Annotated in this window: 47 protein-coding genes (1 of these 47 running past the window's edge); 27 read left to right on the top strand and 20 right to left on the bottom strand. The window is 61.5% G+C overall.

Translation table 11 applies throughout. From position 1 onward, the window contains the following. Window positions 1–535 carry the 3' portion of a D-alanyl-D-alanine endopeptidase gene (gene pbpG / locus AC07RO_RS25845; RefSeq protein ID WP_495087456.1) on the top strand. It extends 422 nt beyond the left edge of the window, so the window shows 535 of its 957 coding nt (coding positions 423–957); its start codon lies beyond the left edge, outside the window; it ends in the stop codon at window positions 533–535. Between the two features lie 44 nt (window positions 536–579). Here pbpG and AC07RO_RS25840 read toward each other — a convergent pair whose 3' ends face one another. Then, the gene (locus AC07RO_RS25840; protein ID WP_495087455.1) at window positions 580–1512 is read right to left on the bottom strand and encodes a magnesium transporter CorA family protein; all 933 of its coding nucleotides are present in this window, start codon (window positions 1510–1512) and stop codon (window positions 580–582) included. A gap of 4 nt (window positions 1513–1516) precedes the next feature. After that, on the bottom strand, window positions 1517–3100 hold the full coding sequence (locus tag AC07RO_RS25835) for a RimK family ATP-grasp domain-containing protein (RefSeq protein WP_423572478.1): 1584 nt from the start codon (window positions 3098–3100) through the stop codon (window positions 1517–1519). An 89-nt stretch (window positions 3101–3189) separates the two neighbouring features. Between AC07RO_RS25835 and AC07RO_RS25830 the strand changes: the two genes are divergently transcribed. Then, window positions 3190–4320, top strand: coding sequence for a peptidase C39 family protein (locus AC07RO_RS25830; RefSeq protein ID WP_495087454.1), 1131 nt, complete (start codon window positions 3190–3192; stop codon window positions 4318–4320). A 353-nt stretch (window positions 4321–4673) separates the two neighbouring features. Next, entirely contained in the window at window positions 4674–5132 is a 459-nt protein-coding gene (locus tag AC07RO_RS25825) for a DUF2214 family protein (protein ID WP_282373354.1), read from the top strand. A 30-nt stretch (window positions 5133–5162) separates the two neighbouring features. Here the strand turns inward: AC07RO_RS25825 and AC07RO_RS25820 are convergent, their stop codons facing one another. Beyond that, on the bottom strand, window positions 5163–6482 hold the full coding sequence (locus tag AC07RO_RS25820) for an Nramp family divalent metal transporter (RefSeq protein WP_423572475.1): 1320 nt from the start codon (window positions 6480–6482) through the stop codon (window positions 5163–5165). A 114-nt stretch (window positions 6483–6596) separates the two neighbouring features. Between AC07RO_RS25820 and AC07RO_RS25815 the strand changes: the two genes are divergently transcribed. After that, window positions 6597–8033, top strand: a complete 1437-nt coding sequence (locus tag AC07RO_RS25815) for an MFS transporter (RefSeq protein WP_346627753.1) — start codon at window positions 6597–6599, stop codon at window positions 8031–8033. A gap of 868 nt (window positions 8034–8901) precedes the next feature. On the opposite strand, the gene norR is transcribed toward AC07RO_RS25815, so the two are convergent. Then, window positions 8902–10458, bottom strand: coding sequence for a nitric oxide reductase transcriptional regulator NorR (gene norR / locus AC07RO_RS25810; protein ID WP_495087453.1), 1557 nt, complete (start codon window positions 10456–10458; stop codon window positions 8902–8904). 377 nt (window positions 10459–10835) lie between these two features. On the opposite strand from norR, the gene AC07RO_RS25805 reads away from it, so the two are divergent. The 8 genes from AC07RO_RS25805 (at window position 10836) to AC07RO_RS25770 (ending at window position 18387) form a co-directional block, all read left to right on the top strand. Beyond that, complete coding sequence (locus AC07RO_RS25805; protein WP_495087452.1) at window positions 10836–12287, top strand: UbiA family prenyltransferase; 1452 nt, start codon at window positions 10836–10838, stop codon at window positions 12285–12287. Beyond that, window positions 12284–13600, top strand: a complete 1317-nt coding sequence (locus AC07RO_RS25800; protein ID WP_495087451.1) for an FAD-binding oxidoreductase — start codon at window positions 12284–12286, stop codon at window positions 13598–13600. Before AC07RO_RS25805 ends, AC07RO_RS25800 begins: the two co-directional genes overlap by 4 nt. Before the next feature lie 8 nt (window positions 13601–13608). Beyond that, window positions 13609–14349, top strand: a complete 741-nt coding sequence (locus AC07RO_RS25795; protein WP_282371849.1) for an SDR family oxidoreductase — start codon at window positions 13609–13611, stop codon at window positions 14347–14349. An 8-nt stretch (window positions 14350–14357) separates the two neighbouring features. Then, window positions 14358–15332, top strand: a complete 975-nt coding sequence (locus AC07RO_RS25790; protein WP_442969475.1) for a lysylphosphatidylglycerol synthase transmembrane domain-containing protein — start codon at window positions 14358–14360, stop codon at window positions 15330–15332. Between the two features lie 37 nt (window positions 15333–15369). After that, window positions 15370–16800: a DUF2723 domain-containing protein gene (locus tag AC07RO_RS25785; RefSeq protein ID WP_282371842.1), complete on the top strand. Its 1431-nt coding sequence runs from the start codon at window positions 15370–15372 to the stop codon at window positions 16798–16800. A gap of 102 nt (window positions 16801–16902) precedes the next feature. Beyond that, a complete protein-coding gene (locus AC07RO_RS25780) occupies window positions 16903–17217 on the top strand; it encodes a hypothetical protein (protein ID WP_495087450.1) in 315 nt (104 codons plus the stop codon). Window positions 17218–17421: 204 nt separating this feature from the next. Beyond that, window positions 17422–17844, top strand: a complete 423-nt coding sequence (locus AC07RO_RS25775) for a cupin domain-containing protein (RefSeq protein WP_346628932.1) — start codon at window positions 17422–17424, stop codon at window positions 17842–17844. Between the two features lie 276 nt (window positions 17845–18120). After that, the gene (locus tag AC07RO_RS25770; protein WP_192172450.1) at window positions 18121–18387 is read left to right on the top strand and encodes a hypothetical protein; all 267 of its coding nucleotides are present in this window, start codon (window positions 18121–18123) and stop codon (window positions 18385–18387) included. Between the two features lie 98 nt (window positions 18388–18485). Here AC07RO_RS25770 and AC07RO_RS25765 read toward each other — a convergent pair whose 3' ends face one another. Further along, window positions 18486–20030, bottom strand: coding sequence for an EAL domain-containing protein (locus tag AC07RO_RS25765; RefSeq protein WP_495087449.1), 1545 nt, complete (start codon window positions 20028–20030; stop codon window positions 18486–18488). Window positions 20031–20313: 283 nt separating this feature from the next. On the opposite strand from AC07RO_RS25765, the gene AC07RO_RS25760 reads away from it, so the two are divergent. After that, a complete protein-coding gene (locus AC07RO_RS25760) occupies window positions 20314–20706 on the top strand; it encodes a RidA family protein (protein WP_192172448.1) in 393 nt (130 codons plus the stop codon). A gap of 103 nt (window positions 20707–20809) precedes the next feature. Here the strand turns inward: AC07RO_RS25760 and rlmKL are convergent, their stop codons facing one another. After that, window positions 20810–23080 carry a bifunctional 23S rRNA (guanine(2069)-N(7))-methyltransferase RlmK/23S rRNA (guanine(2445)-N(2))-methyltransferase RlmL gene (gene rlmKL, locus AC07RO_RS25755; protein ID WP_192172447.1) on the bottom strand — a complete coding sequence of 757 codons (2271 nt, stop codon included), beginning with the start codon at window positions 23078–23080 and terminating at the stop codon, window positions 20810–20812. 570 nt (window positions 23081–23650) lie between these two features. Between rlmKL and rmf the strand changes: the two genes are divergently transcribed. Further along, window positions 23651–23866: a ribosome modulation factor gene (rmf, locus tag AC07RO_RS25750; protein ID WP_074887169.1), complete on the top strand. Its 216-nt coding sequence runs from the start codon at window positions 23651–23653 to the stop codon at window positions 23864–23866. Between the two features lie 147 nt (window positions 23867–24013). Here rmf and AC07RO_RS25745 read toward each other — a convergent pair whose 3' ends face one another. Further along, window positions 24014–25045, bottom strand: a complete 1032-nt coding sequence (locus tag AC07RO_RS25745) for a quinone-dependent dihydroorotate dehydrogenase (protein ID WP_495087448.1) — start codon at window positions 25043–25045, stop codon at window positions 24014–24016. 273 nt (window positions 25046–25318) lie between these two features. Between AC07RO_RS25745 and AC07RO_RS25740 the strand changes: the two genes are divergently transcribed. From AC07RO_RS25740 to AC07RO_RS25725, 4 genes are all read left to right on the top strand, one after another. After that, window positions 25319–26527 carry a CmpA/NrtA family ABC transporter substrate-binding protein gene (locus tag AC07RO_RS25740; RefSeq protein WP_495087447.1) on the top strand — a complete coding sequence of 403 codons (1209 nt, stop codon included), beginning with the start codon at window positions 25319–25321 and terminating at the stop codon, window positions 26525–26527. A gap of 12 nt (window positions 26528–26539) precedes the next feature. Beyond that, a complete protein-coding gene (locus AC07RO_RS25735) occupies window positions 26540–27115 on the top strand; it encodes an ANTAR domain-containing response regulator (protein WP_495087446.1) in 576 nt (191 codons plus the stop codon). A 322-nt stretch (window positions 27116–27437) separates the two neighbouring features. Then, window positions 27438–28649 (top strand): nitrate/nitrite transporter, encoded by a 1212-nt coding sequence (locus tag AC07RO_RS25730; protein WP_172612634.1) that lies wholly within the window; start codon window positions 27438–27440, stop codon window positions 28647–28649. Window positions 28650–28700: 51 nt separating this feature from the next. Further along, window positions 28701–30353: a bifunctional protein-serine/threonine kinase/phosphatase gene (locus AC07RO_RS25725; protein ID WP_495087467.1), complete on the top strand. Its 1653-nt coding sequence runs from the start codon at window positions 28701–28703 to the stop codon at window positions 30351–30353. 162 nt (window positions 30354–30515) lie between these two features. Here the strand turns inward: AC07RO_RS25725 and AC07RO_RS25720 are convergent, their stop codons facing one another. The 8 genes from AC07RO_RS25720 to ppsA all read right to left on the bottom strand — a co-directional run bounded on the left by AC07RO_RS25720 (window position 30516) and on the right by ppsA (window position 38818). After that, window positions 30516–31550, bottom strand: coding sequence for an OmpA family protein (locus tag AC07RO_RS25720; RefSeq protein WP_037011036.1), 1035 nt, complete (start codon window positions 31548–31550; stop codon window positions 30516–30518). Window positions 31551–31657: 107 nt separating this feature from the next. Next, the gene (gene sigX, locus AC07RO_RS25715) at window positions 31658–32248 is read right to left on the bottom strand and encodes an RNA polymerase sigma factor SigX (protein ID WP_065988497.1); all 591 of its coding nucleotides are present in this window, start codon (window positions 32246–32248) and stop codon (window positions 31658–31660) included. Window positions 32249–32337: 89 nt separating this feature from the next. After that, complete coding sequence (locus AC07RO_RS25710; RefSeq protein ID WP_495087445.1) at window positions 32338–33162, bottom strand: mechanosensitive ion channel family protein; 825 nt, start codon at window positions 33160–33162, stop codon at window positions 32338–32340. A 2-nt stretch (window positions 33163–33164) separates the two neighbouring features. Continuing rightward, window positions 33165–33434 (bottom strand): CrfX protein, encoded by a 270-nt coding sequence (locus AC07RO_RS25705; RefSeq protein ID WP_192172442.1) that lies wholly within the window; start codon window positions 33432–33434, stop codon window positions 33165–33167. Between the two features lie 86 nt (window positions 33435–33520). Continuing rightward, window positions 33521–34516 carry a zinc transporter ZntB gene (locus AC07RO_RS25700; RefSeq protein ID WP_423572454.1) on the bottom strand — a complete coding sequence of 332 codons (996 nt, stop codon included), beginning with the start codon at window positions 34514–34516 and terminating at the stop codon, window positions 33521–33523. 51 nt (window positions 34517–34567) lie between these two features. Then, window positions 34568–35056, bottom strand: coding sequence for a ribonuclease E activity regulator RraA (gene rraA / locus AC07RO_RS25695; protein ID WP_346627763.1), 489 nt, complete (start codon window positions 35054–35056; stop codon window positions 34568–34570). Window positions 35057–35278: 222 nt separating this feature from the next. Further along, window positions 35279–36271: an alpha/beta fold hydrolase gene (locus AC07RO_RS25690; RefSeq protein ID WP_495087444.1), complete on the bottom strand. Its 993-nt coding sequence runs from the start codon at window positions 36269–36271 to the stop codon at window positions 35279–35281. Window positions 36272–36442: 171 nt separating this feature from the next. Beyond that, window positions 36443–38818: a phosphoenolpyruvate synthase gene (ppsA, locus tag AC07RO_RS25685; protein ID WP_495087443.1), complete on the bottom strand. Its 2376-nt coding sequence runs from the start codon at window positions 38816–38818 to the stop codon at window positions 36443–36445. Between the two features lie 149 nt (window positions 38819–38967). Between ppsA and ppsR the strand changes: the two genes are divergently transcribed. Continuing rightward, a complete protein-coding gene (gene ppsR, locus AC07RO_RS25680) occupies window positions 38968–39786 on the top strand; it encodes a posphoenolpyruvate synthetase regulatory kinase/phosphorylase PpsR (RefSeq protein ID WP_074887131.1) in 819 nt (272 codons plus the stop codon). Between the two features lie 63 nt (window positions 39787–39849). Here the strand turns inward: ppsR and prpF are convergent, their stop codons facing one another. From prpF to AC07RO_RS25655, 5 genes are all read right to left on the bottom strand, one after another. After that, window positions 39850–41040 carry a 2-methylaconitate cis-trans isomerase PrpF gene (gene prpF, locus AC07RO_RS25675; protein WP_495087442.1) on the bottom strand — a complete coding sequence of 397 codons (1191 nt, stop codon included), beginning with the start codon at window positions 41038–41040 and terminating at the stop codon, window positions 39850–39852. A gap of 51 nt (window positions 41041–41091) precedes the next feature. Then, complete coding sequence (acnD, locus tag AC07RO_RS25670; RefSeq protein ID WP_495087441.1) at window positions 41092–43686, bottom strand: Fe/S-dependent 2-methylisocitrate dehydratase AcnD; 2595 nt, start codon at window positions 43684–43686, stop codon at window positions 41092–41094. 222 nt (window positions 43687–43908) lie between these two features. Further along, window positions 43909–45036 carry a bifunctional 2-methylcitrate synthase/citrate synthase gene (gene prpC / locus AC07RO_RS25665; protein WP_495087440.1) on the bottom strand — a complete coding sequence of 376 codons (1128 nt, stop codon included), beginning with the start codon at window positions 45034–45036 and terminating at the stop codon, window positions 43909–43911. A gap of 54 nt (window positions 45037–45090) precedes the next feature. Beyond that, the gene (prpB, locus tag AC07RO_RS25660) at window positions 45091–45981 is read right to left on the bottom strand and encodes a methylisocitrate lyase (protein WP_495087439.1); all 891 of its coding nucleotides are present in this window, start codon (window positions 45979–45981) and stop codon (window positions 45091–45093) included. Continuing rightward, window positions 45978–46685, bottom strand: coding sequence for a GntR family transcriptional regulator (locus AC07RO_RS25655; protein WP_192172626.1), 708 nt, complete (start codon window positions 46683–46685; stop codon window positions 45978–45980). Before AC07RO_RS25655 ends, prpB begins: the two co-directional genes overlap by 4 nt. Window positions 46686–46981: 296 nt before the next feature. Here AC07RO_RS25655 and rloA point away from each other — a divergent pair, with 296 nt between their 5' ends. From rloA to pabB, 8 genes are all read left to right on the top strand, one after another. Further along, window positions 46982–47542, top strand: coding sequence for a retropepsin-like aspartic peptidase RloA (gene rloA, locus AC07RO_RS25650; protein WP_346628922.1), 561 nt, complete (start codon window positions 46982–46984; stop codon window positions 47540–47542). A 4-nt stretch (window positions 47543–47546) separates the two neighbouring features. Continuing rightward, window positions 47547–49097: an osmotic stress tolerance membrane protein RloB gene (rloB, locus tag AC07RO_RS25645; protein WP_192172433.1), complete on the top strand. Its 1551-nt coding sequence runs from the start codon at window positions 47547–47549 to the stop codon at window positions 49095–49097. Then, window positions 49097–50065 (top strand): alpha-L-glutamate ligase-like protein, encoded by a 969-nt coding sequence (locus tag AC07RO_RS25640; protein WP_495087466.1) that lies wholly within the window; start codon window positions 49097–49099, stop codon window positions 50063–50065. Before rloB ends, AC07RO_RS25640 begins: the two co-directional genes overlap by 1 nt. A 441-nt stretch (window positions 50066–50506) precedes the next feature. Next, window positions 50507–51526, top strand: a complete 1020-nt coding sequence (locus AC07RO_RS25635; RefSeq protein ID WP_495087438.1) for a FecCD family ABC transporter permease — start codon at window positions 50507–50509, stop codon at window positions 51524–51526. Next, window positions 51523–52287, top strand: a complete 765-nt coding sequence (locus AC07RO_RS25630; protein ID WP_495087437.1) for an ABC transporter ATP-binding protein — start codon at window positions 51523–51525, stop codon at window positions 52285–52287. Before AC07RO_RS25635 ends, AC07RO_RS25630 begins: the two co-directional genes overlap by 4 nt. A gap of 8 nt (window positions 52288–52295) precedes the next feature. Continuing rightward, window positions 52296–54407, top strand: coding sequence for a TonB-dependent receptor (locus AC07RO_RS25625; protein ID WP_495087436.1), 2112 nt, complete (start codon window positions 52296–52298; stop codon window positions 54405–54407). Then, window positions 54404–55492 (top strand): ABC transporter substrate-binding protein, encoded by a 1089-nt coding sequence (locus AC07RO_RS25620; RefSeq protein ID WP_495087435.1) that lies wholly within the window; start codon window positions 54404–54406, stop codon window positions 55490–55492. The genes AC07RO_RS25625 and AC07RO_RS25620 overlap by 4 nt, the downstream gene beginning before the upstream one ends. Before the next feature lie 61 nt (window positions 55493–55553). Then, a complete protein-coding gene (gene pabB, locus AC07RO_RS25615) occupies window positions 55554–56897 on the top strand; it encodes an aminodeoxychorismate synthase component I (RefSeq protein ID WP_495087434.1) in 1344 nt (447 codons plus the stop codon). The last annotated feature ends 774 nt before the right edge of the window (window positions 56898–57671 follow it).

The following is a 57671-nucleotide window of genomic DNA, read 5'->3' as shown; positions in this document are numbered from 1 at the left end:
GGCTCACAGCTATCCGGGCGGCTATCCGGCGTTTATCCGGGCGATGAACGCCAAGGCCAAGTCACTGGGCATGAACCACACCGTGTACATGGAGCCCACCGGCCTGTCGGTGTACAACGTATCCACCGCGCGGGACCTGACCAAGCTGGCCCTGGCCGCACGCAACTACCCGATGCTGCGCGAGCTGAGCACCACGCCGGAGAAAACCGTGACCTTTCGCAAGCCGAATTACATCCTCGGCTTCAGCAACACCGACCATCTGGTGCGTAAATCCAACTGGGACATCAAGCTGACCAAGACCGGCTTCACCAACCAGGCGGGTCACTGTCTGGTGCTGTTGACCAGCATGGCCAATCGTCCGGTGTCCGTGGTCATTCTCGACGCCTTCGGCAAATACACCCACTTCGCCGATGCCAGCCGCATGCGCTTGTGGATGGAAACCGGCAAGAGCGGCCCGGCGCCGGAAGTTGCACTGCAGTACAAAAAAGAAAAGAACCAGGTGATGAGGCAGAAGGGTTTGCAGGCGTCGGAATAAGACGTCGCGCCCCTGTCAGTGGGAACCCGTCGGGCGCCCACTGATCACTGACTCGCCCGCGCCATGCGCTTGAGTATCACCACCATCCCCACGCCCAGCCCGGCCATGCCGACCAGCAACGCCGGGTAGCTGATCCACCACGCAATGGGCGTGGTCATCATGCTGTATTCCGACATCCCGCCAATCCCCGCCACCAGATTCAATGGCAAGAACACCACGTTGATCAACGTCAGCTTGCGCAGCAGGTTATTGGTGTTGTTGTTGACCAGATTGCCCCGCGCATCCATCAAACTCGCGAACACCGTGGAGTAGATGTTCGCCTGTTTGTGGCACTGCTCGTTCTCGATAATCATGTCTTCGATCAGGGCCAGGCTGTCGCCGGAAAACTGATGCTTGTGGGCGTGATTGCGCAAGCGCGTCAGCACCGAACCGTTGCTGTCGATGGCGTTGATGTAATAGACCAGGCTTTCGCTGAGGTTGAACATCTGCACCAGATGGCGGCTGTCCATCGACGCATTGAACTGCTGCTGCAATTCCCGGGCGATCATCTTTATTACCTTGAGGTGACCCAGATAATGATGGATGTTATGGAACAGCACCTCCAGCAACACGTCCAGCAGCGTGTGCATCGGCCGGTGCTGTCCGAGGTCGCTGATCTGCTTGCTGTCGGCACAGATCAGCACCATGTGATGGGGGCTGAGCAGCACCCCGAACGACGACACGTCGAAGGAAAACGTGTCCTTGCCCGAGTAGTTTTCCGGGCGCTTCCAGATCATGAACAGCGCGTCCGGATGAAACTCGATGCGCGACACCTCGTCGGGGTCGAGCGCCGAGGCCAGAGCGTGGTCGTCGAGGTTGAAGCGCTCCAGCAGCAGCGTCTTTTCGGCGGCGTCCGGGTCGCTGAACCAGAGCACGCTGGCATCCGCTTCGGCGCATTCCCGTAACCTGCCCGCCTCCAGGCGGTGGCCCTTGATCACCGGCCTAACCCGCCAGACCGCGACGTTTGATGTCGAGGCGGCGAATGAACTCTTCCAGCACCAGCGCGTACAGATCGTCCTGCAGCCAGGCGTCTTCGATGCCGGCGTCGAGGTTGGGGTTGTCGTTGACTTCGATGACCACCACGCGATCGCCGGACTGCTTCAAGTCGACGCCATACAGCCCGTCGCCGATCAGGTTGGCAGTCTTCACCGCCAGATCCACCACGGCCTTTGGCGCGTCGTGAACCGCGAGCGTGCGGCACTCGCCGTTGATTTCCGCATCGATGGCCTTGTGGTTGTAAATCTGCCAATGCCCCTTGGACATAAAGTACTGGCAGGCGAACACCGGTTTGCGATTGAGCACGCCGATGCGCCAGTCGTATTCGGTGTAGAGGTATTCCTGGGCCAGCAACAGCACCGAATGCTCAAACAGTTCCCGCGCCGCTTCCTGCAATTGCTGCGCGTCCTGGACTTTGATCACGCCCTTGGAAAAACAGCCGTCGGGGATTTTCAGCACCAGCGGAAAGCCAAGCCGTGCCGCCACGTACTCCAAATCATCCGGTCGCTCCTTGTAGAGGATTTCCGTGGTCGGCATGCCCAGTTTGTGGCTCTTGAGCAGGTCGGTCAGGTAGACCTTGTTGGTGCAGCGCAGGATCGACGCCGGGTCATCCATCACCACCAGCCCTTCGCTCTCGGCCTTCTTGGCGAAGCGGTAGGTGTGATTGTCGACGCTGGTGGTTTCGCGGATCAGCAGCGCGTCGTATTCGGCCAGCCGCGAGTAATCCTTCTTCTCGATCAGCTCGACGTCCACGCCCAGTTGCTGGCCGACGCGGATGAAATTATCCAGCGCCTTGGGGTTGGACGGCGGCAAGGCTTCCTGCGGGTCGTGCAGGATCGCCAGGTCGTAGCGATAGGTGCGGGGGGAACGGGGCTGGCGCCAGATCTTGCGGCTGAAACTGTCGAGAGACTGGGCGAACTGGTCCTGCTGGTGATCACGCAGGCGGGTCAAGGCGCCGGTCTTGATGCCGACGATGTGCCAGTTGTCGCGCTTGCGAAACTCCACCAGCAGGATCGGCGCCGGAAACGCCTCGAACAGTTGACGGGCAAGGTCCTGCAACGGAGCGAGATCGGTCTGACCGAAATACAGGCTCAGGGTGAAGCCTTCGGTTTCGTCATACGGATGGTCACGCAGTGCGTGTTCGAGGCGCTTGTCGAGGTCATCCAGGGCCAGGCCGTAAAGGGATTTCCGGGTCAGTTCGCTGATGGTTTTGACCGACGGAATCACGTGGTGACCCCGGGCTTCGGCCAACAGCGAGCAGTAATAACCGTGGCCCAGGTAGCGGTAACTGCGGCACAGGTTGATCACTTGCACCCGCTGACCGGCAGTGTTCTGGGGCGGGTTTTCCAGGTAGTCCTGGGCGCTGATCAGGTGTTCGCTGGGCAAGTAAGACGACCAGTCTTCGAGCCGCTCCACAACAATCAACAGTTGGCTTCGGGTTGAAACAGGTTTCAGCGGATTGACATTAAAAGTTGCCGAACGCTGAGGTTGTGCTGATACTTCGTCGGTCTTCACCGGCACCGCATTCATGAGTTGATCCTTCGGGAAACAGTCCTTTCTATAAAACATGGCTTTGTAGAAATGTCCCGTTTCGTTACTCACTCTTTACGGTGTCGGACATGAACTTTATATATCGCCTCGCCCAGCCTGCCGATGTGGATGAACTGTTGGTGCTGGAAAACCAGTGCTTCGAATCCGATCGCCTGAATGCGCGCAGCTTTCACTGGATGGTCACGCGGGCCAATGCGCGATTGATCGTCGCGCTGCGCGATCAGGCCGATCAACGCCTGGCCGGTTACGCGCTGGTGCTGTTCCATCGCGGCACGTCCCTGGGCCGGCTTTACTCCCTGGCGATCAGCGACGATGCCCGGGGCCAGGGCCTCGGACAGCAACTGCTGGCCCAGGCCGAACAGCATGCCCTTGAGCGTGAGTGTGCCTATCTGCGGCTCGAAGTCCGCCCGGATAACGCCCCGGCGATTCGCTTGTACGAGCGCAACGGCTATCGCCTGTTCGACCGCATCGACGATTACTACGAAGACCACGCCCCGGCGCTGCGCTACGAAAAACGCATCCGCGAACACGCCACCGGCGTTGCCCGTCACGTGCCCTACTACCCGCAAACCCTGGACTTCAGCTGCGGCCCGGCGTGCCTGCTGATGGCGATGAAAGCCCTGCAACCGCCACGCGCCATGCAACGTCACGAGGAGCTGCAGATCTGGCGCGAAGCGACCACGGTGTTCATGACTTCAGGCCACGGCGGTTGCAGCCCGCAAGGTTTGGCGCTTGCCGCATTGCGCCGGGGCTTCGAGGTCGGCCTGCAGGTGTCGGTGCGCGGGCCGTTGTTTCTGGCTGGAGTGCGCAGCGAAGAAAAGCGCGAAGTCATGCGCCTGGTGCATGAGGAATTCAGCCGCGAGCTGGCTGAAAGCACGGTCCGTCAACTGGGCAGTGCGCCGCTTAATCTCTGGCAACTGCAAAAGGACAACAGCCTGGCGCTGGTGCTGATCAGCAGCTACCGGTTGACCCGTTCCAAGGCACCGCACTGGGTGCTGGTCACCGGTTGCGATGATGACTTCGTGTATTTGCACGACCCCGATATCGATCACAGCCAACAGCGTCAGGCCATGGACTGCCAATACATGCCGGTCAGCCACAAAGAGTTAGCCGGCATGAGTTGCTTTGGCGCCGACAAACTTCGCGCGGCGGTGGTTCTTTATCCGCAAGAAGATCCGCAGGCACAGGCGCTTATATAAATGGCGTCAGGTGAAGCACTGTTCGCGTAAAGATCCCGTCGTATTGATTGCAGTTGCACCGGCAAAAGGAATGAATAGTCGCTCGGCCTTTGGGCGACTTACTGGATGAGCGTGATGGATAACTCGGTAATCGGTTTGATAATTCTTTCGGTGATAGCGCTGTTTGGCGTGTCGGCGTTCTACTTTGATTTTGTTCATCCGCACCGCGAGGGCAAGCACCCGCAGAAATGATGAGCGACGCCCCGACGGATTATTTTTCCTTCCCCACTTCATCGATCAAGGCGTAACGCCAACGACCCGCTAAGCTTGAACCGTTGACGCTTGCTTTGCACATCGCTCGGGGGAGTTGAAACATGCTCATCAAATGGGTACTGGCTGCGTTGCACCTGCTGGCGTTCGGTTTTGCCATAGCGGCGGTGCTGGCGAGGGGACGGGCGTTGCGGCGGTTGCGCACGGATGATCCGCGATCGTTCAGGGATGTCTTCGTGGTCGACAATATCTGGGGCGTTTCAGCAGGGGTTCTGCTGATTACCGGGGCGTTTCGGGCGTTCGGCGGGCTTGAAAAAGGCTCGTACTACTACCTGCATCAGCCACTGTTTCACCTGAAAATGGCGGCGTTCGTGGCCATGCTGGCGCTGGAAGTGGTGCCGATGTTCGCGCTGATAAAATGGCGCATCGCGTTCAAGAAGAACCAGCCCATTGATACGTCCCTGTCCCGGCGGTTCGCGCGGATCAGCCACATGGAGGCGCTGCTGATGGTCATCATCGTCATCGCCGCCACGGGCATGGCGCGGGGGATCTTGTTGAGCTGAGGCCTGAGCCGATGCCCAGACCTCCAGCGGTCAGGTCACCCAGAAAAACATCAGGGTCAGGTTCGCGCCCGAAATCAGTCCGAACAGCCCCCAGGCCAGGGTTTTGGTCAGGCGGCTGTTGGCGAACGGGCCCATCAATTGCGGGTCGCTGGTGAAGCGGATCAGCGGCCACAGGGCGAACGGCAACTGCAGGCTGAGGACGACCTGGCTCAGCACCAGCATCTTGCCCACCGCACCATCGCCAAACCAGATCACCCCGACGAACGCCGGAATCAGCGCCAGCCCGCGCGTCGCCAGGCGGCGTTGCCAGCACGGTATCTTCGCTTTCAGAAACCCTTCCAGCACCACTTGCCCGGCGATGGTCCCGGTGAACGTCGAGCTCTGCCCCGCCGCCAGCAGCGCGACACCGAACAGCACGCTGGCCACGGCGCCGCCCACCAGCGGATCGAGCAGGTGGTAGGCGTCCTGAATTTCCACGATGTCGGTGTGGCCGGTGCCGTGGAACGCGGCGGCAGCCAGAATCAGAATGGCCGCGTTGATCACCAGCGCCAGGCTCAGGGAGGCAATGGTGTCGACCCGGGCGTAACGAATGGCGCTGGCCTTGCTTTCGAGCGAGGTGCCGTTGACCCGGGTCTGCACCACCGATGAATGCAAGTACAGGTTATGGGGCATGACCGTCGCTCCGAGAATCCCGATGGCGATGTACAGCGGCTCTTGATTGCTCAGCATCTCCCACGACGGCTTGAGCCCCGCCACGACGTCCGGCCAGAACGGTTTGATCAGCACCAGCTCGATGAAAAAGCACGTCGCGATGGTCGCGATCAGCCCCAGCACAATGGCTTCCAGACGGCGGAAATTGGCGCCCTGCAAAGCCAGCACGATGACCGTGTCGAATGCCGTCAGCGCCACCCCCGTGGTAATCGACACCCCCAGCAGCAAGTGAAACGCCAGCGCGGCACCCAGCACTTCCGCCAGATCGGTCGCCAGGATCGACAGTTCGGCGAGAACCCACTGGCCCATGCCCACCCGGCGGCTGTAGTGCTCGGAGGACAGCTGCGCCAGATCGCGGCCGGTGGCGATGCCCAGGCGTGAACACAGATTTTGCAGCACCATGCCCGACAAACTCGCCAGCACCACCACAAACAGCAGCGAATAACCGAAACGCGAACCGGCTTCAATGGCGGTGGCCCAGTTGCCGGGGTCCATGTAGCCGATGGAGATCAACAGGCCGGGGCCGACGAACAGCATCAGCTTGCGCAGGAAAGACGCATTGGCGGGAATGGCGACGCTGTCGGTGGTTGCCGACGGGCAAAATGGCGCGGTGGCAGTAGTCGGGAGTTTGTACTTCACGGGAATCCGAAACGTGGTGGCGGTCAGCCCCGGAGCTTAAACGCGCAGAAATGTTTTGTCTTGAATCTCTGGGGCACTAACATGCTGCGTCTCACCGATCCGGAAAAAACAATAATGCATGCCGCTTCTGACAGCCCCGATAACGCCCGCCCGACCCAGGACGGACTCGACCCGATACGCGCGGCGCGGATTTCCGCCCGCATCGACCGCCTGCCCGCCGTCGCCACGATCTGGAAACTGGTGGCGCTGCTGTCCATTGGCGGCTTCTTCGAACTTTACGATCTGTTCCAGACCGCCTACATCAGCCCCGGCCTGATCCGCGACGGACTGTTCGCCACCGGGGCGCAGGGCGTGTTCGGCTTTTCCGATCAAGCAGCGTTCGCGTCGGCGACCTTTCTGGGGCTGTTCCTCGGTGCCAGCCTGCTGAGCCCGATCGCCGACCGCTACGGCCGCCGCGCGATCTTCACCTTCGCGTTGATCTGGTACACCGTCGCCACGGTGCTGATGGGCATACAGACCTCCGCACTGGGCATCATCTGCATGCGCTTTCTGGTGGGCATCGGCCTGGGCATCGAACTGGTGACCATCGACGCGTACCTCTCGGAACTGGTGCCCAAGCGGATGCGCAGCGCGGCGTTCGCCTTCGCGTTTTTCGTGCAGTTCCTGTCGGTGCCTTCAGTGGCATTGATGTCTTGGTGGCTGGTGCCACAGGACCCGTTCGGCGTCGCCGGCTGGCGCTGGGTGGTGTTGGCCAGCGCCGTGTTCGCGCTGTTCATCTGGTGGCTGCGCTCGCGCCTGCCGGAATCACCGCGCTGGCTGGCGCAACACGGCCGCTTCAGCGAGGCCGAAAAGATCATGGACGACCTCGAAGCCCGCTGCATCAAGGACCACGGTCAGGCCCTGGACGAACCGGAAACCCATAACGTGGCCGTCGAAGGCAAAGGCCGCTTCGCCGACATCTGGCAACCGCCCTATCGCCGTCGCGCGCTGATGCTGATTGTGTTTCATGTGTTTCAGGCGATCGGCTTTTTCGGTTTCGGCAACTGGCTGCCTGCATTGCTGTCGGGTCAGGGCGTGAGCGTGACCCACAGTCTGGCGTATGCCTTCGTGATCACCCTCGCCTATCCGCTGGGGCCGCTGTTGTTCGTGAAGTTCGCCAACCGGTTCGAGAATAAGTGGCAGATTGTCGGCTCGGCGTTGGGCTCGATGATCTTCGGCACGCTGTTCGCGCAGCAGACGACGGCGGCGGGGCTGATTTTTTGCGGGGTGATGATCACGTTCTGCAATGCGTGGCTGAGTTTCAGCTATCACTCGTACCAGAGTGAGTTGTTCCCGACCAACATCCGCGCCCGGGCGGTGGGGTTCTGTTATTCGTTCAGTCGCCTGTCGACGGTGTTCAGCAGTTTGTTGATCGGGTTGTTCCTGGATCACTTCGGCACGCCAGGGGTGTTGACGTTCATTGTGATGAGTATGTTGATTGTGATCATCACGATTGGCGGGTTTGGGCCGAAGACGCGGAATCTGGCGCTCGAAGATATTGCTCATCGATAGGGTTCGCGGTGCGGCTGAGAGAAGATCAAGAGCGCCTGCCTGGGGGCAGACTGTTTCGCCTTCGGCGAGTTACTTGGAAAAGTCGAAAGTCGCACCATCCCCAAGTAACCAAGGGTGCTTGCTCCTGGCTAGGTTCCTCCTGCGTCGGAATACCCTCACTCCGACGACGCTCCATGGGCCCGCGCCGAACGGACATCCATGTCCTGGCGGCGCTCTCGCGGCATCCATGCCGCTCGGCCCACTCCGCGTCGTCTACGTTCGGCCTGCACCAAAGTCGCGTTCTGCGGTGGCTGGAATTTCTGTGTCTGAAGATCAAAAGCAGATCAAGGGCAGATCAAACGCCAAGAACTTGTGGGAGTGAGCTTGCTCACGAAGGGGTCGGTACATCCGCCGGATTTATGGTGATTGAAATACAACATTCGCGAGCAAGCTCGCTCCCACAGGTGGGCGGTGCAGTCAGCAAGATTATTGGCGCCTGGGCTGGCCTCTTCCCGGCTAAAGCCGGTCCCACTGAATGCACGCGGTGTCCTGTAGGACTGGCTTTAGCCGGGAAGCCTTTGATCTGCGTTTGATCTTGATCTTCATACGCAAAAGGCTCAAACGACACAAAACGCGACTTGGGTGCAGGCTGAACGGAGGTCTCGCGGAGTGGGCCGAGCCGCATGGATGCGGCGAGAGCGCCGTCAGGACATGGATGTCCGTTCGGCGCGGGCCCACGGAGCGAGACCGGAGTGAAGGAACCCTGACGAAGGAAGGGCCAAACCAGGAGCAAGCACCCTTGGTTACTTGGGGTGCTTTTCCAAGTAACTCGGCGAAGCCGAAACAGTCTGCCCCCAGGCAGACGCTCTTGATCCTGATCCGAAAAAACCTACCGAATCCCCAATCGCCGGGCCAGGCGACTGAGGTTAGCCCGATCAACACCCAACTCCCGCGCCACGTCCGCCCATTTCCCCTGATGCCGCTCCAGCGCCTCACCAATCAACCGCTTCTGAAACCCGTCCACCGCCTCCTTCAAACCCTCCCCCGGCTCAATCACCGGCATGCCGCCGTGCACCTGCAACAAAGCAGGCGTCGCCACCCGCAACTCCTCAAGCCCCAACACTTCCGCCTCGATCGTCAGAATCCGCGGCCGCTCGCCGTGCACCGACAGCGCCTTGAGCACCGCGCGGCTGATCAGATGCTCCAGCTCCCGCACGTTCCCCGGCCATGGGTACGCCAACAGCACCGCCTGCGCCGCCGGGCTCATGCGCAAACTGCGCAGCCCCATCCGCGCCCGGTTCTCCTCCAGAAAATACCCCGCCAGCAGCAACACATCGCGACCCCGTTCGCGCAACGGCGGCACCACCAACGGGTAGACGCTCAGGCGGTGATAGAGATCCGCGCGGAAGCGACCGGCGCGTACCTCTTCCGCCAGATCACGGTTGGTTGCGGCGATGATGCGCACGTCCACGCGATGCTCCTGATCGGACCCTACCCGCTGCAACTGGCCGCTCTGCAACACCCGCAGCAACTTCGACTGCACCGGCAGCGGCAGCTCGCCCACCTCATCGAGGAACAACGAACCGCCGTGGGCCAGCTCGAACTTGCCGCTGCGCCCACTGACCGCGCCGGAAAACGCCCCTTTGACGTGACCGAACAACTCGCTTTCCACCAACAGCTCCGGCAGCGCGGCGCAGTTAAGGCTGATCAGCGGCTTTCGTGCCCGGGGTGACTGCAGGTGAATGGCCTCAGCGACCAGCTCTTTGCCCACACCTGTTTCGCCGGTGATCAAGACCGTCAGCGGGCTGTTGCCCACCAACTGGATTTCCTGCTGCAAACGTTTGTGCACCGGGCTTTGCCCGATCAGCTCCCGGGGCCCGCGTCCGCCTGCGGCACGTTTGTACACCTCGGCCAAGTGGCGTTGATCCTCAAACCCGCGCGCCAGTTGGCTGATCCGCTCGCTGGCCATCACGGTGGCCGCCGCCAGGCTGGCGAACGCCTGGAGATCGCCCAGATCAACCCGGCCAAAGCGCGCCGGATCAACAGAATCCAGCGTGATCACCCCCCACAGCGTGTTCTGCACGTAGAGCGGGCAGCCCAGGCAATCGTGCACCTCCAGATCGCCATGCACGCCTTCGACCAGCCCGTCATAAGGGTCCGGCAGATCGCAGTCGGTGGAAAAACGCGTGGGTTCGCGGTTTTGCAGAATGATGTCCAGCCGCGGGTGCTCCCCCAGCCGAAATCGTCGTCCCAGTGTGTCCGGGCTCAAGCCCTCGACGGACAAAGGCACCAGCACCTCATCCTCCCGCTTGAGCAACGCCACGGCGTCACACGGAAAAAGCTGGCGCAGCGACCGCAGCAACCGGCGGTAGCGCTCATCGTCCGGCAGGTCCCGGGACAGGTCGGCAACCAGCGGAATCAGCGCCAGCAGCAAAGGATGGGTCATGGAAGCTCCCGGTCATGGCATGGGAAAGGGGTGCAAGGGCCGAGTCATTATGACTGCGATGTGAGTCGAAACGACAGCGCCGTTCCCAGGTCAGGCTCTGGCGCTGCCACTGGGAGCACGCTGAACCCAGACAGACGAGAATCGACGAATTGAATACGGCACTAAACCGTCACTCTCGAGAAGTCATTAGTTGGTCGCCAATTCCCCGGCAGCGCTCGACTTATTAATAAGAAACAATCCCGCAGACTTCCCTCAAAAACACGCCATTTTATTCTGACGCCACTTCGCCGACGTGCCGGGCGAGCCCCTTTAATTTAAATGAAGTTGTGAAAATCCTATTTTGTTTATAGTCCTGTGACCCTACAGGAGCACTCACTATGGCCAGAATTCAGGGACGAGTTCTCGAAACTTCCCCACCGTTGGTAGTTGATCTAGACGGCACGTTATTGCGCTCGGATCTGCTCATGGAAACGGCCATGGCGTTTGTTCGAGGCCAGCCGCTGAAAGCCCTGAAAATGCTGGGGTGGCTGTTCAACGGCAAGGCCGCCCTCAAGGAAGGCCTGGCCCGCGACTCCGAAATAGACGTATCAGTGCTCCCGTACGATCCGCAGATCCTCGAGATGATCCAGCGCGAACGCGACACCGGCCGGATGGTGGTACTGGCGACGGCGAGTCATGTAAGCCTGGCCGAGCGCATCGCCGAACATCTGCAGCTATTTGATCTGGTGCTGGCGTCCAATGCCAACCGCAACTTGTCCGGCAACAACAAACGCGACCTGTTAGTTGCGCACTTCGGCGAGGGTGGATTCGATTACGTCGGCAACTCGAAAGATGATTTGCCCATATGGGATGTGTCCCGCCACGCCTATGTGGTCAACCCCGATCGCGGTGTGGAAGCAAAAGTAAACGCGCAAGTCCGCGTCGAACCGACCATTCATAGCAACACGCCAAGCCTGCGCGACTGGCGCAGGGCCCTGCGCCTTCACCAGTGGCTGAAGAACGCGCTGATCTTCGTGCCGCTGCTGGCGTCCCATCGCCTGGCGCAGTTCGAGCTGATGCGCGACGGGGTCATCGCCTTCCTCTGCTTCGGCCTGTGCGCCTCCAGCGTCTACATCCTGAACGACCTGCTGGACCTGTGCGACGACCGCCACCACAAGAGCAAATGCAACCGGCCGTTCGCCAGTGGGCGTCTGTCGATCAAGACCGGGCTGGTGATGGTGCCGACGCTGTTGGCAATGGCCTTTGGCGCCGCGCTGTTGCTCCTGCCGTGGCAGTTTTCGGCGGTGATGGCGGCCTACTACGGCCTGACCCTGACCTATTCGCTGAGACTCAAACGCTTGATGGCTTGGGACGTGATTGCCCTGGCGATGCTCTACACCGCGCGGATCATTGCCGGCGTCGCGGCGTTCAGCCTGACCCTGACGTTCTGGATCCTCGCGTTCTCGATGTTCATCTTCCTCAGCCTGGCGATGGTCAAGCGCTACGCCGAGCTGCGCGATGCCCGCGCTCGGGAGGTGAACACCCTCGCCCGCGGCCGCGGTTACCACCCCGGCGACCTGGACATGATCGCCTCGCTGGGGGCGTCGTCGGGTTATCTCGCGGTGATGGTGCTGGCGCTGTACATCCAGGACGCGAAAACCACCGAGCTGTACGTCACGCCGCACATCATCTGGCTGGCCTGCCCGCTGCTGCTGTTTTGGGTGACGCGGGTGTGGATGCTGACCCATCGCGGGCAGATGAACGAAGACCCAGTGGTGTTCGCCATCCGTGACCGCACCAGCCAACTGATCGGCGCCGCATTTCTGATGATGTTCTGGATCGCCGCATGAGCGCACCGTTGTATTCCTGGGGACGTTTCCCCCGTCGACCGCAACGCGGTCACGGCTGCGTGTGGCTGGACGAACTGCCGGCGCAGATGGACCGCGTGATCGGCGCCCACCGCAGCAGCCTGCCCTACGGCAACGGCCGCAGCTACGGCGACAGTTGCCTGGCCACCAGCGACGAAGTGCTGCACATGCGCTCGCTCGACCGGCTGATCGAGGCCGACTGGACCACCGGCGTGATCAAGGCCGAAGCCGGCATCACCCTGGCGGAAGTGCTGGCCGTGGCCATCCCCCAAGGCTGGTTTTTGCCGGTGACGCCCGGGACTCAGTTCGCCACGCTGGGCGGCGCCATCGCCAATGACGTTCACGGCAAGAACCATCACGTGCGCGGCACCTTTGGCCGTCATGTGCTGGGCTTCGGCCTGTTGCGCCATGGCGAGCCGGAAGTGACGTGCTCGCCTGATGCCCACCCCGACCTGTTCGCCGCCAGCATCGGCGGCCTCGGCCTGACCGGGGTCATTCACTGGGCGCAGATTCAGCTGATGCCGATCCGCGCCAGCCAGATCGACACCACCACCGTGCGCTTCGCCAATCTGGCCGAGTTTTTTGCGCTGTCGACCGAGCTCGACGCGCGTCATGAGTACAGCGTTGCCTGGGTCGACTGCCTGGCCAAGGGCGCCGAGACCGGACGCGGGGTGTTCATCGTTGGTGATCACGCGCAGTACGGCTCCCTCGACGTCGGTCAGCGCAAGAAGCTCAGCGTGCCGCTGACGCCGCCGGTGTCGCTGATCAACAAAATCTCCCTCAGCGCCTTCAACAGCCTGTACTGGCGCCTGCACCCCAGCCAGCGCAAGCAGGGCCGCAGTGCTTACGAACCCTTCTTCTACCCCCTCGACCGGATCCTGCACTGGAACCGTATTTATGGCCGCCGGGGTTTTCAGCAATACCAGTGTGTGGTGCCTGCGGCGAACGCCGAAGCGGCCATGGGCGAACTGCTGCGCACCATCGCCGACGCCGGCCAGGGCTCGTTCCTCGCCGTGCTCAAGCGCTGTGGCGACATTGCTTCGCCGGGTCTGCTGTCATTCCCGCTGGAGGGCACTTCGCTGGCGCTGGATTTTGCCCAGAGCGAGGCGCTGGAAAACGTTCTGTTCCCACGTCTGGACGACATTGTTCGCGCTGCCGGCGGGCGGTTGTACCCGGCCAAGGACGCCCACATGAGTGGCGCCGATTTCCGTCGTGCCTACCCCGCCTGGGAGCAGCTGGAAGCGCTGCGCGATCCCTCTTTGATGTCCCGTTTCTGGAGCCGTGTGATCCTATGAAAACTGCCGTGAAGAAAGTCCTGATCATCGGCGCCACCTCCGCCATCGCCAGTGCCTGCGCGCGTTTGTGGGCCACGGAAGGCAGCGATTTTTTCCTCGTGGCGCGCAACGTCGAGAAGCTGCAGCAGACCGCCGCTGACCTCAAGGCGCGCGGCGCCACCAACGTCACGCTGCACGAGATGGACGCCAACGACATCGAGGCGCACCCGCTGATGATGGGGCGCTGCCTGACCGCCCTGGGTCAGATCGACATCGCCCTGATCGCCCACGGCACGCTGCCGGACCAAAAGGCCTGCGAGCGCGACGTGCACATGGCCCTCAAGGAATTCGCCAATAACTGCACCTCGGTGATCGCCCTGCTCACCGTGCTGGCGATGCACTTCGAAACCCAGCGCTGCGGCAGCCTGGCGATCATTTCTTCGGTGGCGGCTGACCGAGGCCGCCCTTCCAACTACCTCTACGGCAGCGCCAAGGCGGCGGTGTCGACCTACTGCGAAGGCTTGCAGGCGCGGCTGTTCAAGGTCGGCGTGCACGTCACCACCATCAAGCCGGGATTTGTCGACACGCCGATGACCCAGGGGCTGTCGTTGCCGGCAGCCTTGCTGGCGCAACCGACGCAGGTTGCCCAGCGCATCGTCAAGGGCATCGCCAACAAAGTGCCGACGCTCTACGCACCGGGTTTCTGGGCGCTGATCATGCTGGTCATTCGGTCAATTCCGCAGCCGGTGTTCAAGAGGCTGAATCTATGAGCGAAGCTGTGACAGAGCCTTCGCACCTGTCTGGCTGGCGCTACCGCGCGGTGGTGCTGTCGGTGGTCGGTTCGGCGCTGGGGTATCTGGGCTTTTCGCTGTGGGGCGGCTGGCAGGCGGTGGGCGCCGCGGTGAGTGAGGTCGGATTGGTCGGCATCGCCATCGCGCTGCTCATGTCGTCTGTGAATTACGGGCTGCGCTTTGTCCGCTGGCAGACCTACCTGAAGGTGCTCGGCCATCCGATGCCGTGGCGGCCGAGCCTGAACATTTACCTGGCCGGCTTTGCCCTGACCACCACGCCGGGTAAGGCCGGTGAGGCGTTGCGCGGCGTCCTGCTCAAACGCTGGGGCGTGCCGTACCCGCAGAGCTTCGCGGCGTTTTTCAGCGAACGGCTTTCGGACCTGTTTGCGGTGGTGTTGCTGACCCTGTTCGGCCTGTCGCTGTACCCCCAGGCGTGGCCGATGATCGTGGTCGGCGTGACGCTGGTGGCGGTCGGGCTGGTGGTGCTGTCGCAACGTCGCCTGCTTGAGCGGATCACCAAAAACGTGCCAGCCGGTGGCGGCAAGGTGCTCGGGCTGCTGCGCCATCTGCTGCAGGTGCTGGTGCATGCGCAGCAATGCCATCGCCTGCGCCTGATGCTCGGCCTGACCGCCCTCAGCGTCGTCGCCTGGAACGCCGAGGCGCTGGCGTTCGACTGGATTCTGAAATGGATGGGCGCCGACATCCCGCTGACCTTCGCGGTGTTCGTCTACGCCCTGGCAATGCTGGCCGGCGCAGTGAGCTTCATGCCCGGCGGCCTCGGCGGCGCGGAGGCGGTAATGGTCGGGCTGCTGGTCTGGAAAGGCATGAACAGCGCCGACGCCGTGGCCGCCACCGTACTGATTCGGCTGGCGACGCTGTGGTTCGCCGTGGCCATCGGCGCGGTGATGCTGGTCAGGCTCAAAGGCGAGGCATCGGCGCCTCGGGTTCAACCGATTCAATAACGCTTTTCGACGGGATTAAGGGACAGGAGTGCAAGTCATGGTGGCAGCAGTACGTTATCGAGCGTTGTTTGGCATTCCCCTGTTGCTGGCGGTGGCCGCCGTCCTCTGGAGTTTTCTGGCCTCCAGCGGGCCGATTCAGTGGATGGACAATGGCATCTTCATCGCCGACGCCTCGCAGGGCCGCTACTTCAGCGAAACCCTCGGGCCGCTGGATCACCCGTTGTACCTGTTCGTCACCACGGCGCTGTTCGCGAATTTCGGCCCGTTGGTGCTGAGCTTCATGAACTCGATGCTGCTGATCCCGCTGGGCTGGGCGATCTTCCGTCTGGCCAAGGGCGTCGGCGCCACGTCGCAGCAGGCCTTGCTGGCGATTGCCGCTGCGGTGTTATGCCATTGCGTGTTCTGGGTCTCGACCAAGGCCGAGGTTTACCTGCTGCACACGCTGCTGGTGACCCTGGCGTACATGGTGCATTTTCGCGATAAATCGCGTCTGGGCCTGCTCACCGCGTTGTTCGTCATCGGCATCCTCACCGGGCTGGCTGCGGCCATTCATCAACTGACGTTCATCGTGCTGTTCCCGCTGTATGTGCAACTGGTGTGGCAGCACAGGACGCGGGTTCTGGTGACGATTCCGGGGTTTGTGCTGGGCTTTGCGGTGGCGATTCCCGGTGTTCTGCAGGAGATGCAGAACGGCCTGAGCCTGATTGATATCGGCCATCGTTACCTGATCGGCATCCCCGACAACCCCACCGAGCAAAGCTGGCAGGGCTCGCTGTTTCGCTTCGACGACATGTGGCACGAAAAGAACTCGGTGGCGCTGCTGATGCTATCGTTGCTTGGCCCGCAACTGGTGGCGCTGGTGCTGTTCCCCAGAAGCCGGCGCCTGCGACTGTTGTGGTGCGCGGCGGTGCTGAACTTCATCTTTGCGGTGTCGTACAACGTCACCGATCGCTTCACGTTTTTCCTGCCGGGTGCGGTGCTGTTGAGCATCATCGGCGTGATCCATGTGCAGGCGTGGCTGGCGCGTCGCAAGGCCGCCGTGGTCGCTTACGCGCTGCCCTTCAGCGGCCCGGTGACCATTCTGGCGGTGTACGCGATTTACGCCGGCGGCGCCGTTGCGCTGCCGACCCACAAGGAAGCGCTGCCGTTCCGTGACGATATCCATTACTTCATGGCGCCGTACCTGCGGGATCGCTCGGCGGAAGCCTTCGTGCACAGTTACGAACAATCGGCTCCGGAAGGCGCGCTGATCGTCGCCGACTGGACGCCCAACGGTGCGCTGCGCTCGGCGCAGGCCAGCGGGTTGCTCAAGGGGCGAGCGATAGCGCTGTGTGAAGGCGCACAGGACATCGAGTCCTATCTGAACGGCCCCGGGGCCTTCCTGGCGCGGACCAGTTACTGCTCGAGCATTTCCGATCGTTTTGATCTGCAGACATTGGCGGTGGGATACGAGCTGCGCGCGAAATAGCCAAACCTGAGTGATCGTGGATGACCGTTCGTCGGGACGAATGCACCTCTTGCTTTCCCCGACTGACCAATAGGTATCCATGACAACAAAGGGATTCACATCATGATCAAGACAAAATTGACTGCCCTGACACTCGCTGGCCTGATGGCTGTTGCTACTGGCTCCGCATTTGCAGGTTCCACAGGCCCAACCGATCCGATCGACAAGAACGGTCCTAAGCCAAGCACCTCCACCAGCGGTCAGAGCAGCGACGGCAGCTCGCCAGGCACGTCGACCCCAGGCACCAAAGGCATGGGCAGCACCAACGGCACTAACCGCACCGACGCTGATGGCGGTGGCATGGCCAACGGCAACGGCATGGGCGGCAGCGGCGGCGGTACTGGCGGTGGCGCAAGCGGGTCCAGCGGCAGCAAGTAATCGCTGTTGTGATGACCGTATGCCCTTGAGTGCGATTGCGCCGGGGCGACGCTGAATACGATGAAGGGCCGAATGTGATTCGGCCCTTTTTTCGTTTCTGGGGATCAGCCATTGGTCCCGTGATCTTCTGGGCAATTGGACGTAGCCGCGTTGCATCGGCGGGCTTAGCGTAGTGGTCATCAATTGCTGCCAGATGATCCGCTCATGAAACCCCTCAATTTCCTCACCGCCCCGCTCTGCTGGCTGGCCTTCGCCGGCTTGCTGTCCGTGGGGAGCGTCCAGGCCCACGATGCCGAGCAGGAAAAGGTCACCGTGCTGGAAGAGCACCCGATGCTCAATGCACCGGGCAAAAAAGCCATGGTCCTGACCGTCGATTACACGCCGGGCCAGGCCTCCATCGCCCACAGCCACAGCGGCAGCGCGATCGCTTACGTGCTGGAAGGCGAAGTGATCTCGAGAGTCAACGACGGCAAGGCGATCACCTATAAGGCGGGCCAGACGTGGTACGAGCCGGCTGGCTCCAAACACTACGAATCGCGAAATGCCAGCGCCACCCAGCCTGCGAAGTTGCTGGTGTTCATTCTGCTGGACGACAAGGCTGACATCCTCACGCCGCTGCCGAAGTGATGCCGCTGTCCAGTGGGACCGGCTTTAGCCGGGAAGGCGCCGGCCGTCACACCGCTGGATTTGATGGCGTTCAAACCGGCCTCTTCCCGGCTGAAGCCGGTCCTACGATGAGATCGCACGCGATCAGTGGGACCGGCTTTAGCCGGGAAGGCGCCGGCCGCCACACCGCAAAAGCCGGCAGAGAAACCCGGGGCTAAATTTTCCGCCGCCGCTGTCGATACGCTGTTCGTAGAGCCCGAAATGTCGGGTCGGACCGGATCAGTGAAAGGCACAGGTATGTACACAAACATTTTTCTGCTGGTAGAGCATGGCCGCGATCAAGGTGAAGTTTCTGTTTTGGGCTGGTTCGACGACGAACGCGCCGCGCAGGACACCGCCGAGGCCATGGAGTGGAAAGCGTATCGCGATGAAGCCAAGCGTCATCACCAGTGGTCGAGTCAGCCGTTGCTGCCGCCGGACCAGAATCCTCATCGACGATTCTGGGTCAAAGGCATCTCCAAATTCAGCCACACTCCGGCACCCCGTTCGTGGGCGGTGCATTAATCCCTGTTGAGCAGAAACTCAGCGCAGCGGGCACCGCCAAGGTGCCCCGCTTCTGGCAATGTCCAGCTCCTCGACCTGTGTGAGATCGCGGAGATGCCCTAGCGGTTTTTTTGGGCATTGATGAAGTTCAGAAAATCATGGGAGGGCAATGCTTTCGAGTACAGCCAACCTTGAGCGTAATCTACCTTATGCATTCGCAGGTAATCTGCTTGATGGGGGCTCTCGACCCCCTCGGCAACAATGTCCAGACCCAGTGTTTTAGCCATTGCAATAATATGCGTCACCACCGAGCTGGACGCTGAAGATTTATCGATGGCGTCCACGAAAGATTTATCTATCTTGAGCACATTGACAGGAAGGCGCTCCAGATATTGCAAACTGGAGTACCCCGTACCAAAGTCATCGATGGCTATCTTGAACCCCAGCGCCCGAGCTCTTTCAAGTGTCGCGACGGCCGATTCAACATCAATGAAGCCTCGCTCAGTTGCCTCTATCCATATTTGACTGTTGTCAATCATGGAGCCTTTCAATGCATGATCAAGCGTGTCAAGAAAACGCCCGGATTTAAGATCATCTGCACATATGTTGATGGCGACATGAAGATGACGGTTATCTCGCAGAAGTTGCGCCATGTCTCTGATGACGCCCTGGATGACTTGGTCAGTGATGGGCAAAATCAGCCCTGTTTCTTCAGCCAGCGGAATGAACTGATCAGGGGCCACAACCGTTCCGTCCGGCCTCAGCCATCGGACCAATGCCTCGGCCCCTGTACATTGTTCAGTTTCAAGATCAATGATCGGTTGATAGTGAACAGTGAACTCCCGCTGGGCGATTGCGATCTGCATCTCCGCCATCGGCGAGAGTCTGATGCGCATGATTCGGATGACGGATAGCACGACGACGAAACCGATACCTATGCCAATCGGCAGCATCCAGGCCAGCTCGCTGTAAAAGCTTGTGTCGACGCTGGTAATGGGCTCCATCACAAGCGCGGACCAGTCGTCCTGAGTGGAAGCCGCATGGAGATAGTCTTTATTATTTCGATCTTGACTTGATGCAAGTCGGGAAATCGTCTTTTCATCCGCGCCCCGAGAGATATTCACTAACTGACCTTGGTAAAAAACCCCGAGCTGCATTCGATCATCCAGAATGATGTCGCTCAGCCTTTCTGCATTTATAAGTACGTTGTAGGCACCACGATGGATGATCGTAATCGGCTGGATCCCGTGGTCACGCGGGATCAGGCGAACATTGATTTTATAGCCTCCCGCATCGGTATAGGTCGACGTCGTCGATCCAGACAGTATCGAAGTGACTCCCCATGAGGTACAAGCAAGCGACCCTTGCTCAAGATAATCAATTTCTTCCACCGCACGGGTGTTCACGGTCGCTTTTCGCATCAACGAAATATGCTCGGGAGAGCACGGAGTTCCGGACCAGTTCTCCATGTCCGATATAACGTTGAGTCCTTGCTGCAATGACAAACTAATATTTTTGAGAGCCCGCTCGGAGTAGGTCTCCAAATGCGTTCGTTCTTTGGCCAGGGCCCTTTCCCAGGAAATGTAAGCCATCGTTATCATGGGCAAAACAGCCCCTATCAGCCCTGACAGGGTGGCTATTATGATGACTCTTGATTTACGCATTCCCTTGCCTCAAAAAATGGACTCATCCTTTCCCGATGATCATGACCTGGCGTTCGGAGTGTGATTTATCCTGGACTACCGGGCAAGGAGGCGCGGAAGGTTTTGCCACCCGAACACTTCGCGCCGACGTTCTTTCTGCGCTCTCAACGCAAAACGGAAAAACGCTGACGTTCGGGCCAGCCACACATCACCTCTCGAAAACCGAGAGGCCACCCACGCTCTGGACGGACATCAACCACCTGGGATAGCGTGCGCCTCCAACGAAACTCAAAGTGCCCACCCCATGACCGACCGTCAACTCATCGTCCCGGACGAAATGCGTCTACTCGCCGAGCGCGCGGGCTATGCCCCTGCCGTCAAGGTCGGCAAAACGCTTTACTGCGCCGGTCAGGTCGGTCGCACCCCTGAGCTGACAGTCATCGAAGACCCGGAGCAGCAATTCCTGGCCGCGTGGGAAAACCTGCGGCTCGTGCTGGCCGCTGGAGGATGCACCTTCGAAGACGTCGTCGACCTGACGACCTACCACGTCGATCTGCACCGTCACATGCCCGTGTTCAGGGAGGTGAAGGACAAGGTCTTCCCCCGTGGCACCTGCGCGTGGACCTGCCTCGGCGTCAGCGAACTGGCCAGGCCGGGACTGCTGGTGGAAATCAAGTGCGTGGCGGTGCAGCGCTGATCATGAGAGGCGTGGCCAGTGTGGGCGACGCGCAGGCGCATCGGCTTCGGGAAACCCAGGCTGATGCGTCAGTTATCCCGACGCTTCAGCCTGCCATTCACCCTCAGCGCGCGGTGATCTTCCACGCGCGGTGGATTTTGCCGTTGCGTGCAAAGTCCGGGTCGACGGTGTGCTGGGTGATCTCCTCCACCGCATAACGCTCCACCAGCGTCTCTTCGAGCTGGAATTTGCGGAAGTTATTGGAGAAATACAGCACGCCGCCCGGCGCCAGACGTGCCATGGCCAGGTCGATCAGTTGAACCTGATCGCGCTGCACGTCGAACACGCCTTCCATACGCTTGGAGTTGGAGAAGGTCGGCGGGTCGATGAAAATCAGGTCGTACTCTTCGCGACTGGCCTCCAGCCACACCATCACGTCGCCCTGCTCCAGACGATTCTTGTCCGAGAAGCCGTTCAGCGACAGGTTGCGACGCGCCCAGTCCAGGTAGGTTTTCGACAGATCGACACTGGTGGTGCTGCGCGCGCCGCCCTTGGCTGCGTGCACGCTGGCGGTCGCGGTGTAGCAGTAGAGGTTGAGGAACCGCTTGCCGGCCGCTTCGCGCTGGATCCGCATGCGCATCGGCCGGTGATCGAGGAACAGACCGGTGTCCAGGTAATCCGTGAGGTTGACCAGCAGCTTCACGCCGCCTTCGTTGACTTCGTTGAATTTACCTTGGGCGCTCTGACGCTCGTACTGCTTGGTGCCGCTCTGGCGTTCGCGACGTTTGACCACCACACGGCTCTTGTCGATGCCCAGTGCCTGAGGAATGGCCGCCAGCGCATCGAACATGCGGATCGAAGCCTTTTCCGGATCAATGGACTTCGGCGCCACATACTCCTGAACATGGACCCAGTCGTGGTACAGGTCGATGGCCATGGCGTATTCGGGCATGTCCGCATCGTAGACGCGGTAGCAATCGATGCCTTCGCGCTTGACCCACTTGCTCAACGCCTTGACGTTCTTCTGCAGGCGATTGGCGAACATCTGCCCGCCTTCGCTCAGGCGCGGTTGCTCGATGACCGGCGCGGGGGCCGGCGTCGGCTTGATCGGGTTGCCATTCTTGTTGTACTGGCGCTCCTGCGGCTCGTCCGGCGCCTGATCGTAGGCGGCCTGCTCACGCTCGGCCTGACGTTGCTCCGGGGTGCGACGCTCGCCGGTGACGAACTGATCCGGCAGCACTTTGATCAACAACAGCTTGCACGGCAGTGCGCCGTTCCAGAACGCGTACTGCTTGTGGCTGCGAATGCCCATGCGCTTGCCCAGGTCAGGTGCACCGGTGAACACCGCCGCTTCCCAGTTCAGGCAGGCCTGACGCAGGCGCTCGCCGAGGTTCTGATAGAGGTACAACAGGCTGGCTTCGTCACCGAGACGCTCGCCGTACGGCGGGTTGCAGATGACCAGACCGGTCTGGTTCTGATCGGGACGCGGCTCGAAGGTCGCCACTTCGCCCTGGTAGATCTTGATCCACTCGCTCAGGCCGGCGCGCTCGACGTTGTTGCGGCCCGGCTGGATCAGACGCGGATCGGCTTCGTAACCCCGAATCCACAGCGGCGGCTTGGCCAGACCCGCTTGCGCACGCTCCAGCGCTTCGTCATGCAGCTTGCGCCAGATCGCCGGCACGTGGCCCAGCCAGGCGGAGAAACCCCAGCGCTCGCGCTTGAGGTTGGGCGCGATGTCGGCGGCAATCATCGCCGCTTCGACCAGGAAAGTACCCACGCCGCACATCGGGTCAGCCAGCGCGCCGCCTTCAGCGGCTATGCGCGGCCAGCCGGAACGGATCAGGATCGCGGCGGCCAGGTTTTCCTTGAGCGGCGCGGCGCCTTGCTGCAGACGGTAGCCGCGCTGGTGCAGGCTGTGGCCGGAGAGGTCCAGGGACAGAATCGCTTCGCCGCGGTCCAGACGCAGGTGCACGCGCAGATCCGGGTTGAGCTTGTCCACCGACGGGCGTACGCCGTCTGCAGTGCGCAGGCGGTCAACGATGCCGTCCTTGACCTTCAAGGCGCCGAAATGGGTGTTGTCGATGCCCGAACCGTGACCGCTGAACTCAACGGCCAGCGTGCCTTCCGCTTCCAGATGGTCAGCCCACTCGATGTCATGCACGCCGTGGTAGAGGTCCTCGGCATCTTTCATCGGGAAACGCTTGAGCACCAGCAGCACCCGGTTGGCCAGACGCGACCACAGACACAGCCGGTAGGCGGTTTCCATGTCGGCGGTGCCGCGGATGGCGGAAGTGTGTTCGCGGGTTTCCTCGAGACCGAGGGCGGTGGCTTCCTCGGCCAGCAAGCCTTCGAGGCCTTTTGGGCAGGTGAGGAAAAGTTCGTAACGGTCCGACATGAGTATTCCAGAGCCTAAGGCCATAGCGGCCGGACAACGCATTGTCCGGCCCGATTCCAACAGACGCCTTTCAAGGAGGACGCCTGCGCGGCACACAGTTTGTGCCTGTCCCTCGCACCGATACATTTCGAGTGCGACGGTCCGCCAGCGCATCACGCCGACGTTTTGATGTTAAAAAACCACTATTCAGCACGACGGTGGCTGCAATAAAAAGTCACATCGCCGACCCTTCGTCGTTTTTCCACTGACCGCAAACGGCCAGCACTCTCAATTGCGAAACACTTGCACTGCCACGTGAAAGCCCCGGTTCAAGGGGGCCCTCCGCCAAAACTGCGCTGAAACGCGTCAGCGCTTATGGTCGTAATGCCTGAATGGTTACGTTCTTATGACAAAACGATCATTCACAGCGTATCCCTCATTGGTTAGAAATCACCCAAGGTCATCGCCGCAACGGCGGTGGCCGCAACCCCGCGACGCCGGCAGCGGGCTGCTAACGGCAGAGGATTTTCTGCCGGACCTCAACCTGAGGTCTCCAGGGACATTACAGTCAACAAACGAGGGCAACACCCTATGAGAAGACTTAAGCGTGATCCGATGGAAAGAGCATTTTCGCGCGGATACCAGTACGGCGTATCCGGTAAATCCCGTGAGCTTTGCCCATTTACTCTACCGTCAGTGCGTCAAGCCTGGATCAATGGCTGGCGAGAAGGACGCGGCGACAACTGGGACGGTATGACCGGCACTGCGGGCATTCACAGACTCAACGAACTTCACGCGGTCGGCTGACGCCACCCTCACGTTACAGCCTGACCTAAAGCTTCTTCGACATTCCTGATCGCTTCATCATGACCACGCACGCCCCACCCGGGCGGCGGGCTAAAGCCCAAGAGGGGTTCCAGTCGGAACCCCTCTTTTCGTTCACGCCGTCAGCGATCAGACCGCTTGGCGAGTCATCGCTGCGATCGCGTCCACCGACTCGCGAATCAGCGCCGGCCCTTTATAGATAAAGCCCGAATAAATCTGCACCAGACTCGCCCCCGCCGCGATCTTCTCGGCTGCGTGCCTGCCTTCGGTGATGCCGCCAGCGGCAATGATCGGCATACGCCCACCCAACTCACCGGCCAGCACCTTGACGATGTGCGTGCTCTGCTCGCGCACCGGCGCGCCCGAAAGCCCGCCCGCTTCGTCACCGTGGGGCAAACCCTCCACGCCCTTGCGGCTGAGGGTGGTGTTGGTCGCGATCACCGCGTCCATCCCCGATTCCAGTAACGCGCTGGCGACCAGCACGGTCTCTTCGTCGCTCATGTCCGGGGCAATCTTGATCGCCAGCGGCACGCGCTTGCCGTGGATCAGCGTCAGCCCTTCCTGACGCACCCGCAGGGCTTCGAGCAGTTGCTTGAGCGAATCGCCGAATTGCAGGCTGCGCAATCCCGGCGTGTTGGGCGAGCTGACGTTGACGGTGATGTAACTGGCGTGGGCGTACACCTTGTCCAGGCAAATGAGGTAGTCATCCACGGCGCGCTCGACCGGCGTGTCGACGTTCTTGCCGATGTTGATGCCCAGCACGCCGTTGTACTGCGCGGCCTGCACCCGGCTCACCAGATGGTCGACGCCCAGGTTGTTGAAGCCCATGCGGTTGATGATCGCCTGGGCGTGGGGCAGACGGAATACGCGCGGTTTTGGATTGCCAGGCTGCGGGCGCGGCGTGACGGTGCCGATCTCGACGAAACCGAAGCCCAGTTGGGCGAAGCCGTCGATGGCCGCGCCGTTCTTGTCCAGCCCTGCCGCCAGCCCGACCGGGTTGGGGAAGCGCAGGCCCATGACGGTCACCGGCAACTGCATCGGCGCCTTGTTGAACAGGCCGTTGAGCCCCAGACGCCCGCCCGCTCCGATCAGGTCAATGGACAGATCGTGGGAGGTTTCCGGGGAGAGTTTGAACAGTAACTGGCGGGCCAGGTTATACATGGGCGGGGGCGGCTCGATTGCGGCTGGGATCAGCGGCGGATTATAAACGCCGGTGCGGGCGAAGCGCGAGGCATGTCGAGAACTTTGCTTACAACCTCGGCTCCCGCTGGCATATGGCTTGCTTGGCGTCCTGTATCGACTCGATCCAATGGCGGACCGAGCCACAGGACAACGACGTCGCTGGCGCCCCGGTTCAATCGGGGCGAGGCGGCGTTTTTTTTGGACGATCGGCAGCGCTGACCAGCGCGTCGGCCTCCGCGCGGAATGGCAACCATGACTGAAACGCTTACCCCCTCGCTGGCCTGGGTCAACGGCAGCGATGCACCGGAACTGACCAGTGTCGACCTCGGCTTCATGGCGCTGACCGACAGCGCCTCACTGATCGTCGCCGCGACCCAGGGCTTCGCTCAGCCCTATGGCCTGCACATCAACCTGCACCGGCAGACATCGTGGGCCAACCTGCGCGACAAACTGGTCAGCGGCGAACTTCACGCCGCCCACAGCCTTTACGGTCTGGTCTATGCCGTGCAACTGGGGCTGGCCGGGCCGGCAAAAAACATGGCCGTGCTGATGGGGCTGAACCAGAACGGCCAGAGCATCAACCTGTCGAGAGCGCTGCAGGATGCCGGCGTGACCACTCCTGAGGCACTCGATCGGCGCACGCACCAAAGCGACTCAAAACTGACGTTCGCCCAGACCTTCCCCACCGGCAATCATGCGTTGTGGCTTTATTACTGGCTCGCGAGCCAGGGCATTCATCCGCTGCGCGACGTCGACAGCGTGGTGGTGCCGCCGCCGCAGATGGTCGAACACTTGCAGGCCGGGCGCATCGACGGCTTTTGCGTCGGCGAGCCGTGGGGTGCCAGCGCGGTTCAGCAGAACCTGGGCTTCACCCTGGCGACCTCCCAGGCCATCTGGCCGGATCACCCGGAAAAGGTGTTGGGGTGCAGCCTGGAGTTCGCCGAGCAGTACCCAAACACGGCGCGGGCGCTGGTGATGGCGGTGCTTGAAGCCAGCCGTTTCATCGAAGAGAGCACCGACAACCGGCGCAGCACCGCGCAGCTGCTCAGCGCCGCCGAGTACGTGAATGCACCGGTCGGCGCCATCGAATCCCGGCTACTCGGCGAGTACGACGACGGGCTCGGCAACCGATGGCACGACCACCACGCGATCCGCTTCCATGGCGACGGTCAGGTGAACATGCCCTGGCTGTCCGACGGCATGTGGTTCATGACCCAGTTCCGCCGCTGGGGTTTGCTCCGCGAAGACCCGGATTATCTCGACGTCGCCCGCAGCGTCCAGCAGCTCGACCTGTACCGCGAGGCCGCCGACGCGCTGGGCATCGTCGTACCAGTGTCGCCGATGCGCAGCAGCCAGTTGATCGACGGCAAAATCTGGGACGGCAGCGACCCGGCGCGTTACGCCCGCAGCTTCAAGCTGCACGCGCTGGCCGATGCCGCCCTCGTTCATGCTGATCGCTGAGGAGACGCCAAGATGCTGCGAATCCTGTTGATCAACGACACCCCCAAAAAGGTCGGGCGCCTGAAAGCGGCGCTGACCGAAGCCGGCTTCGAGGTCGTCGACGAATCCGGGCTGATCATCGACCTGCCCGCCCGAGTCCAGGCCGTGCGCCCGGACGTGATCCTCATCGACACCGAATCGCCGGGCCGTGACGTGCTGGAGCAAGTGGTGTTGGTGACCCGCGATCTGCCGCGCCCCATCGTGATGTTCACCGACGAGCACGACCCGGTCGTGATGCGTCAGGCGATCAAGTCCGGGGTCAGCGCCTACATCGTCGAAGGCATTCACGCGCAACGCCTGCAGCCGATTCTGGACGTGGCCATGGCCCGCTTCGAAAGCGATCAGGACCTGCGCGCGCAACTGCATGCCCGCGACCAGCAACTGGCCGAACGCAAGCGCATCGAAACGGCCAAGGGCCTGCTGATGAAGATGAAGCAGTGCAACGAAGAAGAGGCCTACACCCTGATGCGACGCCAGGCCATGAGCCGGCAGCAGAAACTGATTCAGGTGGCGGAACAAATCATTGCCATGAGTGAGCTGTTGGGCTGAGCCTTTCCATTTTGGGGCTGGCCGTGCTTGTTTGATCCAGACGGTTTCACCCAACCCGTCTCTCCAGCCCACAGCTCGCGGCGCACATTTGGCCCATGTATTGCTAGCTACACATCACAGGTAGCCAACGGCGGTTGCCCACTCACGACAAAGACGTCGCACCCCTTCGCGAAAGCGCACAGGGCTGCGGCGTTTTTCGTTTTTGCCCTGAACACATCGGGGCGGGTGGAGTGCCGGTCTGGTGCTTCGCCTGCATGACCTGACCCGTAGCGGTGCGAGCGACATCTCCACCGGACACGAATCCCTGCAGATGAGGTGGTAGATGAACACGAGTTTCTGGAAAGCCGGCCATAAACCGACACTGTTCGCAGCGTTCCTGTATTTCGACCTGAGCTTCATGGTCTGGTACCTGCTCGGCCCGATGGCCGTGCAGATTGCCGCCGACCTGCATCTGACCACCCAGCAGCGGGGCCTGATGGTCGCCACGCCGATTCTCGCGGGTGCGGTGCTGCGCTTCATCATGGGCATGCTCGCCGATCAGTTGTCGCCGAAAACTGCCGGGATCATCGGCCAGGTCATCGTCATCACCGCGCTGCTGGGCGCCTGGCAACTGGGCATTCACAGCTATGAACAGGCGCTGCTGCTCGGCGTATTCCTTGGCATGGCCGGCGCGTCCTTTGCCGTGGCCCTGCCGCTGGCCTCCCAGTGGTACCCGCCGCAGCACCAGGGCAAAGCCATGGGCATCGCCGGCGCCGGCAACTCCGGCACTGTGTTCGCCGCACTGATCGCGCCCGTCCTCGCCGCCAGCTTTGGCTGGAACAACGTGTTCGGCTTTGCCGTCGCGCCATTGCTGCTGACCCTCATCGCGTTCTCGCTCATGGCGAAAAACGCCCCGGAACGCCCCAAAGCCAAATCCATGGCTGACTATTTCAAAGCCCTGGGCGACCGCGACAGTTGGTGGTTCATGTTCTTTTACAGCGTGACCTTCGGCGGCTTCATCGGCCTGGCCAGCGCCCTGCCCGGCTACTTCAACGATCAATACGGCTTGAGCCCGGTGACGGCGGGTTACTACACCGCCGCCTGCGTCTTCGGCGGCAGCATGATGCGGCCACTCGGCGGCGCCCTTGCCGATCGCTTCGGCGGGATTCGCACGCTGTCGGGCATGTACGCCGTCGCCGCCATCTGCATCGCCGCCGTCGGGTTTAACCTGCCCAGCTCATGGGCTGCACTGGCGCTGTTCGTCGCGGCCATGCTCGGCCTCGGTGCCGGTAACGGCGCGGTGTTCCAGCTGGTGCCGCAACGCTTTCGCAAAGAGATCGGCGTGATGACCGGCCTGATCGGCATGGCCGGCGGCATCGGTGGCTTCCTGCTCGCCGCCGGGCTCGGCGCGATCAAGCAGAACACTGGCGAGTACCAACTGGGCCTGTGGCTGTTCGCGTTCCTTGGCGTGCTGGCCTGGTTCGGCCTGATGAACGTCAAGCGTCGCTGGAGAACCACTTGGGGCTCGGCCGCGGTCACCGCCGCCCGTGTCTAGGCCGTGAGCGTCAATCCGCCGCTGACGCCGGTCGCGCCCACTGCGACCGGTTTGCAACTGCGCGTCGCCGAATTCAGCGCCACCGGGCCGCGGGCGGAGAATCAGGACGCCCTTCGCGTGGTCACTCCTGCTCCGGCGCTCGCGGCCAGCAAGGGCTATCTGTTCGCCCTTGCCGACGGCGTCAGCCAATGCGCCGATGGCGGTCTGGCGTCCCGGGCCACGCTGCAAGCGCTGGCGATGGACTACTACGCGACGCCGGAAACCTGGAGCGTCGCCCAGGCCCTTGACCGCCTGCTGCTGGCACAGAACCGCTGGCTGCTGGCCAACGGCTTGTTGACCACCCTCAGTGCGCTGGTCCTGCGTGGGCGACGATTCACCCTCGCCCATGTCGGCGACTGTCGCGTGTATCGCTGGCACTCAGGGCTGCTGCAGCGAATCAGCCAGGACCACGTATGGGAACAGCCAGACATGCAGCACGTGCTGAAACGCGCGCTGGGCCTGGATCAATACGTGGTCATGGATTACCTGGACGGCGAACTGCGGCCCGGCGAGCGCTTGCTGCTGGTCAGCGACGGCGTGTGGGCAACGCTGGGCGATGACCGAATCGGCTCGATCCTCAACGAACAGGCAGATCTGGACACGGCTGTCCGAACGCTGATCAATGCCGCACATCTGTCCGGCAGCGCCGATAATGCCAGCGCCTTGCTGATCCAGGTGGATCAGTTGGGCTCGGACAGCCTGGGGGAAACGCTGCTGCAACTGCAGCAATGGCCTGCCCCACCCCTTCTCAAAGCAGACCAGACGTTTGAAGGCTGGCAGGTCGAAACGCGCTTGAGCGACTCGCGACAGTCCCTGCTCTACCGCGTACGCGACAGCCAACAGCAACCGTGGCTACTGAAGACGCTGCCGCCCTCACGGGTTAACGAGGCCGGCGCGGCAGAGGCCTTGTTGCTCGAAGAATGGTTCCTGCGTCGCGTCGCGGGTCGCTTCTTTCCCGAGCTGCACCCACTCGGACAGCGCCAGCATTTGTACTACGTCATGCGCGAGTACCCCGGGCAGACCCTGGCTGAGATCTTTGAGCAGGAAGGGCCGATGGCGCTGTCGCCGTGGCTGAGTCTGGCGAGGGAGTTGATCGCTGCCGTTGGTCTGCTGCACCGGCGCAACATCATTCACCGCGACATCAAGCCGGAAAATCTGCTGCTCGAGCAGGCGGGAGGTTTGCGCCTCCTGGATTTCGGGCTCGCCTACAGCCCGGGTCTGTCAGTGGATCAAGACGGCGACGTGCCTGGTACACCCAGCTTCATGGCGCCTGAAGTCTTCGAAGGCGCAGAACCCTGCCCGGGTTTCGACCTGTATGCCGCCAGCGTCACGCTGTATTTCCTGCTGACCGGTCATTACCCCTACGGCGAGATCGAGCCCTTCCAGCGCCGCCGCTTTGGCAAACCGCTGTCGGTTAGTCGTTACCGACCGGATGTCCCGGAGTGGCTAGAGCAGCATCTGCAACGCGCGCTGCTGGCTGATCCGCTGAAGCGTTTCGAGACTGCGGAGCACTGGCTCGTGCATTTTCAACAGGGCGAACTTTCGCCGCTGGATAAACGCACTGTCCCACTGCTGGAGCGCGAGCCGCTCAAGGTTTGGCGCGCAATTGCGCTGATGTCGCTGCTGATCAATCTGGTTTTGTGGGGGTTGCTGCTCAAACGCTAGTCTGGACTTAGTCGTTCAAGGGCATCTGCTTAGATGGATCCAGGTTCATCTCTGTCTATTCGCTTAGACGATCAGACCGGGAATGAATGGGGACGAGAGGAGGTTAAATCGCAGGCAAAGAAAAACCCGGCCGGAGCCGGGTTTTTCGTGAAGCGAGGCTAATTACTTAGCTTGGGCTTCTACTTGTGCTTCTACGCGACGGTTTACAGCGCGGCCAGCGTCAGTTGCGTTGTCAGCAACTGGGCGGGTTTCACCGTAGCCAACCGAGTTTACGCGGTTAGCGCCAACACCGTACTGGTTAACCAGAACTTGCTTAACGGCGTTTGCACGACGCTCGGACAGCTTCTGGTTGTAAGCGTCAGGACCGACGGAGTCAGTGTGACCTTCAACAGTGGTGGTGGTTTGTGGGTACTGCTTCATGAAGTCAGCCAGGTTCTTGATGTCGCCGTAGCTGTTTGGCTTCACAACCGACTTGTTGAAGTCGAATTTAACGTCCAGCTCAACGCGTACGACTTCAGCAACAGCTGGGCAGCCGTTAGCGTCAACAGTCACGTTTGCTGGGGTGTCAGGGCACTTGTCAACGTTGTCGCAAACGCCGTCGTTGTCGCTGTCGGAGCACACTTCAGCTACTGGAGCCGGTGCTGCTTCAACTTTCTTCGAACCGCCGCCGAAGTTCACACCGATACCGACGCTTGGCGCCCACTCGGTGTCGCCTTGGTCGATGTTGTACTGAGCTTCAACGCCAGCACGGGCATAGAAGTTGTCAGTGAAGTACAGCTTGGCACCGCCGCCGATGTTGGCGAAGGTGGAGCGGTTACGACCGTTGCTGCCGTTCTGATCGATGCTCTGATCGGAGAAACCAGCCGAAACGTATGGACGCAGCATGTCGCCCGGGTTGTTGAAGTGGTACAGAGCGTCCAGAGCGGTGTTCGCGCCCTTGATGTTCTGGCCATTGTCGCTACGGACGTTGTGCACTTCGTCATAGCCCAGACGCAATTCAACGTCGTCGGTCAGGAAGTAGCCAACAGAACCGCCGAACAGGTTGCCGTCGTTTTTGAAATTACGAGCGCTGTCGAACTGTTCTTTCTTGGCGAAGCCTTCGATTTCGACTGCGCCTTGGCCTTGAGCCAGAGCGCCGAACGAAGTTGCGGCAACAATAGTACCAATGGCCAAGCCCAAGGTGTTTTTCAGTTTCATCCGTTAAATCCCCATCTGGTGATTGTAAAGCAGTCCCCCTTAGCGAGAGACAACTCGTCGGCAAGTCTATCAGAACTTGCCTGCTCGTTAGAGATATTTGCACCGAGTTAAGTTTCGGTAACGCCTGCAAATTTCTCACGTAATTTATCAAGTGCCCGTTTGTAACGCATTTTCGTGGCACTCAGGCCCATGTGCATGATGTCAGCGATCTCCTGAAATTCCAGCTCTGCGACAAATCGTAGCACCAGAATTTCCCTGTCGATCGGATTCACATGCACAAGCCAACGATCAAGCCCGCCCTTTTCTTCTGGTTTCGGCGTCTTTTCTTCCGACGCTTCCTCGAGGGGGTCAAGACTCAAAGCGTCCAGCAACCGACGCTTTCGTCGCTCCTTCCTGTACTGCGTGATGCATTCGTTGTACGTGATGCTGTAGAGCCAGGTTTTGAACTTCGATTTACCCTCGAAGTTCTTCAGGCCATACAACACCTTAAGCATCACTTCCTGACAGACATCGTCAGCATCGCGATCGTTCCCCAGATACCGTGCGCAGACGTTAAAAAGTGTCCGCTGGTAACGACGCATCAGCTCTTCGTAGGCACGCGTCACATGAAACAGCTCGGCGTGCGAACGCGCAACCAGCTCCTCATCGGAGAGCTCGCGTGGGTCGTAGCGCAGAGAGGGCGTTTGAACGTTATTCAAAACAAGTCGTGCCGACAGTCGGGTAGATGTCCGCCGCGTCCGGGAATCGCCCGGGTTTTGCGGCGGCATACATTAGCAGATTCGCCGGCTCAACGGCTGCTCACTCGCTGCTCGAGGAGGATCCGGTTGGACAAAGACACCAACTCGCCTTCCTCGGTCAGCAGGGTGGTCTTCACCGTGCCAATTTCTTCGATCTGCCCTTCGACCTCACCCACACGCACATGTTGCCCTACCTGGTACAGCTCACGTACATAAATTCCTGCCAGGATCTGGCTCGCGATTTCGCGGCTTCCCAGGCCCATGGCCAGCGCAACGGCCAGACCAACGGTAATCAATCCGATAACAATAACGTGGTTCAGCAGGTCGGTTTTGACCTCCAGCTGACTGATCGCCACCGAAATACTGATGATGATCACCAGCCACTGGGCGATTCGCCCCAGGCCAGCCGAGTAATCCAGGCCCACCCCTTCGGCAGCGCCCCGCACAATACCGTTGACCAACTGCGCCAGCAAGACACCCACCAGCAACACCAGCGCGGCGCCGAACACCTTCGGCAGGTACAGCGCGAGCATGTCCAGCGTCGCCGAGACCCGCTCCAGCCCCAGCGATTCTGCCGCCGACACCAGAAAAATCAAGAGCACGAACCAATAAACGATCTTGCCGATCAGGGTCGAAATCGGGACCTGAATGCCCGCGCGGCTGATCAGCTTGGTCAAACCGGTGCCGCCCATCAGGCGATCCAGACCGAGTTTGGCCAACAACTTCGAAAGCAGGGTGTCGAGCAGCTTTGCCACCACGAAACCCAAAAGCACTACGACCAGCGCGCCGAACAGATTCGGGATGAAATTCGCGACTTTGGTCCACAGCGCAGTCATTGCGGTAACCAGGCTCTGCGTCCAGAGATCCAATTCCATATTCAATCAGCCTTGTCTTGTGTACCGGCACCGGTAAACGTAGTACCGGCACGTGTCGCCTTGCGGCGGGAAACGGGTGAAACGTGGGCGGAGCCGTTATTCACGGCAATCATCAAAGCCTGCGTGCAACGACCCAGAAGACTGAACAGATCACCGGCGCCGACCTGACGGTTGGCGGTCTTCAACACTCGGCCCAGAACGGCATCGTCGTCCCGGCTGCTGGACGACGAGTTGAGCATGTCTCGCAGTGATTCTTCAAACGGGTCGTGCATAGGCACCTCACGCAATGTCACTGAAAGACGCAGCCAATTCTGCCTGAGTCACACGACACACATGAACGCCTTCCGATTTTTCATCCTCACACCCAGCGCAAACGCTTGAACAGCCACATCTGGCCGACGGCCACAATGAGCATCAGGCCGCAAGCGTACACAAATCCGTAGGGATTTTCCGACCCCGGGATGCCCCCCACGTTGATCCCCAACAATCCTGTCAGGAAGCTCATCGGCAGGAAAATCCCAGTGATGATCCCAAACCGATACATGGTCCTGTTCATTCGCTCGTTGAGGCGCCTGTCTTCCGCCTCAAGCACCAGCCCCACGCGCTCTCGGGTCAATTCCAGCTCTTCGAGATAGCGCGTCAGGCTGTTGTTCAATTCGTTCCAGTAGTCGGCATCGTCTTCCACGAACCACGGCATCTTGCTGCGCGTCAGCTGGGCGTAGATTTCGCGCTGCGGTGCAAGGAACCGACGCAGCCCCGCCGCTCGCCGGCGGATGTGCACCATGTTGCCGTGCTCGGGCAGATACCGCTCGTCGGCATCTATGCGTTCTTCCATGTCATCGACCAGTTCGGTCAGCTCGCTGACTACAGCCTGCACCTTGTCGGTCAGAAACTGAGCCAGATACAGCAGCAATTCGGACGCGGTTTTAGGGCCCTTGCCCTCATTCAGTGAAGTGATCAGCTCATCGGTTGCCCTTAGCGAACGCAATCGCAACGAGATAACGCGCTGGGCGGCGGCAAAGATCCGTACCGAGACCATGTCTTCCGGCTCGGCGCCAGGGTTCAGGTTGATCCCGCGCAGGAACAGCAACAGCTCGTTGTCGGGCAAGGCCAGCAGCCGTGGCCGGGTGTTTTCTTCCAGCATCAGGTCACAAACGAACTCGCTGAGACCGCTGGTCTTGCGCAGCCAGGTCTGGGTCTGCGGATGGCTTCGGTCCCAGTGGAGCCACACACTTTCGTGGGGCTCCAGTTGAAGGCCATCCAGTGCAGTTCGGGGGATTGAACGCGCCCCGCCCTTCCCGTCCAACACAAGGGCATGAACCAGCCCCCACTGCGCGTTTGTTTCGTCGAACATTCGTGTCCTTGCTGAGTGAATGGCTACCAGCGTGAAGAGGGATAAAACCGATCAGTCCGGCATCTTCAGTGCGCTGGGCGAAACGATGATTCCGTTGTTGTCGGCATAGATGAATTCGCCCGGCCTGAACGTCACGCCGCCGAAGGTCACCACCTTGTTCAGGTCGCCGAGGCCACGCTTTTCGGTCTTGAGCGGGTGACTGGCCAATGCCTGCACACCCAAGTCGGTCTGTGCCAGTACATCGACGTCGCGGACGCAGCCGAAGATGACCATGCCCTCCCAACCGTTTTTCGCTGCTTTTTCGGCAATCATGTCACCGAGCAATGCGCAACGCAGCGAGCCTCCGCCGTCCACGACCAATACTTTTCCGTGGCCAGGCTGTTCGGCCTGCTCGCGCACCAGCGAATTGTCTTCGAAGCACTTGAGCGTGACGATCTCGCCGCCGAATGAATCACGGCCACCAAAGTTGCTGAACATCGGCTCCACCACCTGAACCCGCTCAGGGTAGGCGTCGCACAAGTCCGGGGTGATGTAATGCATGGGTAACTCCTGTCAGGAAAGCTCTGTGATGAGGGAAAACAACTACAAGGATAGACGGCCTGCGTCAACGGCCGACGCTTCAACGGGCTGCATCCTTATATAGCACCTCACACAGAACACACATCTGACCAGCGATTCTCCACCCGGCCATTCAGCCCCGGTGCTGAGTGAGTGCAGCTTATCGCCAAGTCGGCGCCCAAGGAATGGTTGCGCCCGTCACAATCACAGAGTTGCCATCATGTTCAGCTTTGATTCAGCCTTTACCACCGGAACATGGCGGTTCAGCCAGTCCGTCACACGCGGCCACACCTGAGTTTGCGCGGCTTTGCTGACCAGCATCGGCACGTGGCCGAAGTCTTCACTGAAACCCTGTTCGCGGCCAAGGACGAGAAACGTCTTGTCTTCGCTGCCGAACCGCTCGAAGAGCTCGCGGCACGCCCATTCCGGGTCCTGATGATCGCCAGCGCCAGCCACGCACAGCAGCGGGACCGTCACCTGTTGCAGCCCGGCCCACCAGTCCTCCTTCTTGTGCCCGAAGCCGCCGAACAGGCCATGCCAGCGCATGCTTTCCAGCAGGACGCCCATGGGCTCGTCTTCCGGGCCGCGCTTGAAACGCGGGCCTGCCACGTGCTCGAAGCGCTTGAGCAGCAGCCGTGCAGCCCATTGCAGTGGCGGTACTTTCAGCGGCCAGTGGCTTCGGGTGATCTGACTGCCGAACAGCGCCACCGAGGCCGCATCGTCCGCCGCCAGGTACTGCCCGCCGAATGCTGCGGCCAGGGTCGTGCCGCCCAGGGAGTGGCCGATCCAGTGGGGCGCCTCGCCGGTCTGCTCGCGCACGAACGCAGCGATGGCCGGCAGATCAAAGCGGGCGTAATCGGCCACGCAATTGGTTTTGTACGCATTGTTGCGCGCCGACAGGCCGTGACCGCGCATTTCCGGGATCCACACATCGAACCCGGCACGGGCCAGATAAGCGCCCAGGCCGATGCCCTTGGGCGAGTACCAGAAGCGCCGATTGGAAAAGCTGCCGTGCAGCAGGACCACCGGCACGCCTCGGGCATCCGGTGCAGCCACAAGACCCAGCCGGGTGACGGCGATTTCGACAGTGAAATCCGGGCTGTTGCCGGGCTTCAAACGGTAGACGTCCTCGGTCAGGTCGCCACGACGCTCGGCCCTGATCAGGGCCACGGGAAAGAGATGACTGCTGCTTTGCATGGTGCTTTTGCTGGACGCTCTTGGTGGATGGGTGAATGGCGGTTGCGCGGAACAGCAGGTTGACGCTGCCAGCGCACTGAAAATCACCCACAAAAAAGGGCGGATTCGTTAAAAACCGCCCTCTCGGGAAACCGGCCCATGGAAACGGGCCGGCATCTTACTCGATCTGCATCAGGTTGGAGCGTCCTCTTCGGACAGGAAGAACCAGGTTTCCAGTACCGAATCGGGGTTCAGAGAAACGCTTTCGATGCCCTGTTCCATCAGCCAGCGCGCCAGATCCGGGTGATCGGACGGGCCCTGGCCGCAGATGCCGATGTATTTGCCGGCCTTGTTGCAGGCCTGAATGGCGTAGGACAGCAGCTTCTTGACCGCAGGATTACGCTCGTCAAACAAGTGGGCGATGATCCCGGAGTCACGGTCCAGGCCCAGGGTCAGCTGGGTCAGGTCGTTGGAACCGATGGAGAAACCGTCGAAGAATTCGAGGAATTCATCGGCCATCAGGGCGTTGGACGGCAGTTCGCACATCATGATCACGCGCAGACCGTTCTCGCCACGGGCCAGACCGTTCTCAGCAAGCAAATCGATAACCTGACTCGCTTCGCCCAGGGTGCGGACGAACGGCACCATGATTTCGACGTTGGTCAGGCCCATCTCGTTGCGCACGCGCTTGAGGGCACGGCATTCCAGCTCGAAGCAGTCGCGGAAGTTTTCGCTGATGTAACGCGACGCGCCACGGAAGCCCAGCATCGGGTTTTCTTCTTCCGGCTCGTACAGCTTGCCGCCGATCAGGTTGGCGTATTCGTTGGACTTGAAGTCCGACAGGCGCACGATGACTTTTTTCGGCGAGAAGGCCGCGGCCAGGGTGCTGATGCCTTCGACCAGCTTCTCGACGTAGAACCCGACAGGGTCGTCGTAACCGGCGATGCGTTTGTCGACGCTTTCCTTGATGTCCTGGGGCAGGTTGGCGTAGTTCAGCAGCGCCTTGGGGTGCACGCCGATCATGCGGTTGATGATGAACTCCAGACGCGCCAGGCCGATACCGGCGTTGGGCAGCTGGGCGAAATCAAACGCGCGATCGGGGTTGCCGACGTTCATCATGATCTTGAACGGCAGGTCAGGCATGGCGTCGACCGAGTTCTGCTTGATGTCGAAGCCCAGCTCGCCTTCGAAGATGTAACCGGTGTCGCCCTCGGCGCAGGACACGGTGACGCCCTGACCTTCCTGCAACAGCTCGGTGGCATTGCCGCAACCGACCACTGCCGGAATGCCCAGCTCGCGGGCAATGATCGCGGCGTGGCAGGTGCGCCCGCCTCGGTTGGTGACGATGGCGCTGGCGCGCTTCATGACTGGTTCCCAGTCCGGGTCGGTCATGTCGGAGACCAGCACGTCGCCGGGCTGGACTTTGTCCATCTCGGACACGTCCTTGATGATCCGCACCTTGCCGGCGCCGATGCGCTGGCCGATGGCGCGGCCTTCCACCAGAACGGTGCCCTTCTCCTTCAGCAGGTAACGCTCCATGACATTGGACGAACTGCGGCTTTTCACGGTCTCCGGACGCGCCTGCACGATGTACAGCTGGCCGTCGTCGCCGTCTTTGGCCCACTCGATGTCCATCGGGCACTGGTAGTGCTTTTCGATGATCATGGCCTGGCGTGCCAGGTTGCTGACTTCCTCTTCGCTGAGGCAGAAACGCGCGCGGTCGGCCAGGTCGACGTCGATGGTCTTGACCGATTTGCCGGCCTTGGCTTCTTCGCCGTAGATCATCTTGATCGCCTTGCTGCCCAGGTTGCGGCGCAGGATCGCCGGGCGACCGGCTTCAAGGGTGTTTTTATGAACGTAGAATTCGTCCGGGTTGACCGCGCCCTGGACGACCGTCTCGCCCAGACCGTAGGCGCCGGTGATGAAAACCACGTCGCGGAAACCGGATTCGGTGTCCAGGGTGAACATGACGCCTGCGGTGCCGGTTTCAGAGCGCACCATTCGTTGCACGCCAGCGGACAGCGCCACCAGCTTGTGGTCGAAACCCTGATGCACACGGTAGGAAATGGCGCGGTCGTTGAACAGCGAAGCGAACACTTCTTTCGCCGCGCGGATCACGTTTTCGACGCCACGGATGTTCAGGAAGGTTTCCTGCTGACCGGCGAAGGAGGCGTCCGGCAAATCTTCTGCGGTAGCGGAAGAGCGCACGGCCACCGCGATGTCCGGGTTGCCCGCCGAGAGCTCGGCGAAGGCGGTGCGGATTTCGGCGTTGAGCTTCTCGGGGAATTCAGCCTCCATGATCCACTGACGGATCTTGGCGCCGGTTCTCGCCAGCTCGTTGACGTCGTCGACATCCAGCGCGTCGAGGGCCTGATGGATCTGATCGTTCAGGCCACTCTGCTCAAGGAAATCACGGTAGGCCTGGGCGGTAGTGGCAAAGCCACCGGGAACGGACACGCCTGCGCCCGCCAGGTTGCTGATCATCTCGCCGAGGGATGCGTTCTTGCCCCCCACGTGCTCAACATCATGTTTGCCGAGCTTATCGAGGGAAACTACGTACTCTACCAAGGTGATCTCTCCACTAACCGGTTATTGTTGGAAATGCTTTGGTGCGGGAATCGCGGCGATTGAAAACGGGTAGACTGCGGCCAGTCATGGCCCGCAAGCCGGCCTATCATATCCACAAATTGTCTTCAGCTTAAGGCCCCGGGGCGCAAATGAAACGATCCGCTTTTTTCATCTCCGATGGCACCGGCATTACCGCCGAAACCCTTGGCCAGAGCCTGCTAGCGCAATTTGAAAACATTACATTCAACAAGTTCACGCGCCCCTATATCGACAGCGTCGAGAAGGCGCGGGCCATGGTGCAGCAAATCAACAAGGCCGCCGAGAAGGACGAAGCCCGCCCGATCATCTTCGACACCATCGTCAATCAGGACATCCGCGAGATCCTCGCGACCTCCGACGGCTTCATGATCGACATCTTCTCGACCTTCCTCGCCCCGCTGGAGCTGGAGCTTAGTTCACACTCGTCGTACTCGGTGGGGAAATCCCACTCCATCGGGCACAACTCCAATTACATGGAGCGGATCGAGGCGGTGAACTTCGCGCTGGACAACGATGACGGCGCCAGAACCCATTATTACGATAAAGCCGACATCATTCTCGTGGGCGTGTCACGCTGCGGCAAAACCCCGACCTGCCTGTACATGGCCATGCAATTCGGCATCCGTGCGGCCAATTACCCGCTCACCGAAGACGACATGGAACGCCTGCAGTTGCCTGCTGCGCTGAAGCTGCACCGGGACAAGCTGTTCGGCCTGACCATCGACCCCGACCGCCTCACCGCCATCCGCCACGAACGCAAACCCAACAGCCGCTACGCCAGCTACGCCCAGTGCGAGTTCGAGGTGCGCGAAGTCGAGGGCCTGTTCCGCCGCGAAAACATCCCGCACATCAACTCCACGCATTTTTCGGTCGAGGAAATCTCGGCGAAGGTTTTGGTGGAGAAAGGCGTCGAGCGGCGGTTTAAGTAGCTGAGCAGCGGCAAGTTTGAAGCTACAAGCTGCAAGTTGACGGAGTCAGGCCTTGCCGTTCGGTCAGAAGCTGTCACCCGGCACGCGCACCCAACCTTCCATCAATACCCGTGCGCTGCGGCTCATGATGGCTTTTTTGACGTGCCATTCGCCGTCGACCAACACCGCTTCGGCTCCCACGCGCAGGGTCCCGGAGGGATGGCCGAAGCGCACGGCGCTGCGTTCGCCGCCGCCCGCTGCCAAGTTGACCAACGTCCCCGGAATCGCTGCCGCCGTGCCGATGGCCACTGCCGCGGTGCCCATCATGGCGTGGTGCAGTTTGCCCATGGACATGGCGCGGACCAGCAGATCAGTATCTTTGGTTGTGACGCGCTTGCCGCTGGAAGACAGGTATTCAGCGGGCGCGGCCACGAACGCCACTTTGGGCGTGTGCTGACGCGTCGCTGCCTCCTCGACAGTGCCGATCAGCCCCATGCGCACGGCCCCATAGGCGCGGATTGTTTCGAACATGCTCAGAGCCTTCGGGTCGCTGTTGATCGCGTCCTGCAATTCGCTGCCGGTATAACCGATGTCGCGGGCGTTGACGAAGATGGTCGGGATACCGGCATTGATCATCGTCGCCTTGAACGTCCCTACACCCGGCACTTCAAGCTCATCCACCAGATTGCCAGTGGGGAACATCGAACCCCCTGCGCCCTCCTCGTCCGCCGCCGGGTCCATGAACTCCAGCTGCACTTCCGCCGCCGGGAAGGTCACGCCGTCGAGCTCGAAATCGCCGGTTTCCTGCACCGCGTCGTCGGTCATCGGCACGTGGGCGATGATGGTTTTGCCGATGTTGGCCTGCCAGATGCGCACCACCGCCACGCCGTTGCGGGGGATGCGCGACGGGTCAACCAGACCGTTGCTGATGGCGAACGGGCCGACCGCCGCCGACAGGTTGCCGCAATTGCCGCTCCAGTCGACGAAGGGCTTGTCGATCGCGACCTGACCAAACAGGTAATCGACGTCGTGATCGGCTTTCTCGCTCTTCGACAGAATCACCGTTTTGCTGGTGCTCGACGTCGCGCCGCCCATGCCATCGATCTGCTTGGCGTAGGGATCGGGGCTACCGATCACCTGCAGTAACAAGGCGTCACGGGCCGCACCGGGGGTTTGCGCGGCTTCGGGCAGATCGTCTCGGAGGAAAAACACGCCCTTGCTGGTGCCACCGCGCATGTAGGTCGCGGGAATCTTGATCTGTGCTGTGGAAGCCATGAACTGTTCCTTCTTGTCCTTTCTTATATAGAGAGCAGAGCGCGCGTCGGCTCAGGCGACGGCCGAGGATTCGAGGAAGTCCTGGGCGAAGCGTTGCAACACGCCCCCGGCTTCGTAGATCAACACCTCTTCCCCCGTGTCGAGGCGGCAGGTCACCGGCACCTCAACGCGCTCGCCGTTCTTGCGCTGGATGATCAGCGTCAGCGTGGCACCCGGCGTGCGCGCGCCGATCACGTCATAGGTTTCACTGCCATCGATGCCCAGGGTCAGGCGATTGGTGCCCGGCTTGAACTCCAGCGGCAGCACGCCCATGCCCACCAGATTGGTGCGGTGGATGCGCTCGAAGCCTTCGGCGACGATGACTTCGACACCCGCCAGACGCACGCCCTTGGCGGCCCAGTCCCGGGACGAACCCTGGCCGTAATCGGCGCCGGCGATGATGATCAGCGGCTGCTTGCGCGCCATGTAGGTTTCGATGGCCTCCCACATCCGCGTGACCTGGCCTTCCGGCTCGATCCGCGCGTAGGAACCCTGCTTGACCTTGCCGTTCTCCACCACCATTTCATTGAACAGTTTGGGGTTGGCGAACGTGGCGCGCTGGGCTGTGAGGTGATCGCCGCGATGGGTGGCGTAGGAGTTGAAGTCCTCTTCCGGCAGGCCCATTTTGTCCAGGTATTCGCCGGCCGCGCTGTCGAGCATGATCGCGTTCGACGGCGACAGGTGATCGGTGGTGATGTTGTCCGGCAACACCGCCAGCGGACGCATGCCCTTGAGGGTTCTCTCGCCGGCCAGGGCGCCTTCCCAGTACGGCGGTCGGCGAATGTAGGTGCTCATCGGGCGCCAGTCGTACAGCGGCGCGACTTTCGGCCCGGTATCTTCGTGGATGGCGAACATCGGGATGTACACCTGACGGAACTGCTCCGGCTTGACCGAGGCCTTCACCACCTCGTCAATTTCGGTGTCAGTTGGCCAGAGGTCTTTCAGGCGGATTTCTTCGCCATTGGGCCCAAGACCCAGCACATCTTTCTCGATATCGAAGCGGATCGTTCCGGCGATGGCGTAGGCGACCACCAGCGGCGGCGAGGCGAGAAATGCCTGCTTGGCGTAAGGGTGAATGCGCCCGTCGAAGTTGCGGTTGCCCGAAAGCACTGCCGTGGCGTACAGGTCGCGGTCGATGATTTCCTGCTGGATCACGGGGTCCAGCGCGCCGGACATGCCGTTGCAGGTGGTGCAGGCGAACGCGACGATGCCGAAACCCAGTTGCTCCAGCTCGCCGGTCAGCCCCGCTTCGTCGAGGTACAACGCGACGGTTTTCGAGCCCGGCGCGAGGGACGACTTGACCCAGGGTTTGCGCGTCAGTCCCAGGCGATTGGCGTTGCGCGCCAGCAACCCTGCAGCAATGACGTTGCGCGGGTTGCTGGTGTTGGTGCAACTGGTGATGGCGGCAATGATCACCGCGCCGTCCGGCATTTCGCCCGGGGTTTCCTCCCACGGCGCCGCAATGCCTTTGGCGGCGAGATCAGAAGTGGCTACACGTGCGTGTGGGTTGGACGGCCCGGCCATGTTGCGCACGACGCTGGACAAATCGAAACGCAGCACGCGCTCATATTCGGCCGTGACCAAGCTGTCGGCCCACAGCCCGGTATGGCGGGCGAAGGTCTCGACCAACTGCACTTGCGGGTCTTCGCGACCGGTCAGTCTGAGGTAGTCGATCGTCTGCTGATCGATGCTGAACATGGCGGCGGTCGCGCCGTATTCGGGGGCCATGTTCGAGATGGTCGCACGGTCGCCGAGGGTCAGCGCGCGGGCCCCTTCGCCGTAGAACTCAAGGTACGCGCCAACGACCTTTTGCTGACGCAGGTATTCGGTGAGCGCCAGCACCACGTCGGTGGCGGTAATGCCCGGCTGCGGACGGCCCGACAGTTCGACGCCGATGATGTCCGGCAGGCGCATCCACGAGGCGCGGCCGAGCATGACGTTCTCGGCTTCAAGGCCGCCGACACCAATGGCGACGACGCCCAGCGCATCGACATGGGGCGTGTGGCTGTCGGTGCCGACCAGTGTGTCCGGGAAGGCGACGCCGTTCAGCGTCTGTATCACCGGTGACATTCGCTCCAGATTGATCTGATGCATGATGCCGTTGCCCGGCGGGATCACTTCGACGTTCTTGAACGCCTGCTTGGTCCAGTTGATGAAGTGGAAGCGGTCTTCGTTGCGACGGTCTTCAATCGCCCGGTTCTTGCTGAACGCGTCCGGGTCGTAGCCCCCGCATTCGACGGCCAGCGAGTGATCGACGATCAACTGCACCGGGACGACCGGGTTGACCTGCGCGGGGTCGCCGCCCATGTCGGCGATGGCATCGCGCAAGCCGGCGAGGTCCACCAGCGCGGTCTGGCCGAGGATGTCGTGGCAGACCACTCGCGCCGGAAACCACGGGAAATCGAGGTCGCGCTTGCGTTCGATCAGTTGCGTGAGCGAGGCCGTCAGCGTCGTCGGATGGCAACGGCGCACCAGGTTTTCAGCGAGCACGCGGGAGGTGTAAGGCAGCGTGGCGTAGGCGCCGGGCTTGATTGCATCGACTGCCGCGCGGGCGTCGAAGTAATCCAGCACAGTGCCGGGCAGGGCTTTGCGGTATTCAGTGTTCATCGTCAGGACTCGATCACGGTAGTTTCAAAAGGCGGGGGATTGCACCGGCCTTGAACTGAGCACGCTCCTGTGGGAGCGACCGGGGTGGCGCTCCACCTTGCTCGCGAAGAGGCAAGGGCATCCGCTAAATTTTCAGCGGCTGGAATGCCGTCTTCGCGAGCAAGCTCGCTCCCACAGGATCAGTCTTCAGTCTTCAGTCTTCAGTCAGTGGCCCCTGCCCCATCAGCGCTGTTCGATGGGCACGAATTTGCGCTGTTCGACGCCGATGTATTCGGCGCTCGGTCGGATAATGCGGTTGTTGGCGCGCTGTTCGAACACGTGGGAGGCCCAGCCGGTCAGGCGCGAGCAGACGAAGATCGGCGTGAACAGCTTGGTCGGGATGCCCATGAAGTGGTAGGCCGAGGCGTGATAGAAGTCGGCGTTGGGGAACAGCTTCTTCTGCTCCCACATGGTTTTGTCGATGGCTTCGGAGACCGGGAACAACACCGTGTCGCCCACCTCCTCCGCGAGCTTTTTCGACCAGCCCTTGATCACCTCGTTACGCGGGTCGTTGTCCTTATAGATCGCGTGACCGAAGCCCATGATCTTGTCCTTGCGTTCGAGCATCGCCAAGGTGCCCTGGGTGGCTTCTTCGGCCGACGAGAACTTCTGGATCATCTCCATCGCCGCTTCATTGGCGCCGCCGTGCAAAGGCCCGCGCAACGTGCCAATGGCTGCGGTGATGCAGGAAAACAGATCGGACAGGGTCGACGCGCAGACCCGGGCGGTGAAGGTCGAGGCGTTGAATTCGTGCTCGGCGTAGAGAATCAGCGACACGTCCATGACCTTGCGGTGCAGTTCGCTCGGCGCCTTGTCCCGCAACAGCTTCAGGAAGTGCCCGGCGATGGACACCTCGTCAGTGACGCAATCGATGCGCTTGCCGTCATGGCTGAAGCGGTACCAGTAGCACATGATCGCCGGGAACGCGGCGAGCAGGCGGTCGGTGGAATCGAGCTGTTGGGCGAAACCGGCTTCGGGCTCGAGATTGCCGAGCATCGAGCAGCCGGTGCGCATGACGTCCATGGGGTGGGTGTCGGCGGGAATGCGCTCGAGCACTTCTTTCAGTGCCTGGGGCAGGTCACGCAGGCCCTGAAGTTTCTTCAGGTAACCGTCGAGCTGCGCCTGGGTTGGCAGTTCGCCATACAGCAGCAGGTACGCGACTTCTTCGAATCGGGCGTCGGCGGCGAGTTCACGCACGTCATAGCCGCGGTAGGTCAATCCGGCGCCGGCCTGGCCGACGGTGGACAACGCGGTCTGTCCGGCCACCTGGCCTCGCAGGCCTGCGCCGCTCAATACTTTTGCTTCAGCCATTGCTGTCTCCAGTCTTGTAGTTGTGTGGGAATCGGCAATTCATTTGCGGCTTTTCTACGATTTCTTCTGCGCAAACAGCGCATCGAGCTTCTGCTCGAACGCGTGGTAGTCGATGCGCTCGTACAACTCCATGCGCGTCTGCATGGTGTCGACGACGTTCTTCTGGGTGCCGTCGCGACGAATCGCGGTGTAAACGTTTTCCGCCGCCTTGTTCATTGCCCGGAACGCCGACAGCGGGTACAGCACCAGCGCTACTTCGGCGGACTTCAGCTCGTCGGTGGTGAACAGCGGCGTCGAGCCGAATTCGGTGATGTTGGCGAGGATCGGCGACTTCACCCGTGAGGCAAACAGCTTGTACATCTCAAGCTCTGTGATCGCTTCCGGGAAGACCATGTCCGCGCCCGCTTCGATGCACGCAGCGGCGCGGTCCAGAGCAGACTCCAGCCCCTCCACCGCCAGCGCATCGGTGCGCGCCATGATCACGAAACTGTCGTCGGTTCGCGCATCAACCGCCGCCTTGATGCGGTCGACCATTTCCTGCTGCGAAACAATCTCCTTGCCAGGCCGGTGACCACAGCGCTTGGCGCCAACCTGGTCCTCGATGTGTATCGCCGCCGCGCCGAACTTGATCATCGACTTCACCGTGCGCGCCACGTTGAACGCCGAGGCACCGAAGCCGGTGTCGACGTCCACCAACAGCGGCAGGTCGCAGACGTCGGTGATGCGGCGCACGTCGGTGAGCACATCGTCCAGACCGGTGATGCCGAGGTCCGGCACGCCCAGCGAGCCCGCCGCAACACCGCCGCCGGACAGGTAAATCGCCTTGAAGCCGGCACGTTGCGCCAGCAGCGCGTGGTTGGCATTGATCGTGCCGACCACTTGCAGCGGATGTTCACTGGCGACAGCATCACGGAAGCGTTGGCCGGGAGTGGTTCTTGTGGTCATTGTTCACCTCGGGCAGTGGCAGCGTGGAAGTGCTGCTCAATATTGCGTTTGGATGCGGCGATGTGTCGGCGCATTAACAGCTCGGCCAGCTCGCCGTCACGGTCGGCGATGGCGTCGAGAATACGGTGGTGCTCGGCGAAGGCCTGGCGCGGGCGGTTGGGCGTCGTCGAGAACTGAATGCGGTACATGCGCACCAGTTGATAGAGGTCATCGCAGAGCATCTGGGTCAGCGTGCTGTTGCGCGCGCCCTGGATGATCCGGTAATGAAAGTCGAAATCGCCTTCCTGCTGGTAATAGCCGACGCCGGCCTGGAAGGCGCTGTCGCACTCGTGGGTTTCCAGCACGCGGCGCAGGTCGTCGACTTCTTCAACCGTCATGCGCTCGGCGGCGAGTCGACAGGCCATGCCTTCGAGGGATTCGCGGATTTCGTACAGCTCGACCAGTTCGGCATGGCTCAGCGAGACCACGCGAGCGCCGACGTGAGGCACGCGGACCAACAGGCGCTGGCCTTCGAGCCGGTGAATGGCCTCGCGCAACGGCCCTCGGCTGATGCCGTAAGTGCGCGCCAGTTCGGGCTCGGAGATCTTGCTGCCGGGGGCGATATCGCCCTTGACGATAGCCGCCTGAATACGGCGGAACACGTTCTCGGACAGGGTCTCGGCATCCACCGGAGAGGCAGGCAGAATTTCTGCGGCATCCAACATTGTTGACACCTGCTGATTGAATGCCCGCAAATCTAGCGAAAGATGCCAGATTCGTCAAAGCAAAACGATCGATTGTCGACAATCATCTAATAGCGACACATTTTGACGAAAAGTCCGACAGCCCGTATCCGCGCCGCCCTTCGCTGGTGCCATAAAAGCTTCATGCTAGAATGCCGGCCGCCTCAGAACGCCCACGCGGGCAGCAGGCGGCTTTCGCAGGAGCGGCACCCTTGGTCAAACCAAAACCACTTTTCGACGTCAAAGCAGCTTCTTCACTTTTCATCGCGCCTGGACTTATGAGCCGCCACCCTCTTCTCTTCCTCTTATCGCTGTACCTGCCAGGCGTCTTTCTGCCCGGTTTTTTTCTCCCCGGCCTGGCCCTGGCCGCTGAAAAGACGGTGTATGGCCTGAACGAATATGCCGAGCTGGCCGACATCGACCTGCAGGTCGCGGCCAAACTGGACACCGGCGCCAAAACCGCCTCCCTGAGCGCCCGCGACATCAAGCGCTTCAAGCGCAATGGCGATTCCTGGGTGCGTTTTTACCTGGCCATCGACGACGCCCACGAACACCCCATCGAACGCCCCCTTGCCCGGGTCAGCAAAATCAAGCGCCGCGCAGGTGACATCGACGCCGATGACGACAAGAAATACACCGCACGCCCGGTCATCAGCCTGGATGTCTGCATGGGCGAGGCGCTGCGCACCATAGAAGTGAACTTGACCGACCGCAGCGCATTCCAATACCCGCTTTTGATTGGCTCCGAAGCCCTCAAGCACTTCGATGCGCTGGTCGATCCAAGCCTGAAATACGCAGCGGGCAAGCCTGCCTGCGTCAATGCTCCAACCGCAGAGTAACGACATGCGCTCTCTTACCCTCCATCTGAAGATCCTGATCGCGACCCTCGTCACGCTGGGCATCGCGATCACGGCTTATCAGATATTGGTACTCGGCATTCCGGTGACCGAAGATGAAACCGACGACCTGTGGAACATCGACGCCAAGGTCGAGTTCGTCGCCAACCCCAAGGACACGGTCAAGGTGCAGATGTACGTGCCGCCGCTGTCCCGCGATTACATCAGCCTCAATGAAAGCTTCATCTCCAACAACTATGGCGTGAACGTCAACCGCGCCGACGGCAACCGCAAGGTCACCTGGTCCGCGCGCCGGGCCACCGGCAATCAGACGCTGTATTACCGACTGGTATTGACCAAGCGCTACAGCGGCGAGAAAGCCAAGATCAAGGGCCCGATCTTCCGCGACAGCATCGTCGTCGAAGGGCCGGAAAAAATCGCTGCCGACGCCCTGCTTGCGCCGATCCGGCAGCATTCCGCCGACGTCGAAACCTTCGTCAGCGAAGCCATCAAGCGGGTCAACAATCTGAGCGACGACAACGTCAAGCTGCTGCTGGCCGGCGATACGTCGGTGGCGAACAAGGCGCGCATCACCGAAACCCTTTTGTCCATCGCCCACGTGCCGGTGGAGAAAGCCCACACCATCCGTTTGGTCGCCGATCAGCCGCAGTCGCCGGAACTGTGGCTGCGCAGCTTCAATGGTAAGGACTGGCTGTATTTCAATCCGGAAACCGGTGAAGCGGGCCTGCCCCAGGACCGTCTGCTGTGGTGGATCGGCAATGACAACCTGATCTCCGTCGAGGGCGGCAAGAAGGCCACGGTGAATTTCAGCCTGAACAACAGCGAGATGAACGCGATTCGTCTGGCCAAGCTGACCGACGAAAGCACCGACGCCGACTTCCTCGAGTACTCGCTCTACAGCTTGCCGCTGCAAACCCAGCAGACCTTCATGATCATGGTGATGATCCCGATCGGCGTGCTGGTGATCCTGATCCTGCGCAACCTCGTAGGCCTGCAAACCCTGGGCACCTTCACCCCGGTGCTGATCGCGCTGGCGTTCCGCGAGACCCAACTGGGCTTTGGCATCGTGTTATTCACCATCATCACGGCACTGGGCCTGTCCCTGCGCTCGTACCTGGAACACCTCAAGCTGCAAATGCTGCCGAGGCTGTCGGTGGTGCTGACCTTCGTGGTGGTGTTGATTGCCGCCATCAGCCTGTTCAGCCACAAGCTGGGGCTTGAGCGCGGGCTGTCGGTGGCGCTGTTCCCGATGGTGATTCTGACCATGACCATCGAACGCCTGTCGATCACCTGGGAAGAGCGCGGCGGCGGGCACGCGATGAAAGTCGCCATCGGCACGCTGTTTGCGGCGTCCTTGGCGCACATCATCATGAGCATTCCGGAGTTCATCTACTTCGTGTTCACCTTCCCGGCGATCCTGCTGATCCTGGTGGGTTTCATGCTGGCGATGGGACGTTATCGCGGTTATCGGCTGACCGAGCTGATTCGCTTCAAGGCCTTCCTCAAGGAAGATGCCGAGCGGGAACACCATCAATGATCGGCTGGTGGAAAACCTGGAAGGCACTGGAAGCCAAGGGGATCATGGGCATCAACCGGCGTAACGCCGACTACGTGCTCAAGTACAACAAGCGCAGCCTCTACCCGATCGTCGATGACAAGATCATCACCAAGGAGCGGGCCATCGCGGCGGGCATTCATGTGCCCGAGCTGTACGGGGTCATTTCCACCGAAAAGGAAATCGACAAGCTTGACGGGATCATCGGCGGGCGCAGCGACTTTGTCATCAAGCCAGCCAAAGGCGCGGGTGGCGACGGCATTCTGGTCATCGCCGACCGTTTCGAAGAGCGCTTCCGCACGGTCTCCGGGCGCATCATCAGCCACGATGAAATCGAGCATCAGATTTCCAGCATCCTCACCGGGCTTTACTCTCTGGGCGGCCATCGCGACCGCGCGCTGATCGAATACCGGGTCACGCCCGATCAGATTTTCAAGAGCATCAGTTACGAAGGCGTTCCGGACATCCGCGTGATCGTGCTGATGGGCTATCCGGTGATGGCCATGCTGCGCCTGCCGACCCGACAGTCCGGCGGCAAGGCCAACCTGCACCAGGGCGCCATCGGTGTCGGCGTCGATCTGGCGACCGGCCTGACGCTGCGCGGCACCTGGCTGAACAACATCATCAGCAAGCACCCCGACACCACCAATGCGGTGGATGGCGTGCAACTGCCGAACTGGGACGGTTTCATGAAGCTCGCGGCCGAGTGCTACGAGCTGTGCGGGCTGGGTTATATCGGCGTCGACATGGTGCTGGACCAGGATCGCGGGCCGTTGATTCTGGAGTTGAATGCCAGACCTGGGCTCAACATCCAGATCGCCAACGATTGCGGGCTGACTCACCGGACCGTGGCGGTGGAGAAGCGGCTCGAGGAACTGGCGGCGGAAGGTGCCCAGGAAACCCCGGAAGAGCGGGTCAAGTTTGCTCAGGGGTTGTTTGGACACGTTTGAGTTTCGTCGATTGATCAGGCTGATCGGTGTTCGCCGATAAACTGATGGCGATCATACCGACCCCTTCCCGGCTGAAGCCGGTCCCACTAAATACCGCGTGCCGACAATGGGACCGGCTGAAACTCGGACTGTGGGACCGGCTTTAGCCGGGAAGACGTCACGCGCCACACCGCAAATCTGATGGCGTTCACACCGGCCTCTTCCCGGCTGAAGCCGGTCCCACTAAATACCGCGTGCCGTCAATGGGACCGGCTGAAACTCGGACTGTAGGACCGGCTTTAGCCGGGAAGACGTCAGGCGTCACACCGCAAAACCCAAGCCGAAACTCGCCACCCATAAACCCCCTGCTAAATGAAGATTCACCCCATGCGGCATTCCGTCCCTAGAGGAGTCACGCCTATCGCTGTATAGTTTTTTACATACCGAAACAGTGAGCAACAGATGTCCCCTGCCAAGCTGTATTCCCCTCTGTTGCTCAGCCTGTTGGCGTTGATCCTGACGGCTGTCTGCGCGCTGTTATTGGGCCGCTATCAAATTTCAATCCACGAACTCAGCACGTTCATCGCAACGATGCTGGGCCTCAGCGACATGCCCACTCAGCGCTACGACCTGCTCCACACCTTGATCATCGAGGCGCGCCTGCCCCGGGTCATCGCCGCCGTGCTGGTGGGCGCCGGGCTTTCCGTCTCAGGCGCGGCGTATCAGGGCGTGTTCCGCAATCCGCTGGTGTCGCCGGGCTTGCTTGGGGTGTTGAGCGGCTGTGCGTTCGGTGCTGCGCTGGGAATCATCTGGCACCTGCCGCCCCTGGCCATTGCGCTGGTGGCGTGCGTGACCGGGCTCATCGCCGTAGCGGTCGGTCTGGGCATCGCGCACATGTTTCAGACCCCCTCGATCCTGCTGTTGGTGCTCGGCGGCATTGTCGCGAACGCCCTCTTCACTTCCTTGCTGTCCATTGCTCAATACATGGCCGATCCGCTGGATCAGTTGCCGAGCATCGTCTATTGGCTGCTCGGCAGCCTCAGTGCCGTGGACGTGCAGGCGCTGTGGATCATCGGCCCGATTCTGGCCGTGGCCATCGTGCTGCTGTGCCTGACCGGCCGCGCCATCGACGCGCTGTCACTGAGTGATGACGAAGCCCTGAGCCTTGGCGTGCCGGTCGGACAGATTCGCGGCGGCCTGATTGTCCTCACCACGCTGATCTGCGCGCTCACTGTGAGTCTGGCCGGGATGGTCGGCTGGATCGGCCTGTTGATTCCGCACCTGGCGCGGCTGCTGGTCGGCCCCGGCAATACGCGCTTGCTGCCCCTCAGCGCCTGCCTGGGCGGGATCTTCTTGCTGGCAGCCGACGGCGTCGCTCGCAGCGTGTCGGCGGGAGAAATCCCCCTCGGCATCATTACCGAGTTGTTCGGCGCGATCGCCTTTGTGCTGGTGCTGCATCGCGTGCGCAAGGGTTGGCTATGAAGCGCTTGCAGGCCCGCGGACTGACCTATCGGATCGGCGAGCGCTTGATCCTCGATAACGTCTCGCTGGACATTGCCGCCGGCGACAACATTGCGCTGCTGGGGGCCAACGGTGCCGGAAAAAGCACGTTGATGAGGCTGCTGCTGGGGTTGCTGACGCCGCACTCCGGCGAGGTGCTGATCGACGGCCAACCGATGCGCTCGATGAAGCGTCGCGCCGTGGCCCGCCAGATTGCCTACGTGCCCCAGAGCCACGTCCCGAGCTTTCCGTTCAGCGTCGCCAACATCGTCGGGCAGGGGCGATTGCCCACTGTGGGTCTGGGCCATGCGCCGAGCCGCGACGACAAGGCCTCTGTGCGGCAGGCCCTGACCGACCTGGGCATTCATCACTTGAGTGAACGGCCGTACACCGAACTGTCCGGTGGCGAGCGCCAGTTGGTGCTGATCGCCCGGGCCATGGTTCAGCGCGCCAATATCATCATTCTCGACGAGCCGGTCACCGGTCTCGATTACGGCCATCAGTTGCGCCTGCTGGCCTTGCTCAAGCGCCTTGCCGCTCAGGGCATCAGCATTCTCTCCAGCACCCATCGCCCTGAACATGCCCTTGCCTCGGCCAATCGCGTGCTGGTGCTGCACGACGGCCGACTCATCGCCGACGGATCCCCCCACGACGTCATCGACAGCGCCCTGATGGCGCGTCTTTACCAGGTCGCCGTCGAGCAGATCGACACCAACGGCCACCGCTTTTTTATTCCTTGCTGAGTGTTTACATGATCCTATCCTTCTCATCGCGCCTGGCATTCGCGCCCCTTTTGTTTGGCGGCTTCGCCCAGGTCTGCCTGGCGCAAGAAATGACCCTGGCGCCGCTGGACATCAGCGCCGAACAGTCGATTGCCGATCAGGCGCGGGAGAAGTCGGCGACCCTCGGCCCCATGGGTGAGCGCAGGCTGCTGGACACGCCCTACTCCATCAGCGTGCTGTCCTCCGACCTGATCGACAGCCAACAGCTCAAGAGCTTCAAAGACATCATTCGCTACATGCCCTCCGTACAGGCCGACGGCGCCCGGCCGCAGACCCGGGGCCTGCAGGGCAGCGTGGTGCAGAACAGCCGGCTGGACGGCCTCAACGTGGTCTCGACCACCGATTACCCGGCCGAGCAACTGGGCGGCGTCGAGGTGCTGAGCGGGCTGTCGGGGTCGCTGTATGGCCCGGCGAATCCGGCCGGCACCTTCAACCTGCTGTCGAAACGCCCGACGGATTTCACCCGTAATCGGGTGACGGTCGGCGTGGGCACCGGTCTGACCTGGCTCAAGGCCGCCGACCTGAGCGGCCCGTTCGACCCGGACGGCAAGATCAAATACCGCCTGAACGTCGCCGACGAGCAAGGCCACAGTTATGCCCCCGGCAGCACCTTGCGCCGGCAGCTGGTGAGCCTCGCCACGGATGTCCAGATCAGTGACGACAGCGTCATCGAGACCAACTTCAGCCACTACAGCTATCTATCCAAGGGCCTGCCCGGCAAGTTCGCCGTCGCCTCGGGCGTGACATTGCCCCACGCGCCGGACCCGACCCGCAGCAACCTCGGGCAGAATTATGCCGGCGACAACAACACCACGGACACCGCCAGCGCCCACTTCAAGCACGACTTCGACGGCAACTGGAAACTCGACATTGGCGCACTGCGGCAGATCGCCGACCGCGAATCCACCGCGGTCACCAACACCCTGATCAACAATGCCGGGACGTATCGCAGCTCGGTGGCCAGCGCCACTGCCAGCCGCTTCACCATCAACAGCTACCTGGCCAACCTCAACGGCAGCGTCTACACCGCCGGCATTCGCCACGACCTGACCGTCGGCGTTACCGGTTTTGACTGGGACAACTACAACCCCGTGGCAGGCGGAACGACAACCTTGGGCAGCGCGTCATTGAGCCACCCGGTCGCCTTCGACGAGCCGGACTTACCCGACTTCACAGACCGCTACCACTCGGCCAACGCCCGCCAACGCTCGTTCGTGCTGGGCGACACCCTGACCTTCACACCGAAATGGAGCCTGATGCTCAGCGGCAGCCAGAGCCGTTTGACCGCCGACAATTATTCTCAAGCGGACATCCACACGTCATCCCGGGACTCGGGCATCAGCACGGCAAGCAGCGTCATGTACAAGCCGGTGGACGACCTGACGCTGTACCTGACCTACGCCGACAGCCTGCAACAGGGCGACAGCGCCGCGGCCGGCAGCAGCAACGCCGGGGCGATCCTGTCGCCGTATCGCAGCCGCATGTGGGAGCTGGGCGGCAAATGGGTCGCGCGCGGGGTCAACCTGTCGCTGGCGGCGTTTCAGATCAAACGTCCCTTTGCCTACACCCAGCCCGATAACGTCTATGCCGTGGCGGGTGATCAGCGCAATCGCGGGGTGGAATTCCTCGCCGACGGTGACCTGACTCAAAATCTCAAGATGTTCGGCGGCATCACTTGGCTGGACCCGAAGCTGCTGTCCACCGGCAACGACAGCACGGAAGACACCCGGATCGTCGGGCTATCACGGATGACGGCCAGTCTGCTGACCGAATACCGCATCGATCAGGCGCCGGGCCTCGCCGTCAACCTCAACGCCCGTTACGCCAGCGCCCGGCCCACGGACGACAGCAACGATCACTGGGTCGGCAGCTACACAACCTTCGACACCGGCGCCAGCTACAGCACCCGGTTGATGAAACGCGACACGGTCTACCGCCTCGAAGTCACCAACCTGACCAACGAACGCTACTGGACCAACATCGTCCCCGGCGGGCTGAACGGCTACACCGGCGCCGGGCAAGCCAGCGCGACACCGGCCGCGCCGCGCATGGTGCAGGCGTCGATTCAGGTGGACCTGTGAGCAAGGGGCGGGTCGGCGTGCGCGGTTTGTTGAGCGTCGTGATGCTCGCCGGTCTGAGTGCCAGCGCCTTCGCTGCCCCGAACGATGCCGGCCAGAACATTCAGGCCAGCCCGCTGAAATCCAGACAGGTGCAGGACGATGGCGGCCAATCAGTCAGCATTCCCACCGAACCCGCGCGCATCGCTGACGCCTGGTACGCCCATCAGGTGCTGCTGATGACGCTGGGCGCCGGCTCGCGCATTGTCGCGACGGTCAACCATCCCGCAAGCCAGCCGTGGATGTTCAAGGTCCTTCCGTCGCTCAACCAGGCCACGGCCATCCAGGGCACGGCGTTCAATGCCGAGACCTTGCTGGCCGGGCACGTCGATCTGGTGTTCACCGCCCTCGGCGATCGGCAGGCCATCGCCTATCGACAGCTCGGCCTGCCGGTCATGCAGATGGGCTACACCGACCTGGCCGGGCTTAAACGCTCGATGCTCAACACCGCCCGGGCCCTTGGTGGCAGCAAACCCGCCGCGCGCGCTCTCGCCTATAACGGGTTTCTGGATCAACAGCTGGCAGCGGTCAATCGGGTGGTGGCGGGTATCCCGGCGGAACAGCGCCCCAAAGTACTGCACATCGCGTCGGTGAATCCGTTGAAAGTGGATGGCGCCGATACGCTGATCGACGACTGGATCAAGCTCGCCGGTGGCCGCAATGCCGCGACGGGGCTCAAGGGCAATATGCAGATTGTCTCGGTTGAGCAGTTGCTGGCGTGGCAGCCGGATGTGCTGATCCTCGCGGCGGCCGCGGGTGATTTGAATCAGGCAGCGCAACCGCAGTTGCTGAACCAGCTTGATGCCGTGCGCAACGGGCGCGTCCTGCGCAACCCGGCCGGGGTGTTCCCGTGGGACCGTTACGGCACCGAAGTGGCGCTTCAGGTGGCCTGGGCCGCGCAGCAGTTGCACCCGGCGTTGTTTCCTGACGTCGACATGGCGGCACAGACGATGGACTTCTACCGACGCTTTTTCGACTACGCACTGACGCCCGAGGATGCTCAGCGGATTTTGCACGGTGAGCCGCCGGCGACTGCGCCTTCCCCCTAGGACTCGACCCTGCGGAAGACTACAATCGCCGTCCTCGCGCACTGACTGATCCACGCCTCGCATGCCAACTTGCTCCGTATACCCGCTGCCCTATCACGCCGACCCCAGCGGCTACTTCGCCCGCGTGCGCCTTGCCCCGGGTGCCGTGCTGCTGGACAGCGGTCGCCCGACCGCGGACCGGGGCCGCTTCGATCTGCTCAGCGCCTGGCCGCTGGAAACCCTGCAGCCGGTGGCGGACGAATCCGGCCCGGCCTTTCTCCAGCGCCTGCGTGAATCACTGGCGCGCCTCGGTGAAGCCGATCTGCCAGAGGACTGCGCGCTGCCGTTCGCCGGTGGATTGATCGGCTATCTGGCGTACGACTTCGGCCGCCTGTTCGAACCGCTGCCCGATCAGGCCATTGACGACTTGCACCTGCCCTCCGCGCGGTTGGGGCTCTACGCCTGGGCGCTGATCAGCGATCACCATGAGCACACCAGCCAGTTGGTGTTTCATCCTGCCCTTGATCACGTCGAACGCCTGCGCCTGATCGCGCTGTTCGAGCAACCGGCGGCGAAACGGGATGCAGCGTTCGAACTGACCGCGGCCTTCGCGCCGGACATCGATGCCGAGCAGTACCGACAGGCCATCGCGCGGATTCACGCCTACATCCAGGCCGGTGACTGCTATCAGGTCAACTTCGCCCAACGTTTTCGCGCGCAGTACCTCGGTGACCCGTGGGCGGCGTATCAGGCCCTGCGGGTGGCCTGCCCCACGCCGTTCGCCGGGTATCTGGCCCTGCCGGAGGGCGATGCGGTGTTGAGCCTGTCGCCAGAGCGGTTCGTCAAAGTCAGTCAGCGGCAGGTCGAGACCCGGCCTATAAAAGGGACGCGGCCGCGCGGGCGGGATGCCGATGAGGACGTGTCGTTTGCTCAAGAGCTGCTAGCGAGTGCGAAGGACCGCGCCGAGAACCTGATGATCGTCGACTTGCTGCGCAACGATCTGGGCCGGACCTGCCGGATCGGTTCGGTAAAAGTGCCGGAGCTGTTCAGCCTGGAGAGCTATCCCAACGTGCATCACCTGGTCAGCGCGGTGACGGGCGAATTGGCCGACGGCAAGGACGCGCTGAACCTGATTGGCGGCAGCTTTCCCGGCGGCTCGATCACGGGCGCGCCGAAGATCCGCGCGATGCAGATCATTGACGAACTGGAGCCGACTCGCCGGGCGCTGTATTGCGGCTCCTTGATGTACCTGGACGTGCGTGGCGAGATGGACAGCTCCATCGCGATCCGCAGTTTGCTGGCAAAAGACGGCCAGATGGCGTGCTGGGGCGGCGGCGGGATCGTCGCTGATTCGCAGTGGGAGGCGGAATATCAGGAGACCTTCACCAAAGTGCGGGTGTTGATGGAGACGCTTGAGGGGTTGTGATTGGAGTGGCAGGTGCGATGACCCGAGGTGATGGTACGACTCCCGGTCGAGCAGACACTGCGGTGCTGGTTGGCAAACACCGTCCATGTGGGAGTGAGCTTGCTCACGAAGACGCCAACACAGCCAGCCACTTTCTCCGGGGAATGACAGTAAGCATTCGCGAGCAAGCTCGCTCCCACAGGATCGTGGGTCGCCTCAGGATTCCGGCCCGTTCGTGGGACTTGTGGGAGTGAGCTTGCTCACGAAGAAGTCGGTACATCCGCTAAATTTTTACCGGCAGGAATGCAGTCTTCGCGAGCAAGCTCGCTCCCACAGGATCGTGGGTCGCCTCAGGATTCCGGCCCGTTCGTGGGACTTCTGGGAGTGGCCTTGCTCACGAAGACGCCAGGACAGCCAGCCACTTTCTCTGGGGAATGACAGTAAGCCTTCGCGAGCAAGCTCGCTCCCACAGGATCGTGGGTCGCCTCAGGATTCCGGCCCGTTCGTAGGACTTGTGGGAGTGAGCTTGCTCGCGAAGACGCCAACACAGCCAGCCACTTTCTCCGGGAAATGACAGTAAGCATTCGCGAGCAAGCTCGCTCCCACAGGATCGCAGGCCGCCTCGGGATTTCGGCCGGTTCGTGGGACTTGTGGGAGTGAGCTTGCTCACGAAGGCGCCAGGACAGCCAGCCACTTTCTCCAGGAAATGACAGTAAGCCTTCGCGAGCAAGCTCGCTTGTATGGTTAGACTTGAAGGGGTGGTGGGACGAACAGTTCGCATCTGACTGCTGCAAC

The sequence above is a fragment of the Pseudomonas sp. GW821-FHT07F05 genome, assembly GCF_059418765.1.
Note: the sequence above shows the minus strand (reverse complement) of the source record. Positions and strands in the feature narration are given on the sequence as shown.

What these genes read in the sequence shown, in the direction of transcription:
- AC07RO_RS25835 (WP_423572478.1), bottom strand. Translation starts at nt 3,100, where the DNA reads ATGAATGCGGTGCCGGTGAAGACCGACGAAGTATCAGCACAACCTCAG.
- AC07RO_RS25830 (WP_495087454.1), top strand. Translation starts at nt 3,190, where the DNA reads ATGAACTTTATATATCGCCTCGCCCAGCCTGCCGATGTGGATGAACTG.
- AC07RO_RS25825 (WP_282373354.1), top strand. Translation starts at nt 4,674, where the DNA reads ATGCTCATCAAATGGGTACTGGCTGCGTTGCACCTGCTGGCGTTCGGT.
- AC07RO_RS25815 (WP_346627753.1), top strand. Translation starts at nt 6,597, where the DNA reads ATGCATGCCGCTTCTGACAGCCCCGATAACGCCCGCCCGACCCAGGAC.
- norR (WP_495087453.1), bottom strand. Translation starts at nt 10,458, where the DNA reads ATGACCCATCCTTTGCTGCTGGCGCTGATTCCGCTGGTTGCCGACCTG.
- AC07RO_RS25805 (WP_495087452.1), top strand. Translation starts at nt 10,836, where the DNA reads ATGGCCAGAATTCAGGGACGAGTTCTCGAAACTTCCCCACCGTTGGTA.
- AC07RO_RS25800 (WP_495087451.1), top strand. Translation starts at nt 12,284, where the DNA reads ATGAGCGCACCGTTGTATTCCTGGGGACGTTTCCCCCGTCGACCGCAA.
- AC07RO_RS25785 (WP_282371842.1), top strand. Translation starts at nt 15,370, where the DNA reads ATGGTGGCAGCAGTACGTTATCGAGCGTTGTTTGGCATTCCCCTGTTG.
- AC07RO_RS25780 (WP_495087450.1), top strand. Translation starts at nt 16,903, where the DNA reads ATGATCAAGACAAAATTGACTGCCCTGACACTCGCTGGCCTGATGGCT.
- AC07RO_RS25775 (WP_346628932.1), top strand. Translation starts at nt 17,422, where the DNA reads ATGAAACCCCTCAATTTCCTCACCGCCCCGCTCTGCTGGCTGGCCTTC.
- AC07RO_RS25770 (WP_192172450.1), top strand. Translation starts at nt 18,121, where the DNA reads ATGTACACAAACATTTTTCTGCTGGTAGAGCATGGCCGCGATCAAGGT.
- AC07RO_RS25765 (WP_495087449.1), bottom strand. Translation starts at nt 20,030, where the DNA reads ATGCGTAAATCAAGAGTCATCATAATAGCCACCCTGTCAGGGCTGATA.
- AC07RO_RS25760 (WP_192172448.1), top strand. Translation starts at nt 20,314, where the DNA reads ATGACCGACCGTCAACTCATCGTCCCGGACGAAATGCGTCTACTCGCC.
- rlmKL (WP_192172447.1), bottom strand. Translation starts at nt 23,080, where the DNA reads ATGTCGGACCGTTACGAACTTTTCCTCACCTGCCCAAAAGGCCTCGAA.
- rmf (WP_074887169.1), top strand. Translation starts at nt 23,651, where the DNA reads ATGAGAAGACTTAAGCGTGATCCGATGGAAAGAGCATTTTCGCGCGGA.
- AC07RO_RS25745 (WP_495087448.1), bottom strand. Translation starts at nt 25,045, where the DNA reads ATGTATAACCTGGCCCGCCAGTTACTGTTCAAACTCTCCCCGGAAACC.
- AC07RO_RS25740 (WP_495087447.1), top strand. Translation starts at nt 25,319, where the DNA reads ATGACTGAAACGCTTACCCCCTCGCTGGCCTGGGTCAACGGCAGCGAT.
- AC07RO_RS25735 (WP_495087446.1), top strand. Translation starts at nt 26,540, where the DNA reads ATGCTGCGAATCCTGTTGATCAACGACACCCCCAAAAAGGTCGGGCGC.
- AC07RO_RS25730 (WP_172612634.1), top strand. Translation starts at nt 27,438, where the DNA reads ATGAACACGAGTTTCTGGAAAGCCGGCCATAAACCGACACTGTTCGCA.
- AC07RO_RS25720 (WP_037011036.1), bottom strand. Translation starts at nt 31,550, where the DNA reads ATGAAACTGAAAAACACCTTGGGCTTGGCCATTGGTACTATTGTTGCC.
- AC07RO_RS25710 (WP_495087445.1), bottom strand. Translation starts at nt 33,162, where the DNA reads ATGGAATTGGATCTCTGGACGCAGAGCCTGGTTACCGCAATGACTGCG.
- AC07RO_RS25705 (WP_192172442.1), bottom strand. Translation starts at nt 33,434, where the DNA reads ATGCACGACCCGTTTGAAGAATCACTGCGAGACATGCTCAACTCGTCG.
- AC07RO_RS25700 (WP_423572454.1), bottom strand. Translation starts at nt 34,516, where the DNA reads ATGTTCGACGAAACAAACGCGCAGTGGGGGCTGGTTCATGCCCTTGTG.
- rraA (WP_346627763.1), bottom strand. Translation starts at nt 35,056, where the DNA reads ATGCATTACATCACCCCGGACTTGTGCGACGCCTACCCTGAGCGGGTT.
- AC07RO_RS25690 (WP_495087444.1), bottom strand. Translation starts at nt 36,271, where the DNA reads ATGCAAAGCAGCAGTCATCTCTTTCCCGTGGCCCTGATCAGGGCCGAG.
- ppsR (WP_074887131.1), top strand. Translation starts at nt 38,968, where the DNA reads ATGAAACGATCCGCTTTTTTCATCTCCGATGGCACCGGCATTACCGCC.
- prpF (WP_495087442.1), bottom strand. Translation starts at nt 41,040, where the DNA reads ATGGCTTCCACAGCACAGATCAAGATTCCCGCGACCTACATGCGCGGT.
- acnD (WP_495087441.1), bottom strand. Translation starts at nt 43,686, where the DNA reads ATGAACACTGAATACCGCAAAGCCCTGCCCGGCACTGTGCTGGATTAC.
- prpC (WP_495087440.1), bottom strand. Translation starts at nt 45,036, where the DNA reads ATGGCTGAAGCAAAAGTATTGAGCGGCGCAGGCCTGCGAGGCCAGGTG.
- prpB (WP_495087439.1), bottom strand. Translation starts at nt 45,981, where the DNA reads ATGACCACAAGAACCACTCCCGGCCAACGCTTCCGTGATGCTGTCGCC.
- AC07RO_RS25655 (WP_192172626.1), bottom strand. Translation starts at nt 46,685, where the DNA reads ATGTTGGATGCCGCAGAAATTCTGCCTGCCTCTCCGGTGGATGCCGAG.
- rloA (WP_346628922.1), top strand. Translation starts at nt 46,982, where the DNA reads ATGAGCCGCCACCCTCTTCTCTTCCTCTTATCGCTGTACCTGCCAGGC.
- rloB (WP_192172433.1), top strand. Translation starts at nt 47,547, where the DNA reads ATGCGCTCTCTTACCCTCCATCTGAAGATCCTGATCGCGACCCTCGTC.
- AC07RO_RS25635 (WP_495087438.1), top strand. Translation starts at nt 50,507, where the DNA reads ATGTCCCCTGCCAAGCTGTATTCCCCTCTGTTGCTCAGCCTGTTGGCG.
- AC07RO_RS25630 (WP_495087437.1), top strand. Translation starts at nt 51,523, where the DNA reads ATGAAGCGCTTGCAGGCCCGCGGACTGACCTATCGGATCGGCGAGCGC.
- AC07RO_RS25625 (WP_495087436.1), top strand. Translation starts at nt 52,296, where the DNA reads ATGATCCTATCCTTCTCATCGCGCCTGGCATTCGCGCCCCTTTTGTTT.
- pabB (WP_495087434.1), top strand. Translation starts at nt 55,554, where the DNA reads ATGCCAACTTGCTCCGTATACCCGCTGCCCTATCACGCCGACCCCAGC.